Source organism: Thalassolituus sp. ST750PaO-4 (assembly GCF_020320405.1).
GTDB classification, from domain to species: domain Bacteria; phylum Pseudomonadota; class Gammaproteobacteria; order Pseudomonadales; family Oceanobacteraceae; genus Venatoribacter; species Venatoribacter alkanivorans.
The window spans coordinates 1-40,963 of record NZ_JABVCB010000002.1; the positions used below are offsets into that span (position 1 = coordinate 1).

Annotated in this window: 39 protein-coding genes and 1 other RNA gene; 26 read left to right on the forward strand and 14 right to left on the reverse strand. The window is 52.5% G+C overall.

The window, feature by feature from the left end; translation table 11 throughout:
- Window positions 1-2,845 (forward strand): Ig-like domain-containing protein (locus HUF18_RS02100; RefSeq protein ID WP_225690973.1); only part of this gene is annotated, 2,845 nt, incomplete at its 5' end.
- A gap of 101 nt (window positions 2,846-2,946) precedes the next feature.
- On the opposite strand, the gene HUF18_RS02105 is transcribed toward HUF18_RS02100, so the two are convergent.
- The 3 genes from HUF18_RS02105 to HUF18_RS02115 all read right to left on the reverse strand — a co-directional run bounded on the left by HUF18_RS02105 (window position 2,947) and on the right by HUF18_RS02115 (window position 4,995).
- Window positions 2,947-3,531 (reverse strand): phosphoheptose isomerase, encoded by a 585-nt coding sequence (locus tag HUF18_RS02105; protein WP_444875581.1) that lies wholly within the window; start codon window positions 3,529-3,531, stop codon window positions 2,947-2,949.
- Window positions 3,532-3,602: 71 nt separating this feature from the next.
- Window positions 3,603-4,562: a M56 family metallopeptidase gene (locus tag HUF18_RS02110; protein WP_225690974.1), complete on the reverse strand. Its 960-nt coding sequence runs from the start codon at window positions 4,560-4,562 to the stop codon at window positions 3,603-3,605.
- Window positions 4,552-4,995, reverse strand: a complete 444-nt coding sequence (locus tag HUF18_RS02115; RefSeq protein WP_225690975.1) for a BlaI/MecI/CopY family transcriptional regulator — start codon at window positions 4,993-4,995, stop codon at window positions 4,552-4,554. The genes HUF18_RS02110 and HUF18_RS02115 overlap by 11 nt, the downstream gene beginning before the upstream one ends.
- Window positions 4,996-5,203: 208 nt before the next feature.
- Here HUF18_RS02115 and HUF18_RS02120 point away from each other — a divergent pair, with 208 nt between their 5' ends.
- Window positions 5,204-7,285 (forward strand): TonB-dependent receptor, encoded by a 2,082-nt coding sequence (locus HUF18_RS02120; protein WP_225690976.1) that lies wholly within the window; start codon window positions 5,204-5,206, stop codon window positions 7,283-7,285.
- Between the two features lie 28 nt (window positions 7,286-7,313).
- Here HUF18_RS02120 and HUF18_RS02125 read toward each other — a convergent pair whose 3' ends face one another.
- On the reverse strand, window positions 7,314-7,769 hold the full coding sequence (locus HUF18_RS02125; RefSeq protein WP_225690977.1) for a YraN family protein: 456 nt from the start codon (window positions 7,767-7,769) through the stop codon (window positions 7,314-7,316).
- 36 nt (window positions 7,770-7,805) lie between these two features.
- A complete protein-coding gene (locus HUF18_RS02130; protein WP_225690978.1) occupies window positions 7,806-9,608 on the reverse strand; it encodes a penicillin-binding protein activator in 1,803 nt (600 codons plus the stop codon).
- Here HUF18_RS02130 and rsmI point away from each other — a divergent pair.
- The 9 genes from rsmI (at window position 9,607) to HUF18_RS02175 (ending at window position 16,440) form a co-directional block, all read left to right on the forward strand.
- Complete coding sequence (rsmI, locus tag HUF18_RS02135) at window positions 9,607-10,467, forward strand: 16S rRNA (cytidine(1402)-2'-O)-methyltransferase (RefSeq protein ID WP_225690979.1); 861 nt, start codon at window positions 9,607-9,609, stop codon at window positions 10,465-10,467. The two genes, HUF18_RS02130 and rsmI, sit on opposite strands and share 2 nt — an antisense overlap.
- 548 nt (window positions 10,468-11,015) lie before the next feature.
- Window positions 11,016-11,380, forward strand: an RNA gene (gene rnpB, locus HUF18_RS02140) — RNase P RNA component class A.
- Between the two features lie 537 nt (window positions 11,381-11,917).
- Complete coding sequence (locus HUF18_RS19825; protein ID WP_225691004.1) at window positions 11,918-12,037, forward strand: zinc ribbon domain-containing protein; 120 nt, start codon at window positions 11,918-11,920, stop codon at window positions 12,035-12,037.
- Between the two features lie 75 nt (window positions 12,038-12,112).
- Window positions 12,113-12,577, forward strand: a complete 465-nt coding sequence (locus HUF18_RS02150) for a GNAT family N-acetyltransferase (protein ID WP_225690980.1) — start codon at window positions 12,113-12,115, stop codon at window positions 12,575-12,577.
- A gap of 185 nt (window positions 12,578-12,762) precedes the next feature.
- Window positions 12,763-13,347, forward strand: a complete 585-nt coding sequence (locus HUF18_RS02155; RefSeq protein WP_225690981.1) for a DUF6151 family protein — start codon at window positions 12,763-12,765, stop codon at window positions 13,345-13,347.
- A 78-nt stretch (window positions 13,348-13,425) separates the two neighbouring features.
- Window positions 13,426-14,205, forward strand: coding sequence for a nucleotidyltransferase domain-containing protein (locus HUF18_RS02160; protein ID WP_225690982.1), 780 nt, complete (start codon window positions 13,426-13,428; stop codon window positions 14,203-14,205).
- A gap of 64 nt (window positions 14,206-14,269) precedes the next feature.
- Window positions 14,270-14,608, forward strand: a complete 339-nt coding sequence (locus HUF18_RS02165) for a hypothetical protein (protein WP_225690983.1) — start codon at window positions 14,270-14,272, stop codon at window positions 14,606-14,608.
- Between the two features lie 59 nt (window positions 14,609-14,667).
- The gene (locus tag HUF18_RS02170; RefSeq protein WP_225690984.1) at window positions 14,668-15,072 is read left to right on the forward strand and encodes a DUF1801 domain-containing protein; all 405 of its coding nucleotides are present in this window, start codon (window positions 14,668-14,670) and stop codon (window positions 15,070-15,072) included.
- A 306-nt stretch (window positions 15,073-15,378) separates the two neighbouring features.
- Window positions 15,379-16,440, forward strand: a complete 1,062-nt coding sequence (locus HUF18_RS02175; protein ID WP_225690985.1) for a type I restriction endonuclease — start codon at window positions 15,379-15,381, stop codon at window positions 16,438-16,440.
- 86 nt (window positions 16,441-16,526) lie between these two features.
- Here HUF18_RS02175 and HUF18_RS02180 read toward each other — a convergent pair whose 3' ends face one another.
- On the reverse strand, window positions 16,527-17,438 hold the full coding sequence (locus HUF18_RS02180; RefSeq protein WP_225690986.1) for a LysR family transcriptional regulator: 912 nt from the start codon (window positions 17,436-17,438) through the stop codon (window positions 16,527-16,529).
- 122 nt (window positions 17,439-17,560) lie between these two features.
- Between HUF18_RS02180 and HUF18_RS02185 the strand changes: the two genes are divergently transcribed.
- Window positions 17,561-18,274: an NAD(P)-dependent oxidoreductase gene (locus HUF18_RS02185; RefSeq protein WP_225690987.1), complete on the forward strand. Its 714-nt coding sequence runs from the start codon at window positions 17,561-17,563 to the stop codon at window positions 18,272-18,274.
- 11 nt (window positions 18,275-18,285) lie between these two features.
- Window positions 18,286-18,672 carry a hypothetical protein gene (locus HUF18_RS02190; RefSeq protein ID WP_225690988.1) on the forward strand — a complete coding sequence of 129 codons (387 nt, stop codon included), beginning with the start codon at window positions 18,286-18,288 and terminating at the stop codon, window positions 18,670-18,672.
- Between the two features lie 8 nt (window positions 18,673-18,680).
- Here HUF18_RS02190 and HUF18_RS02195 read toward each other — a convergent pair whose 3' ends face one another.
- Window positions 18,681-19,154 carry a methyltransferase family protein gene (locus tag HUF18_RS02195; RefSeq protein ID WP_225690989.1) on the reverse strand — a complete coding sequence of 158 codons (474 nt, stop codon included), beginning with the start codon at window positions 19,152-19,154 and terminating at the stop codon, window positions 18,681-18,683.
- A 208-nt stretch (window positions 19,155-19,362) separates the two neighbouring features.
- Here HUF18_RS02195 and hemH point away from each other — a divergent pair, with 208 nt between their 5' ends.
- The 3 genes from hemH to HUF18_RS02210 all read left to right on the forward strand — a co-directional run bounded on the left by hemH (window position 19,363) and on the right by HUF18_RS02210 (window position 21,930).
- The gene (gene hemH, locus HUF18_RS02200; RefSeq protein ID WP_225690990.1) at window positions 19,363-20,358 is read left to right on the forward strand and encodes a ferrochelatase; all 996 of its coding nucleotides are present in this window, start codon (window positions 19,363-19,365) and stop codon (window positions 20,356-20,358) included.
- 59 nt (window positions 20,359-20,417) lie between these two features.
- The gene (locus HUF18_RS02205) at window positions 20,418-20,897 is read left to right on the forward strand and encodes a LabA-like NYN domain-containing protein (RefSeq protein WP_225690991.1); all 480 of its coding nucleotides are present in this window, start codon (window positions 20,418-20,420) and stop codon (window positions 20,895-20,897) included.
- 214 nt (window positions 20,898-21,111) lie between these two features.
- Window positions 21,112-21,930, forward strand: coding sequence for a crotonase/enoyl-CoA hydratase family protein (locus HUF18_RS02210; RefSeq protein ID WP_225690992.1), 819 nt, complete (start codon window positions 21,112-21,114; stop codon window positions 21,928-21,930).
- 61 nt (window positions 21,931-21,991) lie between these two features.
- On the opposite strand, the gene HUF18_RS02215 is transcribed toward HUF18_RS02210, so the two are convergent.
- The 4 genes from HUF18_RS02215 to HUF18_RS02230 all read right to left on the reverse strand — a co-directional run bounded on the left by HUF18_RS02215 (window position 21,992) and on the right by HUF18_RS02230 (window position 26,676).
- Complete coding sequence (locus HUF18_RS02215) at window positions 21,992-23,077, reverse strand: rhomboid family intramembrane serine protease (RefSeq protein WP_222428566.1); 1,086 nt, start codon at window positions 23,075-23,077, stop codon at window positions 21,992-21,994.
- A complete protein-coding gene (locus tag HUF18_RS02220; protein ID WP_145469108.1) occupies window positions 23,070-23,687 on the reverse strand; it encodes a hypothetical protein in 618 nt (205 codons plus the stop codon). Before HUF18_RS02220 ends, HUF18_RS02215 begins: the two co-directional genes overlap by 8 nt.
- 228 nt (window positions 23,688-23,915) lie before the next feature.
- On the reverse strand, window positions 23,916-24,329 hold the full coding sequence (rnk, locus tag HUF18_RS02225; protein WP_145469109.1) for a nucleoside diphosphate kinase regulator: 414 nt from the start codon (window positions 24,327-24,329) through the stop codon (window positions 23,916-23,918).
- A gap of 502 nt (window positions 24,330-24,831) precedes the next feature.
- A complete protein-coding gene (locus tag HUF18_RS02230; RefSeq protein WP_225691005.1) occupies window positions 24,832-26,676 on the reverse strand; it encodes an ABC transporter ATP-binding protein in 1,845 nt (614 codons plus the stop codon).
- A 381-nt stretch (window positions 26,677-27,057) separates the two neighbouring features.
- Between HUF18_RS02230 and HUF18_RS02235 the strand changes: the two genes are divergently transcribed.
- From HUF18_RS02235 to HUF18_RS02255, 5 genes are all read left to right on the forward strand, one after another.
- Complete coding sequence (locus HUF18_RS02235) at window positions 27,058-28,221, forward strand: type III PLP-dependent enzyme (RefSeq protein WP_145469110.1); 1,164 nt, start codon at window positions 27,058-27,060, stop codon at window positions 28,219-28,221.
- 139 nt (window positions 28,222-28,360) lie between these two features.
- Complete coding sequence (locus tag HUF18_RS02240; protein WP_225690993.1) at window positions 28,361-29,740, forward strand: peptidoglycan recognition protein family protein; 1,380 nt, start codon at window positions 28,361-28,363, stop codon at window positions 29,738-29,740.
- The gene (locus tag HUF18_RS02245) at window positions 29,727-30,290 is read left to right on the forward strand and encodes a hypothetical protein (RefSeq protein ID WP_225690994.1); all 564 of its coding nucleotides are present in this window, start codon (window positions 29,727-29,729) and stop codon (window positions 30,288-30,290) included. The genes HUF18_RS02240 and HUF18_RS02245 overlap by 14 nt, the downstream gene beginning before the upstream one ends.
- Window positions 30,291-30,292: 2 nt before the next feature.
- Window positions 30,293-30,784, forward strand: a complete 492-nt coding sequence (locus tag HUF18_RS02250) for a hypothetical protein (protein WP_145469113.1) — start codon at window positions 30,293-30,295, stop codon at window positions 30,782-30,784.
- A 10-nt stretch (window positions 30,785-30,794) separates the two neighbouring features.
- Window positions 30,795-31,421, forward strand: a complete 627-nt coding sequence (locus HUF18_RS02255) for a hypothetical protein (RefSeq protein ID WP_225690995.1) — start codon at window positions 30,795-30,797, stop codon at window positions 31,419-31,421.
- Between the two features lie 26 nt (window positions 31,422-31,447).
- Here the strand turns inward: HUF18_RS02255 and HUF18_RS02260 are convergent, their stop codons facing one another.
- Window positions 31,448-32,770 carry a metallophosphoesterase gene (locus HUF18_RS02260; protein WP_225690996.1) on the reverse strand — a complete coding sequence of 441 codons (1,323 nt, stop codon included), beginning with the start codon at window positions 32,768-32,770 and terminating at the stop codon, window positions 31,448-31,450.
- A 327-nt stretch (window positions 32,771-33,097) separates the two neighbouring features.
- On the opposite strand from HUF18_RS02260, the gene HUF18_RS02265 reads away from it, so the two are divergent.
- The 4 genes from HUF18_RS02265 to HUF18_RS02280 all read left to right on the forward strand — a co-directional run bounded on the left by HUF18_RS02265 (window position 33,098) and on the right by HUF18_RS02280 (window position 36,467).
- Window positions 33,098-33,739 carry a chalcone isomerase family protein gene (locus HUF18_RS02265; RefSeq protein WP_225690997.1) on the forward strand — a complete coding sequence of 214 codons (642 nt, stop codon included), beginning with the start codon at window positions 33,098-33,100 and terminating at the stop codon, window positions 33,737-33,739.
- A 245-nt stretch (window positions 33,740-33,984) separates the two neighbouring features.
- Entirely contained in the window at window positions 33,985-34,422 is a 438-nt protein-coding gene (locus tag HUF18_RS02270) for a gamma-glutamylcyclotransferase family protein (protein ID WP_225690998.1), read from the forward strand.
- A gap of 476 nt (window positions 34,423-34,898) precedes the next feature.
- A complete protein-coding gene (locus HUF18_RS02275) occupies window positions 34,899-35,507 on the forward strand; it encodes a hypothetical protein (RefSeq protein ID WP_225690999.1) in 609 nt (202 codons plus the stop codon).
- Between the two features lie 129 nt (window positions 35,508-35,636).
- Window positions 35,637-36,467, forward strand: coding sequence for a nucleotide-binding protein (locus tag HUF18_RS02280; RefSeq protein WP_225691000.1), 831 nt, complete (start codon window positions 35,637-35,639; stop codon window positions 36,465-36,467).
- A gap of 460 nt (window positions 36,468-36,927) precedes the next feature.
- On the opposite strand, the gene HUF18_RS02285 is transcribed toward HUF18_RS02280, so the two are convergent.
- Together HUF18_RS02285 and HUF18_RS02290 are read right to left on the reverse strand one after the other, a co-directional pair.
- Window positions 36,928-38,424 (reverse strand): RsmB/NOP family class I SAM-dependent RNA methyltransferase, encoded by a 1,497-nt coding sequence (locus tag HUF18_RS02285; RefSeq protein ID WP_225691001.1) that lies wholly within the window; start codon window positions 38,422-38,424, stop codon window positions 36,928-36,930.
- Window positions 38,425-38,556: 132 nt separating this feature from the next.
- A complete protein-coding gene (locus HUF18_RS02290; protein ID WP_225691002.1) occupies window positions 38,557-39,573 on the reverse strand; it encodes a helix-turn-helix domain-containing protein in 1,017 nt (338 codons plus the stop codon).
- A 339-nt stretch (window positions 39,574-39,912) separates the two neighbouring features.
- On the opposite strand from HUF18_RS02290, the gene HUF18_RS02295 reads away from it, so the two are divergent.
- Window positions 39,913-40,758 (forward strand): metal-dependent hydrolase, encoded by an 846-nt coding sequence (locus tag HUF18_RS02295; RefSeq protein ID WP_225691003.1) that lies wholly within the window; start codon window positions 39,913-39,915, stop codon window positions 40,756-40,758.
- Window positions 40,759-40,963 lie beyond the last annotated feature (205 nt).

Genomic DNA, 40,963 nt, shown 5'->3' on the forward strand with positions numbered 1-40,963 from the left:
CTACATCAGCGTCACTAATGCTTCTGTTGGTGCATTTAATGCAATCAGCTCTTCAGTGTATACCGCATTAATTACGCCAACTGCAGATGGTTCGGTAACGGTGAATGTTGCTGCCGCGGCTGCTCAGGATGCTGCGGGTAATAACAACACAGCTGCGACTCAGCTGGCCGTTACTTACGATGCTACAGCGCCAACGGTTGTGATCGGCGGTGCTAGTAGTACGATTGATGGGCCTTTTACCGCAACCTTTACATTCAGCGAAGCGGTCGGTGATTTTGTGGCGGCAGATGTCACGCTGACCAATGCCACTCCCGGAGCTTTTGTCACAGTCAGCCAAACTGAATACCGTCTTGAGGTAACTCCGGCAGCGCTTGGTCAGGTAACGGTAACGGTTGCTGCCAACAGTGCGCATGATGCTGCGACTAACGGTAACTCCCAAAGTACTCTGTCAGTCGACTATCAGAATGCGGTACCTACGCTCAGCCTGCAGGGACCGGCCCTGGCAACCGGCAGCTTTACCCTCACGCTTGAGTTCAGCGAAACCGTTACAGGTCTAGAGGAAACGGATATCACCGTTGCTAATGGCAGTGTTCAGCAGCTGACCGGTAGTGGTGCTCTGTACAGTGCGGAAATTCTTCCAGTAACCTTGGGGTCTGAAGTCAGTATTAGTGTTGCAGCAGGTGCCGTGAAAGATCTGAGTGGCCAGGATAATCAGGCTGCAATGCTGGTGGTGTCTACCAACAATAATGGTTCTGTCGGTATTTCTGGTCTCGCCGTAGAAGGGGAGATTCTCTCTGCGTTACCAGATGATGCTGATGGTATTCATGGTATTGATGATATTGATGATACTACTCTGATTTATCAGTGGCTGTCGGATGGTAACCCGGTTGGTAGTGCAGAGACTTATACCATCGTTGCTGCTGATGTTGGCCACCGGATTACGGTGCAGGTCAGTTACACCGACAAGCTTGGCCGTAACGAACAGCACACGTCTGCCGCAACAGATACTGTAATCAGTCGGCAGCAGTATGCCCTGAACACTATTTCTTCAGCAGCCGGAAATCCTGTTAATGCCGAGGGATTAACGCTTACTCTGTATCGCCAGGCTGGCCTGAGTTCACCGGGGGATGACGACTTCAACCGTATCCTGCGGATTCTGCACAGTGCAGTTGCCCGTTCTCAGTCTGATGATGTCAATGAGTTGTCCGAGCTGGAAGCCCTGGTTGCCCTGATTATGGAAGCCCAGGACGATGACGGCGATGGCTTGCCGAACAGTCTTGAAGGCGATGTAACGACTGATCGTGATGGTGACGGCATTATCGACCGTGAAGATACCGACAGCGATCAGGACGGTCTGTCTGACCGGGTTGAGCTGGATCTGGTTCTGACCGACAGCGATGACGATGGCATTATCGATTTCTTTGATGCCGATATCGATAACGATGGCAATGTGGATGCTGGCCGCACCGACGATAACCTCGATGGTGCGGAAGACAGCCTGATGAGCATTGAAGGTTATCGTGCGGCCAATGCTCTGGCGGATGCCGATAACGATGGCCTGCTGAATAGTCAGGATCTGGATTCCGATAACGACGGTATCGGCGATCTTATTGAAAACCGTCTGGCCGATGTTGATGGCAACCTGATGGTCGATGATGACCGCATTGAAATAGACGACCGTAACGACCTGATCGACGATAACAACGATGGCATCTTCAACTTCCTGCAGTTAAGCAGTAATGATATTCAGACGGATTTCTCCCTGAGTGGTTTGCCGCTGCTGCTGGACGTTGATAAAGATGGCCGTATTGATAACACCGTGGATATGGATAGCGATGGCCTGATGGATATTATCGATAACGCCGTCGGAGCGTTTGGCTCGCTGCCCGATATTGATGGTGATGGCATTCCGAACCATCTGGATGAAGACGATGATGGTGATGGCATTGCGGATGTGGACGAAAATCCGCAGCTGGCCTTCTTTACCGGTATGGATGCCGATGCCGATGGCATTGATGATGGCGTTGATTACGACGTGAATGGCCAAATCAGCGGCACCGATACTGATGGCAATGGTGTACGTGATGACCGCGAGATGCCGGATTATGATAACGACGGCATTGCTGATCATCTCGACCCCGACTCCGATAACGACAATGTCACCGACGGAGAAGATCCATCAATCAATACCGGCGATGATGTAACGACCGCTACCGGTGCATTCAGTCCATTAATGCTGCTGATGGCTGCGGCACTGGCGATGGCCGGACGAATGGCTGTGCGGGTGCCTGTGCCGGTATCAGTGCCGACATTGTTACTGTTCAGTATGCTCTGGGCGCCGCTGTCGCAAGCTAACAGCACGCAGCCGGCCAGTGAATTGGCGGTGGATGATATGCACTGGCTGCTGGCCTGGGGCGTGGGCTATAGCTGGCTTAGCCCGGAAGTACACGGCAATAATAAAGTCACCGACGACGGCGGGCTGGCCGGGCATTTTGCCGCCGGCCTGCAGCTGAACGATACCTGGCAGGTTCGCTATCAGTACAATATCCCGGGTTCTGCCGAGGTTAATAGCGCCGCTATCGAATACACAGTGCACAGCCTGCTGGCGCAATACAGCCAGCCACTGCAGGGGCAGTGGCGCTGGATGCTGGGAGCGGGAGCCTCGCAGATTGACGTTGATGTGGCAGCGGGCTTTAACGCGGATCTGGATAGCGAGATCCAGCTGAGCCTGCAGGCCGGTGCCAGTTATCAGCTGCCCAACAACATCAGCATTGCTTTACAGGCAACCCGCTATTCGGGTGATGTGCAGACCCTGATGCTGGACTTCAGCCATCTGATTCCCTGATAGCGGCACGGGTGTAAGCAATAAAAAACGGCCCGGGCATGTGAATGTCCGGGCCGTTTTTTTATGCGCCGCGTTTGTCGCAGCCAGAATGCTGTGTAGGGTTATTCTTCGCCGAACAGTGAGCAGTCAATCAGGTCGCACAGGCAGTGAATCACCAGCAGGTGAACTTCCTGAATCCGCGCCGTTATATTGGCCGGTACCCGCACCTCAACATCGTCACGGGTAAGGAGTGACGCCATATGGCCACCGTCTTTACCGGTTAAGGCAACTACCGTCATATCGCGCTCGTGGGCGGCCTGAATGGCCTGCACCACGTTGGCGGAGTTACCGCTGGTGGAAATGGCCAGCAATACGTCGCCGGCATTGCCCAAAGCACGGATCTGCTTAGAGAAAATCTCGTTATAGCTGTAATCGTTGGCGATTGAGGTCACGGTCGATGAGTCGGTGGTCAGAGCAATGGCCGGCAGGCTCGGACGCTCACGCTCAAAGCGGTTCAGCAGTTCGGAAGAAAAGTGCTGGGCATCGCCGGCAGAGCCGCCGTTACCACAGGTAAGAATTTTCCCGCCGCTGAGCAGGGCATTCACCATAATCTGCGCCGCGCGCTCAATATAAGGTGGCAGCTCTTCTGCTGCGTGGGTTTTGGTTTCGATACTGGCGCCAAAATGGCCGATGATCCTATCCTGCACAATAACGCTCCGGGAGTAACAGATGGGCCATCATAAATGAGCCATGAGACAAAACCAAATAACAGTGATTCTCAGAGAAATAATGTATCCAGAAGCGGATGCAGCCAGTGGCTGAAAAGCGCCACCTGAGCGCAAAGCAGCAACACCAGCAGCAACCAGCCATCGGCACTGCTGCCAGTGGTTATCTGTTTCTCCGGCAGCAGCGCCTGTATACGCACACCACTGGCTTGGGTCGCCATATCGGTCTGCGGCAGCAGTTGCTGCAGCAGTGTGGCCAGTTCCTCAGGTGCATAACCCTGGCGGGTGACATAGGCGTCGCACTGTAACTCACAGTTCAGCGCAAACTGTTCTTGCAGGGCTTTGCGTGCCTTTGGCAGCCACAGCAGGCTGGCCCAGTACAGCAGGAACTTGCGCAGGTTATCGCGGCACAGAAGGTGGCAGTGCTCATGCAACAGCACCATGGCCGACTGCTGTGGCGTCAGCTGTTGCTGCAGCGCACTGGACAGATAGATCCGTGGGCGCCAGAGCCCTGCACACCAGGCCAGAGGTAACGGTGAATGAATCAGACGAAAGTCCGGTATTGTGGCTTCGTTACTGGGCGTACTGCCTGCTGTGCTGAGCAGATCCACACTGGCCAGACGCTGACGTCCGCGCCGCAACTGATGATTGAACAGCAATAACGCAAACAGCAGCAGAGCGCTGACAACGCCTGCCAGTACGGCTCCGGTCAGCGATGAGGAACTGACATCCGGCACATGCGGGCCACACAGCTGCCCATGGCAATGGGCGCTGTGCAGGGCGCCGGTCAGTCCCGGATTCATCAGCAGAAACACCACCCAGAAAGTCACGACCCAGGGCAGCAGGGCGTACAGCATCAGCAGGCGGGACTGCTGCTGTGGGCGGCTGTTGCGCAGTGTTTTCTGCAGCAGCGGCAACAACAACGCGGCCAATACCGATGACGCCGTCAGGCTAAACGCACTGGCCAGAAGAATATCGGCCAGCTCAGGAATCATGGCCAATTCAGGAGTCATTGTTTGCGCTGCGGCTGTCAGGCTCGTCATTCAGAGCCTGATGCAGACGATCTCCCATGGCCGGTGCCACATCCGCTAAATAATCGATAAAGCCCGACACCATCGGCGCCATATCGCCGCCACTGAGGTCGGCGGCAATGTCGTGCAGCAGATTGCTGATCAGCGCCTGCTTCTGCAGCACAGCACTGTAAAAAAACGCCCGGCTTTCTTTACGGCGCTGCAGCAGGTCTTTGCGGTGCAAACGCTCCAGCGTGCTTTGCACGGTATTCAGCGAGATGTCTTCCTGCAGGCTGGCATGCACCTGCTGCACAGACAGCGCCCCCTGTTGCCAGAGCACTTCCAGAATGGCCAGCTCGCGCTTTCCCAGTGCCGGGGTGCGTGAGCGGGCGGCCGGCAGTTTCAGCCAGCGGGTTAAATCGGTGCTGCGGTTCATGGGTCGTTTGGCCGTTTCTTTTACACGTTTCTGGCGCGTCCGTTATTTCCATCCCTTACCTGCCGCAGATGGCGAACACCGAGCCGTTATCGGTATTCATCTGGACTGATAAGTTCGTCAGCAGATGATGATATTTTCGTTAACAGGGCCGGTGGCGGCAATTGTTGAGAGCCGCCTTACGCCGCTTAAGTGGACAATGAGGATAAAGATGAAAATTCAGCCAGCCGGTTTTTTGTTATTGGGGTTGCCTGTGTTGGCACTGGCGCAACAGGCACCGCTTAACGATAACCCGGCAACAAATAGTGCATCTCTGGATACCCAGCAGGTCACAGCCAGAAATCAACTGCCAGGCGAAGCGATGTCGGCTTCGCAGGGGTATGTCACAGGTGAAGAAATTAATAGCCGGCCATTATTACGCACCGGCGAAGTGCTGGAGCTGGTGCCCGGCTTAGTCGTCACCCAGCACAGTGGCAGCGGCAAGGCGAACCAGTATTTTCTGCGCGGCTTTAATCTCGATCATGGTACCGACTTCGCCACCTTTGTTGATGGTATGCCGGTCAATATGCGCACCCATGGCCACGGGCAGGGTTATACCGACCTGAATTTTATTATCCCGGAAAGCATCGGCGCGCTGAGTTATCAGAAAGGCAGTTACTACGCCGATGTCGGTGATTTCAGCGGTGCCGGCAGTGCTGCCCTGCAGACCGCCGATGCCTTTGCACAGGGGCTGGCGCAGCTGAGTCTGGGTGAAGATCAGTATCGCCGGGCGCTGCTGCTCGACAGTCTGAGCAATGCTCAGGGCGACTGGCTGTATGCACTGGAGCGCAATACCTACGATGGCCCCTGGAGCGATATCCGTGAAGATCTGGATAAAACCAGCCTGCTGCTCAAACATCGCCGCACACTGGCCGGCGGCAAGCTGAGCCTGTCCTTTATGGGCTACGACAATCAATGGAACAGCGCCGACCAGATTCCGCAGCGCGCGGTCGACAGCGGCCTGATCGACGAGCTGGGTTCGCTGAATGACAGCGTGGGCGGCGAATCCAGCCGCTACAGCCTCAATGCCATCTGGCAGCGTGAGGGTGTTCAGGCTTCGGCCTATGCCATCCGTTACGACATGAATCTGTGGTCGGACTTCACCTATTTTCTCGATGACGGGGTCAACGGCGATCAGTTTGAGCAGGTTGATAAACGCTGGATCTACGGCGGTCAGGTCAGTTACCTCTGGCACTCAGAGATGGCCGGACTGGCGATGAGCAACCGTATCGGCGCTGACCTGCGCTATGACGATATCGGCGAAGTTGGCCTGTACCGCAGCAAGCAGCGCCAGCGTATGGGAACCGTACGCAGCGACCGTGTAGGCGAACTCAGCAGCGGCTTCTATGGCGAAAACACCCTGTACTGGAATGAACGCGTGCGCACCGTGCTCGGCCTGCGCTACGACCACTACCGTTTTGACGTGCAAAGCCGGGTTGGCAGCAATATCAATGGCGTGGATCTGCGCGCCAACAGCGGCAAGGCCAGCGATGACAATATCGCCTTAAAAGGCAGCCTGATCGTCGCCCTGAACCGCGACTGGGAAAGCTATCTGGCGGCAGGGCAGGGGCTGCATTCCAACGACGCACGCGGCACCACCATTCAGGTTGATCCGGCCGATGGCAGTGCGGTTGCGGCGGTTGATCCGCTGGTGGATTCGATGGGTTATGAGGTTGGCGTACGCGGTGTTATGGCCGGGCGTCTGAGCACCTCGCTGGCGTTGTGGCAGCTGGATCTCGACAGCGAACTGCTGTTTGTCGGCGATGCCGGTAATACCGAAGCCAGCCGTGCCTCACGGCGCAAAGGGCTGGAAATGACGCTCTATTATCAGCTGAACGAGCGCTGGAATATGGATCTGGAATACGCCTGGACCAAAGCAGAATTACGCGGCGATGCGGCCGGGGGGAACGAGATTCCCGGTGCGGTGCGCAATGTGCTGCAGGCGGGTATCAGCAGCCAGCGCGGTGCGGGCTGGTTTGGCAGTCTGCGCCTGCGCTATTTTGGTGAGCGGCCGCTGGTGGAAGATGGCTCGGTCACCTCCGATCCGACTACAGTGGTGAATCTGCGCAGCGGCTACAGCCTGAACAGCTGGGTGTTCAGTGCCGATGTGCTTAATCTGTTCGACAGCCGCGATCACGATATTGATTACTGGTACGCCTCGCGTCTGGCGGGCGAAAGCAGTGAGCAGGAGGATATTCATTACCATGTAATCGAACCGCGCACTGTGCGTCTGGCGGCGGCCTATCAGTTCTGAGGCGGGTGCTGTCTGTTGCTATACGGGGTCAGCCAAACACATTCCGCAGCCACTCAAACTGCACCGGCTGACCACTGCCCGACATCACGTCAAAGCGGCAGTCCGGCGGGTTCGCACCATAGTGTTGCTGCAGATAGTGCTGAGCTGTTTTGACTAAGCGCTGTTGTTTGTGATGAGTGATGCTTTCGGCGCCGCTGCCGTGGCTTTGGCTGGCGCGGTAACGCACCTCAACAAAGACCAGCACCTTGCCGTGGCGCATAATCAGGTCGATTTCACCGCCGCGGATGGTGTAATTGCGGGTAACGGCTTTCAGCCCCTGACGCTTAAGGAAGTGTTCGGCGGCCTGTTCAATCTCGGCGCCTTTTTTACGGGTTGCAGGTTTACGGGTTGCAGGCTTTTCTGCAGTACAGGTTTCAGCGGCAGAGGAATTCTCTGCCGTTTGTTCTGAATCCTGCGGGTTTTTGTCTTTGCGGGTAAACCACATGGCATCCTTGCCTCGTGAGTTATGCGGTGTGAGTACTCAGCGTCTGGCTAAACGCTGCGGCCGGCCAGAACGGAACTGGGTACATTCGGTACGGCGGTGAATGCGGCGCTCGTGATCCAGCGCCAGCGCGCCGGTGCTGCCAAACATCTGGCTGTGCGGGAATACTTCCAGCTGTTTTAACCGTGGCAGCAGGCGGAAGGCATCCACGCCCATGGCGTATAAGCGGGCATAGCCGCCCTGACCATTCGGCATCACTTTTTCTACGGTGCGGTACAGCTCGCTGCTTTCCAGCAACCAGGGTACGTCGCAGAACTGCACGCCGTTCAGGTCGCGGTCTTTGGTTGGATTCGGTTCGCCGGAATACACATGCGAGGTGGCGTATACCGGCAGATCACCGGCAAAGTTAAACGCCAGTGTTGGCTTGATCTGGCGGGCCTGCTGCGGCAGGGCGACCATAAACACCCAGTCGACATCCTGACGACGGCGCGGCTCAAATTCGGTGCTCTGACGCAACAGACGGCGCATGGTCTGATAACGCTTCTGGCTGTCGTCGACGTTCAGCAGTGCTTTGATTTCCGGGTTGTAGTCCTGACGGTTCGGATAAAAACGCTGTTCGCCGATTTCACCACCCAGCTCCAGCCAGCGCTGTTCAAAGGCGGCATAAATACGCTCGCCCCAGTTGCCCTGCGGTACCAGTACCAGCGCGCGGCGCAGGCCATCGGTCCAGGCTTTTTCGGCAATCTGTACGGCTTCGTCTTCAGCGGCCAGGCCGAACTGGTAGAGGTTGGCGGGCAGGGTTTCGGCTTCGCTGCGGTCACCATAGTTCAGGGCCAGGGTTGGCAGCGGCAGGGTTTCGCGTTGCTGCAGCGCCTGCACCTGCATTTTGTTGATCGGCCCGATCACCCACTGCGCACCGTCGAGCTGCGCCTGGGCGTAAGCAATATCGATATCGCTGTATTTCTGGCTGTCGTACAGGTGTACCTGCGGAATGGCGTAGCCTTTATCCAGAGACTCGTAGTAAGCGGCCATAAAACCATCGCGGATGGCGCCACCGGTTTTCTCCAGCGGGCCGGATAACGGCAGCATCAGTGCGACGCTGTGCGGGCGGTTAGCCGCCAGATCAGCCAGCAGCGCCAGGCCGCCGGGTAATTGTATCGCTGCCGGGTGAGCCGGATTCTGTTCGCGCCATGTAGTTACCGCCGCCAGATGTTCGTCCAGTGTCAGGCGTGAGTTACGGGAAATCGCCGCCAGCCGCAGCCAGTCGCCAAACTGGGTCGCCGGGGTTTTTTCTGCCCATTCCAGCAGCTCAACTTCCGGCATGGCCATTAAATCCTGCCAGATTTGCTCATGATTCTGTTCGCGCTGCTCCGGATTTAATGCGCCGGATAAAAAATCACGCTCGCGCGCGGCGGCCAGATATTCGCCATTGCTTTCGTACCAGCGGGCTTTTAACAGGCTGGCACGCAGTTCCTGCTCCGGCGTGGCGTAATCCATACGCAGGGCAAGCTGGCTGAGATATTCGCCGGCAATTTCCGGCTCGTTGCTGCCCAGATGCATCTGCGCCGACAGCAGCATAAATTCCACCTGCTCCTGTGGCGTGAGCACACGCTCGTGCAACAGTTGCAATTGCAGCGCAGCATTGCCAAACTCGCCGTCGTCGAGTTCGCCGCGAATCTGCTGCATTAATACTGAATTACTCTGACTACTGCTTTCGGTAAGGCTGTTGTTGCCCAGCCCGGTTTGTCCCGGTGTGGTAGAACAACCGCTTAAACCCAGACCCGCGCTGACAACCAGCAGCGATAATCCGCGTAACCAACGATCAGGTAAGTTTCCCCGCATGACTTCAGATTCCAGAATGCAGGTCGGCACGTTTTACGTCGTGGCGACACCCATTGGTAATTTGGCTGACCTCACCGAGCGTGCAAAGCAGGTGCTGACCAGCGTTGATGTAATTGCCTGCGAGGATACCAGACATACCGCAAAATTACTCCAGCACCTGGGCCTGCGAAAGCCGCTGTTATCGGTGCACGAACACAACGAACGCGAGCGCGTAGAACAGATTGCCCGCCATCTGGAACAGGGCCAGAGCATGGCGCTGGTATCCGATGCCGGTACCCCGTTAATTTCCGATCCGGGATATCCTTTGGTGCAGGCGCTGCGTGCGCGCGGCCTGAATGTCAGCCCGATTCCCGGCGTCAGCGCCATTATTACTGCCCTGAGTGCCGCGGGCCTGCCGACCGACCGTTTTACTTTTGAAGGTTTCTTACCGCATAAAAGTGGTGCCAAACGCGAAAAATTACTGGCTCAGGAACAGGAAGCACGCACCCTGGTGTACTACGAATCCAAACACCGGATTCTCGATACGCTGGTGGTTATGGCGGAGGTTTTTGGCGCAGAACGTCAAGCCTGTGTTGCACGTGAATTAACCAAGACCTTCGAGACTTTTTATCACGGCACACTGCCAGACATTCTCAGCCAGCTGCAGGCGGATACCGACCAGCAGAAGGGTGAATTCGTGGTGATGATTGCCGGCAACCCCGATCCGGCCCCGGCCAGCGAAGTCGACAGCAACAAATTGTTCCGCCTGCTGCTGGCCGAACTGCCACCGAAAAAAGCAGCGGCTATTATCGCCGACCTGACCGGCGAGAATAAAAAAGAGCTGTACCAGAAAGCGCTGGAAATGCAGGGAAAAGCTTAAACACAGGCGTCTGCGGGTATTCCGCACCGCCGCAGACAATTGACTGAATACGATGGTTGATTCAGTGGGAGTGACTTTCAGTAGTGTGAGTGACTTTCAGTAGTGGGAGTGACTTTCAGTCACGACTAAGAGCGCGGCAGAAATGCCGCTCCCACTGGTTTGGTTATTTCCCTTTCCCGCAGACCCCGCGCCCGAATACCGGCTTAGCGCCAGACAGTCTGGCCGGCGGGTTCAGTTTTTATAGCACTTACTCTGTATTCCTGTAGAACTGCCGTCCGAATTTTGGTTTAGCACCAGACAGTCTGGCTATTGTTTTCCTTTCCTGTAGAACCCCGTGCCCGAATACCGGTTTAGCGCCAGACAGTCTGGCCGGCGGGTTCAGTTTTTATAGCACTTACTCCGTATTCCTGTAGAACTGCCGTCCGAATTTTGGTTTAGCACCAGACAGTCTGGCTATTGTTTTCCTTTCCTGTAGATTCCGCGCCCGAATACCGGCTTAGCGCCAGACAGTCTGGCTATTACTGCTCGTTCCTGTAGAATCCGCGCCCGGAGTCGGCCAGACAGTCGTCGCCCGCACTGGCAACAGTGTGGGGGGAGGAAAGTCCGGGCTTCACAGGGCAGGGTGCCAGGTAACGCCTGGGAGGCGCGAGCCTACGACCAGTGCAACAGAGAGCAAACCGCCGATGGCCCGCGCAAGCGGGATCAGGTAAGGGTGAAAGGGTGCGGTAAGAGCGCACCGCGCGACTGGTAACAGTTCGTGGCACGGTAAACTCCACCCGAAGCAAGACCAAATAGGTTCCCTATAGGCGCGGCCCGCGCTGGGAACGGGTAGGTTGCTTGAGCCTGTGAGTGATTGCAGGCCTAGACGAATGACTGTCCACGACAGAACCCGGCTTATCGGCTGACTCCTTTTATTATGAAAACCCCGCTCAGGAAACTGAGCGGGGTTTTTCTTTACCAGCGTTTCGCCGGCTTCGGCGGGGACAGTGACTGCCCACGACGACGATTCAGAAACTCAGGGCTTATCGGCTGACTCCACTTATTTAAAAGCCCCTGCAGGCTAACGTTTGCAGGGGCTTTTTCTTTGGTCCTAAGCCGGTTCTGTCGGGACAGTGGCTGCCCACGACGACGATCCAGAAATTCAGGGCTTATCGGCTGATTCCTTTTATTATGAAAACCCCGCTCAGGAAACTGAGCGGGGTTTTTCTTTACCAGCGTTTCGCCGGTTTCTGTCGGGACAGTGACTGCCCACGACGACGATTCAGAAACTCAGGGCTTATCAGCTGGCTCCTTTTATTTTTAAAGCCCATACAAATGCGAGTTTGTATGGGCTTTTCTTTTTGTGGCAAGCCGGACCCTGTCGGTGTGGGAGCGGATGTTATCCGCGATCGAAGTAGAATAGGCAGCTGGTTAACATCATCCGTTCACCCCGAACAACGAGGAACGCGAAATTTTCAATGTCGATAGTAAACAGTATATAAATATCACCTGTGAAAACTGTAAGTTTGTTGAAATGTATAAAGGCTCTGTTGGCGAGCTCTCAAATATTATAGATTTACTTGTTAATTAGCATAGAAATTCTCATAAACCTATAGGCACACTAACTGAGCCGCTTAGCTTGTCGCGGCATGGTGAAACCAGCATTATGATTCCGGTAAAACTAAGAGATCTTCAACGTCAGGATAAAACAGCGGTTATGGCCATGCTTCAGGATTCCCGGGTTATGAGGTTTCTTGGGCCCCGCCGGGCTTTAACAGAAGATGAGGCGGATTCGTGGTTTGAGAATGCGCTTGATAACCCGTCACGTTTTGCTATTGCCCAATCTGATACTGATGAGTTCATCGGATTCTGCGGTGTTAAAGAGATCGAAGGTGTTTTGGACTTCGGCTATTTCATCAGATCGGAGTTCTGGGGTAATGGCATAGTGGTAAGGGCCTCCAGACTGGCGCTTGAAAGGTTGTCGGCTGAGATCGACACAGAGTCCGTTCAGGTTTTTATTGCTGACGATAATGTGGCAAGCAAGAGAGTGGCCCAGAAATTGGGCTGGCAGGTCACACACAATGGGACTAAGGATGGGGAGTATGGCGGATATTACCGGATCGTCCTGTAATGCATGAAAATGACCTGTGACTTTTCTCCGCTTTAACGCACCCTAAAGTAAAACCGACAGGCACTGAATGCCTGAGTATCAGAATGATCACCAGAAATAAGATTTAACTTTAATTAGTGTTAACAGGCCCTAAACATGCATCATAAAAGCTATCCAGATAGCATTTTTCAGTAACGAGTAAAAATATGCACAAAATTCAGTGTCAATGCGGGGCTCTTAGTGGTCATGTTCGAGGGGCCGGAGCCTGTAGTCGGGTGGTATGTTACTGTGCCGACTGTCAGGCTTTTGCGAAATTTTTAGGCCGGGCAGGTGATATTCTGGATGCACAGGGAGGGACTGAAATTGTGCAGTTGGCACAGCCCCGTGTGGTTTTTTCACAAGGTAAGGAGCATCTCGCGGCTGTGCGGCTTAGCGATCAGGGGATGATCCGCTGGTATGCCGCCTGCTGTAACACTCCCCTTGGTAATACGCTGCCTGATCCTAAGGTTTCATTTATCGGCCTTATTCATTCGGTGCTGAATCGTGCAAAGATGGCTGAAGATTTTGGCAAGAATATCGCAATAGTCAATGTGGATTCTGCTATAGGAGAACCGAAGCCGAAGCAAAAAGGACTCCCCGGTATGATTGTAAGATTTTTGTGGATTATTTTATCCATGCGTATCGGTGGTAAGTATCGTAATTCTCCGCTTTTTACTGAGTCTGGTGAACCTGTTGTGTCACCCGTTATACTCAGTGTCGAAGAGTTTAAGAAATTAAAAAATACCCTGTGATAAGGTGTTATGTATTTACAGCGTCATGGGCTATAAACCCTGTAGTGACGGTGATTACCAGGTTAACCAGACATCGCTATGATTGAACCCGCTGTTAAAAAAGAGATCCTTACCCGCATTGAAAACGCCGAAAAAGAGCACGGCGTCCGTGTTCTTTACGCGGTTGAATCGGGTAGCCGTGCCTGGGGATTCGAGTCACCTAACAGTGATTACGATGTGCGGTTTATCTATGCACATCCTAAAGACTGGTATGTGGCGGTGGATCTGGAAGATAAGCGCGATGTTATCGAGTATCCGATTGTGGATGAGATCGACATCAACGGCTGGGATATCCGCAAAGCCTTAAAGCTGTTCTCGCGCTCGAATCCGGCCTTTGTCGAGTGGCTGCAGTCGCCCATTGTTTACCTTGATCGCGGTGATTTTGCGCACAGGTCGCGTGAACTTATGAGCCGGGTCTACTGTGTTGAAAAAGGGATTTACCACTACCGCAGTATGGCGAAGACGAACTACCGGGGTTATCTGCGTGATGATCTGGTGCCAATCAAGAAATACTTTTATGTATTACGGCCGTTGCTGTCCATTATGTGGCTGGAGAAGTATCGCGAGCCTGCACCCATTGAATTTGAAACTCTGCGCCAGCTGATCGCTGGTAACAGCGAGCTGAATGAACGGATATCAGCACTGCTGGAACGTAAGAAGATAAGCCTGGAAAAGGAACTTGCTCCGCCGATTCCGGAGCTGAATCAGTTTATCGAATCTGAATTAGAACGTCTGGAATCCTTTGCTGACAGTACAGGGAAAGAGCAGTCTGTAATGGATGAACTGAATGCTTTATTTCACGCGAGTCTGGTTTTATAAAATGCTGAGAACCATGTTTTAGTTTGTTTATAGCTGATAGATTGCTTTTATATAGGGATTGATCATGAAAGCGCTTCCGATATTGCTAATGTCATTTTTATTGGGTTGCGCGGGCCCTGGTTCAAATTCAGATTATTACCGCCTGAATTCCAGGGCAGGGTGGGAGCCTGGAGTGACACCAGATCAACTTCCACACTACGTAACCTGGAATAAAGCCGTTGATACCCTGATTGAGAATCCGGACAGCGTTGACCTGGTAGCTCAGGGGCACTCTTTACAGGTAAATATTATCCTCAAAGATAAAACACTTATTCAGACCATTGAGCCTGATATTGATACGATTTTTATGGTGATACGAAAATGTGGTTTACCCTGTGAGCACATCGGGCTGGTAACTGAGTAGGGGCTTCGGCTCTTATAAAAAAGAGCAGATTGGACACCGGATGACAGCAGAGATTTTGAATGGATAAGAACGTAAAAACCCGTTTCGATCAGTACCCGGACTCTGCCCGTCATCAGCTTTCCTCGTTGCGGAGCCTGATTTTTCAGACCGCTGAAAATCTGCAGTCAGGTGCCGTTGAAGAATCTCTGAAATGGGGTGAGCCTAGCTACAGTGCTAAAACAGGCAGTCCGATCCGGATCGGCTGGAAGCCTGATACTCCGCATAACTATTATCTGTTTTTTAACTGCAACACCAAACTCGTTGATACCTTCCGGGTTTTGTATGGCGATGTATTGGCGTTTCAGGGCAACAGGGCCATTGTATTAAACCTCTCCGCTGTGTTGCCTGAACCTGCGCTGCGCCATTGTATTGAGCTTGCCCTGACTTATAAGAAGCGCAGGCATTTGCCTCTCCTTGGGGTATAGCAATGCTGACTATTCGATAATGGCATTTGAAATAATTCTGTAGTCCTCAGTGACTTCTGGTCAAAGGTAATCTCTTTTCGTGAAGAATACTTCGGTATGACAATTAAAGTACGAAGTACAAGTGTTCAATAATTGTAGGTAATGTTCTTCTTATATGCATATTTTTGATATGAAATATCGCCCTGAGATAGATGGAATCTAGTTGCATTCTGATTTAACGACTGTTCTTGAATAGTGCATTTTAAATGCTTTCAGCAATCGAAGTGCTTATGTTATTGTCAGTAAAAATACTGATGGAGAGTGGAAATGGACTTAATAGATCGTATTGCTGACCTTGCTAAACGCATTGATAGTATGGGGCCAAACTTACAGACAGAAGAGGCTACCAAAAATGCTCTTATCATGCCCTTTATTCAAAATCTCGGATACGATGTATTTGATCCATCGGAAGTTGTACCAGAATATACGACAGATCATGGTGTTAAGAAGGGAGAAAAGGTCGATTATGCGGTCAAAAAGGATGATGAAATTATCATGCTTTTTGAGTGCAAGAAGTATGGAGCAAAACTGGTAGCTGAACATGCAAGCCAGTTGTATCGATATTTTTCTGTATCAGATGCACGCTTTGGTGTCTTGACCAATGGTCAGCAGTATATGTTCTTTACTGATCTGGATCGACCAAATCAGATGGATGAGAAGCCTTTTTTTAGCATCGATCTTCAGAACTTTGAGAGACATGAAGTTGAGGAGCTAAAAAAATTCACGAAGAATTCTTTTGATCTTGAAAATATTCTCAATACAGCAAGTGATCTGAAATATACAACAGAGGTTAAGAAAATACTGGGTAAGGAACTGGATGATCCATCTGATGATTTTGTCCGGTTTTTGTCGGCACAAGTATATTCTGGTCGATTTACGCAAGCAGTGATGGAGCAATTCAGGGGAATTGTTAAAAGAGCCAATCGGCAGTTGATTACAGAGAAAATTAACGACAGGCTAGAAACTGCTTTGGCACATCCATTGTCTGAAGATAAAGAAATATTACACACTGATGTTAATCCCGATGAGGCTCAGGGTGATAATGGTATTGTCACAACTGAAGAAGAGATCGAAGCCTATAATATTGTTAAAGCTATTTTAAGGTCTAAAGTCGAAGTTGGCCGTATTGTAATGAGGGATACAAAATCATACTGCGGTGTTTTACTGGACGACAATAATAGGAAGCCAATTTGCAGGTTTCACTTTAACTCTAAACAAAAATATTTGGGCTTGATGAAAGAGAAAATTGAGTCAAGAGAACCGATTGATAGCCTCGATGAGATATTCAAATACAGTGATCAGCTTGTTGCTACTGTTGAAGAGTACTAAGTAATAAATGTATATTCAGGCCCTGTGAATTCTAATCTACAGGGCCTATTTAAGATATAAATCGGACCTCATTTTGACAGATGTACTCACTCCTCCGTCAGCATCTCTGCCAACAAATCAAATACCCGCTTAACTCGCGGATTGGTGCGTAATTCCCGGTGGCAGACCAGCCACAGCGGCACGGTTACCGGTGCGCCGCGTTCGCTGAAGGCTCGACGGAACGCTGGCTCGGCATCGCCAATCTGTTGCGGAAAAAAGCCAAGGCCATTGCCTTGTTTGACGAGTTGCCATTGCAGCATCTGAAATGTGGTGACGATGGAAAAATTCTTCTGGCTCAGCTGCCAGCCATGCTGGTTAAGAATATTCATCAGTCTGTCGTTACGTTCAAAACCGATAATCTGAATATGTGGGTCAATGCTTGTTTTGCTCTTGCCGGCAGTCTTATTAACCGTATCCAGATTATTAAGGTACTCGTGGCTGCCGTACAGCCAGATAGGTTCATCGGCGAGTTTCCTGACGATTAAATCGGGCTGTTCGGGGCGGAGGCTGCGGATAGCAATATCGGCTTCACGGCGCTGTAAATCGCTGATGTTGTTGGAGACCACAATTTCCAGCTGGATGCCGGGCTCGTGCTGGCGGATAGCGTCGATCATGGCGGGCAGGCGGAAGATGGCGTCAATTTCGCTGGCGGCAATACAGACCGGGCCTTCGGTCAGTTGTGATTGCCCGGCGGCCGTTAAAGCAAAGCGGTTGGCGGCTTCACCCATGGGGCGCAGGTGCTCAAGCAGGGCAGCGCCGCTGTCGGTCAGCTGCAGTCCTTTACCGACCCGCTCAAACAGAGTGATGCCGAGTTCCTGTTCCAGTGCCGCGACCTGACGGCTGAGGGTGGGCTGGCTGGTATTGAGCAGACGTGCAGCGGCCGACAGAGAGCCTTGCTCGGCGCTGATTAAAAACGCGCGGGCGTGGTTCCAGTCGAAGTTTACCGAGCCCCAGTCCATAGTCTTCCCTCCTTAAATTCATTGTGCTTATACAGATATGTATATGAATGATGCAACTTTAGCGGATTTCTATACGTTTTGCGTATGGATAAGCTGGGCAAACTGAAATGAGGGCTCAGGCTATGAAGAAAATCTGCATCGTTGGTATCTCGGGCAAACTTGGCCAGTATATGACCGAACACGCGCTGGCACGGGGTTATGAAGTGGTGGGCGTTTGCCGCCCGCAAAGTGTCGCTAAGCTCAGCCGCTTTGCCGGACAGATCCGTATTTTTCCCGGTCGTACGGATGAGCGCGAGGTTATCCGTGCGGCGGTCGCCGATTGTGATGCGGTGCTGACGGTGCTGGTGCCCTGGGGCGTGCAGGGCTACGCCACCAACACGGCGCAGGCGGTGCTGGATTTTGCTCCGGCAGAGGCACGCCTGGTGTTTTCCTGCGGCTGGCATATTTCGCGCGACGGTAAAGACCGTTATTCCTGGCAGCTGCGTTTATTCGTCGCGCTGTTCGGGCGGCTGGCACGCTGGTTACGGCTGGCGGATCTGAGTGATCAGGAAGAGGCCTGCCGCCGGGTGTTTAACAGTAAAAGACGCTGGACAGTGGTGCGTGGCAGCGATCTGGAAGAGGGCGAGGCGGAAGGTCTGCCGCGCTGGAGCGGGCATGTGGGCGATGCCGTTCTGGCCAGTAATCTGACCCGGCGTACCGACTTTGCGCTGTTTATGGTGCATGCTGTGGAAGATGACAGTCTGATTCAGCAGGCGCCGGCAATTGTTGGCTGCCAGGCGCCGTCAGCTCTGATGGCCAGAGCCGACGGAAAATATCAGAAGCCACTCAGCGGCTGAGGAGATACAGGATGGATGCAGCAGCAGCGCAGGCCCTGTTGAAGGGCGCCTGCTTACAACAGGCCAGTCCGGCTGACAAAATATTGCAGGCCACAGAGCGTGCAGGTTATCTGGATATTGCAGGCCTTAATCTGCAGTTTGATCGTGGCCATCTGGCGGTTTTTAATCCGCTGCGTTTGTTGTGCGACAGTGGCGTCGCCCTGAGTTTGCAGGCTTTGATTGGCTGTCGCGTTACCTCGGTCAGCCTCAGCGAGGATGATCTGGAACTGCTGTTTGATGACCGCCTGTTATTACGTATTTCTTTGCGTGATGAAGATTACACCGGGCCCGAAGCCGCGGTGTTTTACGCGCCGCCTGACACTGGGGGTGTAAATGCCGCTCCGCTGATGGTGTTCTGAATACGGCCTTACAGCCAGCGTCTTACCCGCTGACAGTAAGCGCGGTATTCGTCGCCGAATAATTCACTCAGGGCTTTTTCTTCGGCCTCAATCTGAAAGTGATTCATATAAGACATAAACAGCGGAATGCACAGCGCGCTCAGGTAATTACCCAGCACCATCGCCAGCGCGCCAAGCAGCAGTACGAAGCCTGTATACATGGGGTTACGGCTCAGGCGATAAACCCCGGTCTGCACCAGTGTGCTGGCCTGTTGCGGGCGCATCGGATTAACGGTGGTGCGGGCGCGGCGGAAGCTGGCAACTCCGGCCAGGCAGAAGACGGCGCCGGCGAAAAACAGGGCCAGCGTGATAACCAATAGCGGAGAGCGCAGGCCATGCCAGCCGCTGATATGGCCGGTACGCAACATCACCGGTAATAACATCAGCAAGGCGGTAAGGCCAGCCAGCAGCAGTGGCGGTATTTTTAACTGCAGAAATTTCATCGCTGTACTCCATCATGGGGTTGCTGCGCGCAATCGGCAGACACTGGCATCATGACAGAGTTATTCCCCCTGTATACAGACCTGAATTTCACCCAATACCGGCTTGCCTTATAGGCTTTCATCAGCCAGATCAGATAATCACGGATGACCCTCTGCCACGGTTCCGATAAACTTAGGCAAAACTTATACAAGGCAGGAGATTACGCCCGTGAATTTGCCTCAACGCCCGCCTTTTGGCGTGCTGCTCGCCAACCTTGGTACTCCCGAAGCGCCGACACCGAAGGCCGTGCGCGAATATCTGGCTGAATTTCTCTGGGATAAGCGCGTGGTCGATGTGCCACGGCCGCTGTGGTGGCTGATTCTGCATGGCGTGATTCTGCGTATCCGTCCGGGTCGGGTAGCGAAGGCCTATGCCTCGGTCTGGGGCGAGCATGGTTCACCGCTGATGACCATTTCCCGTGCCCAGCAGCAGGCTCTTAAAGAGGCCTTAAAGGCACAGTATGGGTGCGATATTCCGGTGGTACTGGCGATGACTTACGGCCAGCCGTCGATGGAGCAGGCCGGACGTGAATTGCGCGCCGCCGGTGTCGATAAAATGCTGGTGTTGCCGCTGTATCCGCAGTTTTCTTCCAGCACCACAGCGGCGGTGTTTGATCGTCTGGCTAAGGCGCTGAAGCCTTGTCCGCATCTGCCGGAAACCCGCTGGGTCAACGAATACCATCAGCACCCGGCGTATATCAAAGCGCTGGCTGATTCGGTGCGCGAATACTGGGCAGAGCACGGTCAGGGCGACCGTTTGCTGATGTCGTTTCATGGTATTCCGCAGCGTTATGAAGACCGTGGTGATCCGTATCCGTCACAGTGCCGGGCAACCGCTGCGGCGCTGGCAGCCGAGCTTGGGTTAAGTGAAGAGCAATGGCTGTGCTCGTTTCAGTCACGCTTTGGCCGTGAAGAGTGGGTGAAGCCTTATACCGATTTTACCCTCACCGACTGGGGTAAAGCCGGTGTTGGCCGGGTGGATGTGATCAGCCCAGCCTTTGCTGCCGACTGTCTGGAAACCCTGGAAGAACTGGATGTGGAAAACCGCGAAACCTTCCTGCATAACGGCGGCCGCGAGTATCACTATATTCCCTGTCTGAATGACCGTGCCGATCATATCGGTATGATGGCGCAGCTGGTGAAGGACAATACTCAGGGCTGGTAGCCAGATTCGTGTTCACAGGCCTTGGCAGCCCTTTTTATGGTTAATTTTCCGGCGGATTTATGACAGAACGCATTGCCCTGTTTGTCGATGTGCAGAATATTTATTACACCACGCGCCAGACCTTCGGCTGCCATTTTAATTATCAGGCCTTCTGGGATCAGCTGACCGCCGGGCGCGAAGTAGTGCGCGCGGCGGCCTATGCCATCGACCGTGGTGATGCGGCGCAGATGAATTTTCAGCGCATTCTGCACAACATCGGTTTTGAGGTACGGCTTAAGCCCTTTATTCAGCGCCGCGATGGCTCGGCCAAAGGCGATTGGGATGTGGGCATCACCATTGATTTACTGGATGCCGCGCCTGAAGCCGATATCGTGGTGCTGGCCTCCGGTGATGGCGACTTTGATCTGGCACTGGAGCGGGTTAAACGCAGCGGTGCCCAGGCCTGGGCTTTTGGTGTTGAGGCGTTAACCGCCCAGGCGCTGATTAAAGCCGCTGACCGCTTTATTGCCATCGATGAGTCGCTGTTGCTGCGGCGCTGAGCCTTGTTGTTTTAACCCGGCTGTCTGAGCCGGGTTTTTAGCAGCCAGTTGTGCCTTATTTGCTGAGCGCTGCGCTTTTGGGTTTCTGATCTGTTCAGATTGATCATGGCTGACGGCCGTAATCTGTGAAATCATCGCCTGCAGAATCATACGAGGCTGAGCCTGAACTACAGGCCAAACCAGCCGGATACCCCCGAATACTATGGACAACCTTATGAGCAGCACCGACCGTATTCTCTGTGAAATCAAAGATCATATTGCTTACGTGTATATGAACCGCCCGGAAAAACTCAACGGGCTGGATATGCCGATGTTTAAAGAGATGATCGCCTGTGCGAAAAAACTGCGTAAAAACCGCAGTGTGCGCGCCGTGATTCTCGCTGCCAAGGGCGACTCTTTCTGTGCCGGTCTGGATTTTAAAGCGCTGAGCAAAGATCCGATGATGGTGCCTAAAGTCTTTTTAAAATGGCCCTGGACCAAACAGAATATCGCCCAGCAGATTGCCCATTGCTGGCGTGACCTGCCGGTGCCGGTTATCTGTGCGATTCACGGTAACTGCTTCGGTGGCGGTATGCAGATTGCGCTGGCCTGCGATTACCGTATCGCCACGCCGGATGCCAATTTATCCATTATGGAAATGAAGTGGGGCCTGATTCCTGATATGAGCGGTATGGTGACGTTGTCACGTTTAACCCGCGTGGATATCGCCCAGGAACTGACCATGACCGGCCGTCAGTTCAGTGCGCAGGAAGGTTATGAATATGGTCTGCTCAGCAAGCTGTCGGCCGATCCGCTGGCTGATGCTCAGGCACTGGCAGAAGTGATTGCCAGTAAATCGCCGGATGCCATTGCCGCCACCAAATATTTATTCAAAAAATCCTGGAAAGCCGATACTTGGAAAGCACTGCGCTGGGAGCGTTGGGTGCAGGCACGTTTGCTGGGCCGTAAAAACCAGCGTATTGCCATGGCCAATGGTCTGGCCGGTAAAGATAAAGAGCCAAAACCCTTTAAAGATCGTACCTCTTTTAAATAATAAAAGTTCCGGACGAAAAAACGGGCGCTGTAAGCGCCCGTTTTTTTATGCCGGATACTATTCAGCGCAGTAGCTGAGCGTGCGGCTTAGCCAGCATAGCAATGACCGGATTGCGCTCCATCACGAAGTTTTTCAGCAGCAGCGCAATAACGACGCCGATAATAAAACCACCGATGTGTGCCCAGTAATCGATACCACCGCCGCCAACGGCCATACCAAACAGGTTAATGCCTAACCAGATCAGGAAGTACCAGGCTGCTGACAGTTTTTTCTGCCAGACAACAATCATAAAGGTCAGGCTGGCATGGCGGAACCAGATCATATACATACCAAACAGACCGGCAATTGCACCGCTGGCCCCTACGCTTGGAATGGTGCTGTTCCAGTTCATGCCGATACTGAAGGCACTGGCACCCAGACCACAAATCAGATACAGACCAAGGAAACGCCAGCGGCCAAGAGCATCTTCGAGGTTATCACCGGTCAGCCAGAGGAAGTACATATTGCCGAGCAGGTGCATCAGGCTGCCGTGCAGGAAGGTTGCCGTTAATGGCGTCCACAGATGTTCGCCATGGGCAAAATCGGATGGTGTGCTGGCAAACAGCTCAAAAACCTGATTGGTCATTTCATCGCTGGTGGCATAAGTAAAATAAATCAGGCAGTTGATAATAATCAGCGCCCAGGTCACCACCGGAGTGCGATGCGGTTTAACGTTATATTCCACCGGCATTTGCGACAGAAACTGGAACAGCCAGGTTTTCCAGCTGGTTTTCTGGTTGATGTTGTTTAATACATCACGCAGGCGTGGCGAGTGTTTAACTTCTTCCAGTTCGTCGTGGTCAATCCAGGTGCCGTCACACTTATGACAGATATCGACCTCCACCTGAAAAGATTCGAGCAGATGGTAGTTGTACAGTTTAGCGTTGCACTGCGGACAGTCGGCATCGGTTTGTCCCAGACGCTTGCCCAGCTGTTCTTCAAACTGAACGGCATCGTCACCATTATCGAAGGCGGACAGCAGAGAATTCAGCTCGTTCTTTTCAAACCACATGCCGCCGCATTTGCGGCAGACATCCAGTTCTTCGCCCTCATAGGCCATTGGCGTCAGCAGGGAATTACTGCAGCGCGGACAATATTTATTACTCACCGGCTACTTCCTTATCTTCATGGACATCAACGTTGTATACCAGCAGCTCAGCCGCCAGCCTGTTACCGTTTTCGGCCAGTTTTGGTAATACGTTCTTTTCCATATTGTCGAGTTGCTCTGTCAGCAGCTTGGTTGCGTATGACGGGCCATAAGTGAACTTTTCACGCTTCTCAATCAGATCATCCACGGTGCGGTAGAAGTTCTGAATTTCGGTCAGGAAATAGCTCGGAGTTTCCAGTGTGTTAGGAGAGTACTTCATAGTCTCCCAGACATAACGGCCGATTTTCGGATTGTTCTGCTTCAGTTCCTGTACCGAAATGCCACGGGCGAAATATTCTTCGTTGTATTTACGCAGAATTTTTACGTTCGTGTTGACTTCGTCATACAGTGACTGACGCAGGTAATAGTTGGTCTCTTTACTGGTAATATCATCAAACAGGATGGCTTGCTGCAAACCGGCCTGGGCGGCCAGATACACACCGGCAATGGTGGCTGCAATCATTAATAAATGGCCGATCCAGAAACCAGAGCTGGTCAGATCCCTGTGGTCCGCATGTGCCAGTTTTTCTTTCACCGGCCGGCTGAGTACGGATAATACTTTCATTGGCATGCTGCCTCCCTGTATGAATTCAGGGCGGCATTATAGCGACTGAAACGCAGCTGCCATACAGCGCTGACATGAAAATAACAAATATATTAATGCTTAGGTGCGAGGAGTCTGGATAAAGATGCCAGACACCGTGGATTATCGACGCATTTTATCGGCATTATTTATCTGAAAAGAGACGTGGTTCACAGACGCAGGGCGCCATTAACTACAGGCACCCCGCGAGGAAAATCAGCGGTGGAATTCCCCGGCACTTTCCGGTTGATACAGAATCTCTCCGATAGAGACCTGCATCGGCTTGCCGCTGGGACCTGGCCACTCAATTTCATCGCCAACCGACAGACCAAGCAGGGCACTGCCGACCGGCGCCAGAATAGAAATTGTACCGCCCGTGGTGTCCATGTCTTTTGGATACACCAGCGTCAGACAGAATTCCTCCTGCGTATTTTTTACCTGAAAACGCACAGTAGAATTCATGGTAACAACAGTTGCCGGAACATCGCGCGGCGCGACAATCTGAGCCCGTTCCAGCTCTTCTTCCAGCTCATTCATTCCCGGGAAGGCTTTGCCGGGCAGGGAATCCAATAAACGTTCCAGGCGCTCCAGATCAAGACTGGAAATAATAATGTTCGGCTTGCTGCTCATAAAACTGACCTGTTTGTAGGTAAGGCCCGCATGAAAAAAACGCCCCGCAGCAGAGCTGCGGAGCGAATAAGGGATTACGGGAATAAAGATTAAGTTACAATTGTGTTAATAATAAAGCAAGGGGTCATAAACGGCCATGGTATGAATGCCGCGGTGCTTATGTTTTGTCTTACTTTCTGCCAATAAAACTACTGGTCCGGTTTACCCGAATTGTGTCCACCTGAGCGTAAAGACCGGCTTAATGCGGCTTTTACTCTTCGCCGATAAAGCCGCCGGTCCGGTTTGTCTGAAATGAGCCCAGAGTGGGCGCAAAGACCGGCTTACTCTTCATCATTTAATCTTCGCCAATAAAGCCGCCGCTCCGGTTTGTCTGAAATGAGCCCAGAGTGGGCGCAAAGGCCGGCTTACTCTTCATCATTTAATCTTCGCCAATAAAGCCGCCGGTCCGGTTTATCTGAAATGAGCCCAGAGTGGGCGCAAAGACCGGCTTACTCTTCATCATTTAATCTTCGCCGATAAAGCCGCCGGTCTGGTGCGCCCACAATTGCGCGTAAATTCCACCTTTGGCAATCAGTTCCTGATGCGTGCCCTGCTCAGCAATACGGCCCTGATCGAGTACGATCAGGCGATCCATCGCGGCAATGGTCGATAACCGGTGAGCAATAGCTATCACGGTTTTATTTTCCATTAACCGGTACAGACTTTCCTGAATGGCGGCTTCGACTTCCGAGTCCAGCGCGGAGGTGGCTTCGTCCAGAATCAGAATGGGCGCGTCTTTTAATAATACCCGGGCAATGGCGATACGCTGGCGCTGACCACCGGACAGTTTTACCCCACGTTCACCGACCTGAGCGTCGTAGCCCGTGTTGCCTTCCGGATCGTGCAGTTCCTGAATAAATTCGTGCGCTTCGGCCTTGCGCGACGCTTCCAGCAGTTCGGCTTCGCTGGCATCCGGGCGTCCGTAGAGAATATTGTCACGTACGCTGCGGTGCAGCAGCGAGGTATCCTGAGTCACCATGCCGATATGTTTGCGCAGTGAGTCCTGAGTTACGTCTTTAATATCCTGACCATCGATCAGAATACGGCCGGAATTCAGGTCGTAAAAACGCAGCAGCAGATTAACCAGTGTCGATTTGCCGGCACCGGAGCGTCCGACCAATCCCACTTTCTCGCCGGCTTTGATATGGATATTCAGTGCCTCGAATACCTCTTTATTCTGGTTGTCTTCATGTCCCTGATAATGGAATGAAGCCTGCTCCAGGCGGATTTCGCCCTGATTTACGTTCAGTGCTTTGGCGTCAGCGCTATCCTGCACCTGCGGGGTTTTGGACAGCGTTTTCATGCCGTCGGCAACGGTGCCGATATTTTCAAACAGGGCGCTGACTTCCCACATAATCCACTGCGCCATACCGTTGATGCGCAGCGCCAGCGAGATCGCAATGGCAATGGCGCCAATACTGATGGCGCTATCCATCCACAGCCAGACGGCGATGGCGGCAATGGTAAAAGCCAGCAGGTAATTAATGACGTTAACGGTCACATTCAGACCCGTAACCAGACGCATCTGGCGGTACACGGTATCCATAAAGCCTTCCATAGAGTCGCGTGCATAATCCGTTTCACGGTCGGTATGTGAGAACAGCTTTACTGTCTGAATATTGGTGTAGCTGTCGACAACGCGTCCGGTCATGGTGGAGCGGGCGTCGGCCTGTTCGGTGGCGATGCGTTTCAGCTTGGGTACAAAGTACAGTTGGGCAAGAATGTACAGCGCCAGCCAGGCAAGCATTGGCAGCATCAGGCGCCAGTCGGCCAGTGCCACCATGACCAGTACCGAGGTGAAATACACCAGAATATAAACCGCCAGATCCATCAGCTTCATAACGGTTTCGCGCACCGCCAGAGCGGTTTGCATCACCTTGGTGGCGAGGCGGCCGGCAAATTCATCCTGATAAAAACCGAGGCTTTGCTTTAACAGGTAGCGATGGGTCAGCCAGCGGATTTTCATCGGGTAATTACCCAATAACGTCTGATGCACCAGCAGGGTGTGGAAAAAGACGACTAAAGGCATCACCAGTACGACCATCAGTGACATCAGCAGCAGGCGGCCGCCTTCTTCAGCGAGCAGGGTGTCGGGTGTGCGCTGACTCAGCCAGTCAACCAGATTGCCCATAAAGCCGAACATCATGACTTCCAGCACCGCCAGCAGAGCCGTCAGCAGCGACATAAACACCAGCGGTACTTCCAGACCACGGGTGTAATGGCGGCAGAAAGCAAAAATTCCGGCAGGTGGCTGCTGCGGGTGTTCCGGAGGAAAGGGATTCACAAAACGTTCAAAGAGTCTGAGCATACTGGTCATATAAAGGCAGGAGTGAAACAGCCCGACACCTTAGCGGAGCAGGCTTATGAATGTAAGCGCTGAAAATTGATTTCACTGTTCGGGCGACGGAATAACGCGCTGAGAGAGGTTGCTGGTGTAAACCCGGTGTTTTACTCTGCCGGAGTGCTAACGCGGCTGTAGCGCTTTGTCAGGACGATTCAGGCGCATTGCTGGCGGATTGCTGTGAATTTGCATCCCTTTGAGCAAAGATTCTGATCGCCAGACGTGTTACGATTTGAAAATGTGATCGTTAGGACAAAGAAAAATCACTGTACTACCGCGCAGATAAGCCTATCTTTGCGCGACTTTTTTCATTCACATCACTACCCGGATAAGGAGGTAGCGAGCCCAATGGTTGTTCAACCTGAAGACTACTACGATGCCGAGAGCTTTGCTCGCCTGAAAGAATTTGCCGACAAACAGGAAACTCCTTGTCTTGTTGTCGATAAACGTATTTTTGAGCGTCAGCTTGATGAACTGATCAGCAGTTTTCCTTATGCGAAAACTTACTACGCCATTAAAGCCAACCCGATGCCTGAACTGCTGGGCATTCTGCGTGACCGTGGCTGTTGTTTTGACGTAGCTTCACGCTACGAGCTGGATAAAGTTCTGGCACAGGGTGTGACAGGTGACCGTGTAAGCTATGGCAACACGATCAAGAAAGCCCGGGATATCCGCTACTTCTATGAGAAGGGTGTGAACCTGTTTGCTACCGACTCAGAAGCCGACCTGCGCAATATCGCCAAAGCGGCGCCGGGTGCGCGTGTATTTGTGCGTATTCTGACTGAAGGTTCGCAAACTGCCGACTGGCCACTGTCGCGTAAATTCGGTTGTCAGACCGATATGGCGATGGACCTGTGCCTGCTGGCGCGTGATCTGGGTCTGGTGCCTTACGGTATTTCTTTCCACGTAGGTTCTCAGCAGCGTGATATCGGTGCCTGGGACTCGGCGATTGCCAAAGTGAAGGTAATTTTCGAACGTCTGAAAGAAGAAGACGGCATCGAACTGAAAATGATTAACCTGGGTGGTGGCTTCCCGGCCAACTACATCAGCCGTACCAACGATCTGAAAACCTATGCAGAAGAAATTACCCGTTTCCTGCATGAGGATTTCGGTGACGAACTGCCGGAAATCATTCTGGAACCAGGCCGCTCACTGGTCGCCAACGCCGGTATTCTGGTCAGCGAAGTGGTGCTGGTCAGCCGTAAAGACCGTTACGGTCTGCACCGCTGGGTATTTACCGATGTGGGTAAATTCGGTGGTCTGATCGAAACCATGGACGAGTCCATCAAGTATCCGCTGTTTGTGGAGAAAAAAGGCGAACTCGAAGAAGTGGTTCTGGCTGGTCCGACCTGTGACAGCGCCGATATTCTGTACGAAGACTACAAATATGAGCTGCCACTGAATCTGGCATCCGGTGATCGTCTGTACTGGTTCTCAACCGGTGCTTACACCACTACATACAGTGCTGTGGAATTCAACGGCTTCCCGCCGCTGGCTTCTTTCTGCATCTGAGCAGGCTCCGGTCTGCTATATAAACCGCCTGCGGGGTAACCTGCCGGCGGTTTTTTTATGCCCTTCGCATGGTGGCGGTTGGTCAACAGGCGCGAAAAGGGTATCTTGTCTGCAACGATCTCATACACAGGGAGGATGTATGCAAGCCGTACCTCTGGAATTGCTCATCAATGGCCTGACGGTAGCCGCCGGTGCTGCCTTACTGGTCGAACGGTTTACCGAAATTCTCAAACACGTAAAAGAGCGCGCCAACAAATTCTTTCTTGAACGTGATGCTGAAGCGGCCAGACTGGCAGCGCTGAAAACGGCGCAGCAACAGGCCGCAGCCATCCAGCAGCATTTACAGGCCGGCCATGCGCCCGACGTTGCGGTCTTGAAAGCGGCTGCCGCCTCTGCTGAAAGTTCCGCTGCCGGAACAGACAACGACACCGCTTCTTTTGAACAGCATACGGCCATCAGCGTTGTTCCTATTCCTGTTATCTCCACAGAAAGTGCTGCGCTTAATTTATTTATGCGCCTGGCCCCTTTGGGGTTGGGCATTATTCTCGCCGGTATTTTTGATCTGCATTTATTAGCGATGTTTACCGGACAAACCGTAACAGATATTCCAACGCTGTGGGGGCAGGGCAATTGGCACGCAATTATGCTGCAATCGCTGGACACTCTGTTGTCGGGTTTATTGATTGGTGGTGGCAGTCAGCCGGTGCATGTGCTGCTGCTGTTTTTAACTACCCGCCGCTTAACCGACAGTGAGAAGCAGGCGCTGCAACAGGTGGTTGATCCGGGTGAAGAAGCACACTGCCAGCCTGTACCGCAGGCGCCGGAAGTTGCCGCAGCGACTAACGATGATCGTAGCGGCAGCCTTTTAGCCGGCCCGGATATTCACTATGCCGGCGGCGTTAATCCGCAGAGTCTGGAACAGGTTCACCGCCGCAGCGGTGATCCGGAGCAGATTGTTGTACACCACACGGCGATGAATTCGGCGTTGGGTTTTAATGCCATTGTGGATGAATTTATCGGGCAGAAAAAATGGCTTACCGGTTATCACTGCGTGATTATGCCCGATGGCAGTATCCGCCCGTTCTGTCGCTGGGACCGTATGGGTAATCATGCCAAGGGGCACAATGACCGCACGCTGGGCATTGCCTTTCATGGCAATTTTCATAATCAGGAACATGACCGCTTTGCCAACAGCGATGGCCGCTATGGCGCGCTGAAACCGACCGCTGCGCAGCTGGATGCCGGAGCCCGGGTGATAGCCCTGTGGCTGAATCTGTATCCGCAGATGTCCGGCGTGCTGACACAGGCAGTAGTACCGCACCGTGCACTGGCAGGCGCTGACACCGTGTGTCCGGGAAATCAGTTTCCTTTTGCCGAATTACTCAGCCGTACCGATGCCTATTGCAGCGCCTGGCAAACATCCGCCACAGCTCAGGCCGGGCTGCAGGCATTCCGCCAGAAACCCTATATTTATGCCCTGAGCACAACCAGCGCAGGAGGTCAGCATGGACAGCTTTGATTCCGCATTAATTATGCTTTGCAGTGCGTTGTTTTTCTCCTTATTACTGGAGCGCCTGCTGGAAATTCTGAAAGCCCTGTACGATTTTTTTGAAGTACGGCTGGGCTATCAGAGTTACTGGAACCGCACCGCGCAACGTCTCAGTGAACAACTGGATGGTCTGCGTCAGGCGGGACGTGTTCAGGCGGAAGTGAGCAAAGCGGTCAACGATTACTTACGCACCGATTATCCGGGGCTGGAAGGTGTGGAAGCTTTATCGGCGGCGACGCTGCGCTCGCTGACTATTAAAGCCGTCAGTAAAATTCTGGCCATTATTATTGGTATATTGCTGGCGTTGCTGTTGGGCATTAATTTATTTGCCTTAATCGAACAGCTGAACAGCCAGATCGGCGGTGCCGCCTATGACGGCTATTTTTCCAGCCGTTATATCCCCGGCTGGCTGGGAGAATGTCTGACCGGTATTGCTATTGGTCTGGGCAGTGGTCCGCTGCATAAAATTATTGAAGCACTGGAAAAATCCCGCAAAAACCGCACGGATAAAGGAGCCTGAACATGGACAAGCTGCATATTGGTTTATGGCTCGCCGAACATCTGGATACAGTAATTGGCTTTGTATTATTGCTCGGTGCTTGCCTGATGCTGCCGAAAAGTGTGCGTTGGTATGTTTTTACCGGTGGCGCTGCTTTGCTGTTGATGAACCTTTGGCAGGTGGCGCGAGCACGGGAAAAATTAAAAAAACTGGATAGTGAACGTTCTGCCCTGCAGGAGCAGCTGAGCGGATTAAAAGACGCCAGCGAGCAACTGAAGCAGCGTAATCAGGAGCTGGAAAAACAATCGGCTGAACTTGAGCAGCAACGTCAGGCGTTATTGCAGCGCCAGCAGGATCTTGCCAGTGGCGATGCGGCATTGCAGCAACAGCAGGAAGACATTAACCGTCAGGTTAACAACCACGCTGAGCAGCGCAATGCATTGCAGGACGAAAACCAGCGCGTGCTGGATGCGCTGGCCAAACTGAAACAACTGGAAGCAACCTCACAACTCTGACGGAGGCTATATGCTGGTTTTAACAAGGATGGCTTTACTGAGCAGTGTTATCGCTGTTTTTGCCGGGCAAAGTGTACAGGCAGAAGAGACTACCTGTGAAATGCTGATCACACCGGCAAATCTCAGTCAGCAGACCATCAATGGTCAGGTTGTTTATCTGCTGCCTGCCGACAAGGTACAGCAAACTCAGAACATTACCGGCTGTGTTAATTACACTGAGTTGTTGCAGAAAAATCAGGACGACAGCCGTAAAGCCAGTGCCGATATTGCTGCATTGCAGCAGCAGAATGCTGATCTGACCCAGCAGCTGGAAAAATACCGCATACTGGTGGCGGATCAGACGCAGCTGGGCGACCGCTATAGCCAGCTGAGTACTCAGTATCAGGATCAGGTTAAACAATGCCAGGCGCTGAATATGAATCTGATTTCAGTGGCCGATAAACTGGATACGTTATCCGGAGAATACCGCAGCATTGCCGTACAGTCGCTCAGCCGTTACCGCGTGGGCGCTGCCGTTGGCGGTGGCAGCGAAGGTTTTGCCAGCCAGCTGCATGTTGGCTATGACACACTCAATCTGTTTCTTCATAATTACGATGATAAAACCAGCGCGTTAATCGGTGCCGAGCTGCGTTTTTAAGACGCAGTCCGGCCGATTGAATACCGTTAATGTTGCTGGCTGCGTTGTGGAAAGGTCAGCATAACCTGTTCTGTGGTGGCACCACTTTCATCATTGGGGGTGGTGATCATCCTTACCTGAATATCATCACCAAGCGTGATATGCGTAAATCCCCAGACCATGCCCTGCAACCACAGCTCCTGATATTCAGCATAGGTTTTTTTCTGATATGCCTGAAACGGCGTATGAATTGGCCGCTGTTTTGCCGCAGCACCTGAAACAATGATTGGCAGTGGTTTTAATTCTTTTCCGTTTGCACTGTTATATTGCTGGCAGTCATCCTGATGAGCTTCCAGATCATGCTCATGCCCGGCCAGATAAAGATCGGCAAACTCGCACAGCATAGGCATTAATAACGGGCGCAGGGCGCGGGCCTCTTCAAATTTACTGCCCCCGGATGACCAGAGGGGATGATGTCCGGCAACAATTTTCCAGCGTGCTGAAGACTGCTTCAGGGCATTTTCCAGCCAGTCTAGCTGCTGCTTTTCCTGTCCCTTTGGTTTCTGCCAGTCATCATAGTGTTCCGGACTGTTATGCTTTTTTTCGCTGCCGTCAGGGTTGAGCTTGTCTTTTAAAACCGTTGTTCCGGCCAGCAATAAATTGGTATCAATAACAAAGAACTCGGCATCACCGCGATTAAAAGAATAAAAACCGGGTTGTGGTAAAAACATTTTATTATCGTCACGGCTGGCCCAGGCAATCTGTGCATCACGACCGGCGCGGGAGGTTTGCCAGTCATGATTGCCCAATACGCCGTAAATACGGAAATCATCATGGCTGCTGACCAGTTGGCGGAAAGGCAGATCGAGAATATCGAGGAAACGCTGCTCATCACGCTCACTGCCATCGCCACCGGCCGGATAAATATTGTCGCCGAGCATCAGCGAGAAATCACAGCGATTGCTCTGACAATACTGTGTCATGGCGCTAGCCACGGCATTCAGTCCGGTGCGTTCGACGACATAATCTGTGCCACTGAGACGATGCATTGGCGGTGCAATAAAATCTGCGGGTGGCAGACCCTTCTTTTCCCAGGCAGCGCGTTCACTGATCAGAAATTGCTGGCGGGTTTGCGGGTTATTTAAGCTCGCCTGTTTTGGATAATCGTAATGGTAACCGCTGTCACCAAAGGCAATAAAAGCAACGGGTTGCTGTGTATCAGCCAGTGGTACTTTGTTGAATGGCTGATTTTGCTGCACATTGGTGGTTGTCATCGGCTTGTTCTGACAGGCCGCCAGCAGTGCAGAAACAGTGGATACCAGTAAAAAAGTGCGCAGTTTCTTATGGCCGTATTGCAGTCGCAGTGTCATTTCATTCTCCGGTTAAGGCAATTGCCCGCTGTTGTAGCATGGGTAATGCAGAGAATGGATGACAGTGGGGGTCTGTTTGGCTCACGCTAATGCGGATTTCTGGTGGTTAATGCGGTTTTTATCAGGAATAAGAAGGAGAATTTAAGGGAAACCTTCCAATACCCGTCAGGCTAAAGGCTTACAAGTGCAGTCTTGCGGTCGTTCTCCGGAGTGGTTAGAGTGCAGGGCTGAAATGCTGGTAAAGGATGTTGCCAGTGTTGCCTGTTGTGATCTGTGGGTTTTCCTTACAGGACATAATCGGGCGCTAATAATGATAAGGAGTGTCGTATGAAAATATTCTCAGCCGCTTTTTCCCGCCTTTTTAATTTCCAACCCCGCATTGCTGTTGCGGCCTGTTTTTCGGTGCTGATATTAATGCTGTCAGTACATACTCAGGCACGGACCATTGCCGATACCGAATTCCCCGATGTGCTGGAAGCGACCGGCGAGTTTCCACAGATGACACTGAATGGCGCCTCGGTGCGTAAATATTATTACGTGGTCGATATGTATGTGGGCCTGCTGTATATGCAGAACCCGGGACGTTCTGAACAGGCCGTGATTAATGATGAGGGCTACAAACGCATGGTATTCCACACGCTGCTGCCGCGTGCCAGCGGGCGTCGTGTTGCCAAGGCGCTGTACGATGCATTGAACCTCAGCAACGAAGAAGCCGAGGCATTAGGTGCGCCGATTGACGAAGTCATTGAGATGTTCGATGTCAGCATGAAAAGCGGTGACGAAACCCACGTCGAATATGTTCCCGGCGTTGGCACCCGCATTATCGTTAAAAATGAAGTGCGCGGTGTGATTGCCAGCAAACGTTTATTTGATGCGTTTCTGGGAATCTGGATTGGCGCCAAGCCGTTCAGCGAAACTTTTAAAGCGGAAATTCTGGGTACCGAAAATGCCCTGATTGCGCATGAATAATTGCTTATGAAGAGCGTGCATAAATAGCCGCTCATAAATCGCAGCATATAAAAAACAGGAATGCATAATTGCCTTTCCTGTGCTTAATCCGGGCGGTTTGCAGCTGCACACCGTCTGGCATCAATATCCCTCTGTTTCTCTTCGTTGTTATTTTTCGCTGCTTTCTTTTGCGCGATTTTCTTTGACGCGATTTTTCTTTTTAGGTTTGGCGTTTTACACTGCGGGCAAAATTCTGAGAGTCAGCCATGAACGACTGGTTGTTTGTCTACGGTACTCTGCAACAGCACTGGCTGGCGGATGAATCGAAGTGGCCTGCCGCAGCCGATAAACAGGCATTACGGCAATTGCGTCGCGCATTGCAGCAACAGGCACGCTGGTGCGGGCCGGCACAGATCCGTGGCCGTCTGTATCGTGTGGCTCATTATCCGGGGCTGATCTGTGATCCGCGCGGTGACTGGATCAATGGCGACCTGTACGCCTTACGTCAGTCACAGACTTTACTGCCACTACTGGATGCCTATGAAGAATGCAGCCCGGCGTTTCCGCAACCGCATGAATATCAGCGCGTGCGCTGCCAAGTGCAGGTTATGGCGGAGAATGGTCAGCGGACGCTGACAAGACGCGCCTGGGTATATCGCTATAACCGTTCTGTGGCGGGGCTGGAGCGGTTGGCGGGTTACTGAAAAGTGCTTCACGGCTTAACGGTTTTTTAATCAGCGGGTAGGGTGGGCACTGCCCACCAAATGCTCTGTAAAGAAAGCCGCTGCTCAGCAATGAGTGGCGGCTTTCTTGTGGGTGATCGCGTAACTTTGAATGTAAAAAAATACTGATATATATACAGTATATTTTGAATTCTTTTGAAAACAGGCACACTTTACATTCGTGCTTGCCCGTTTTGCCGGAGGGTAGTAACTTAACCGTCAAATGAATCAATAGCTTGCCCTCAGAGTTACAGGAGGGATTTGCAAGCTGGGTATAAAGTTAGCTGCACAGAAAGCCGGAATTAACAGGCGTGCGCGTTTTTCTGGAAGGGATTTTCAAGTTATGAAAGATTTCTTAGAAGAGTCAATGAATTACGCAGGCTTTCCCGAAAGTGTCGCTCAGGATAAATGCGCATGCACACTAATATACTGTTACGTGTACAACGGAAGTTATTCCCATGATTAAACTATTGATAAACAGTTCAGGTCGAGCCGAAATGAGTGAAACCTCTTTTGGTGGTAAACCAGTCAAAAATATAGGTGAAGATTTTCATTGGCCTAAGTGCTCTTGCTGTAAACTTCCAATGCAGTTTTTGGCGAAGCTCAGAATTGACGAAGAACTACATCAAATATTTATGTGCCAAAACGATCCCGGAATGTGCGACGACTGGGATGCTAACGGCGGGGGCAATACTGTAGTCGTAATAAAACCCTTCGAGCTCGAATTCGTCCAGGAACTTTCAGAGGGTGAAACTCTACGAGAAACAGAGCACTCTGCGAAGGTGGTTTCGGTTGATGGAAATGACTATGAAGCAGCAAGAAGTGAGTGGGCAGAAAAGAATGGCATTAGTCCTAGAGAGGTATTAGACCAAATTTCTGGTGAACCCTCTTGGATTCAAGGTGATGAAACACCAAATTGCACTGTGTGTAACAAGCCTATGGAATTTGTAGCTCAATTGGAGCAAGGGCCAGACTGGAAAACTGAAATGAACTTTGGAGGCGGTGGGGTGGCGTATTCGTTCCGCTGTACATGTAATGGTTCTGCAAAGTTTTTATGGCAGTGCTAAACCAGCACGTAACAAGTCAAATCACTCGGACTTGGCAAAGCTGTCATCTTTTTTGTTCCAAAAAAGCCGCCAACTTCATCAAGCCGGTGTTTGAGGCGTTAGCACTCAATAAAGTATGGAGACATTAAGTTGAGAAAACCAAGATTATTTATAGCTTCATCAGTTGAGAGCTTGCCAGTTGCTGAAGCTGTGAACGTAAATCTGGATCATGAATTTGAAGTGACCTTATGGAAGAATGGTACTTTCAAACTTTCATCATCAGCAATTGACGACCTTGTCGAAAAGTCATCGTTTGTAGATTTTGCTCTTTTTATATTTGCTCCAGATGATATAGCTACGATCCGCAGCAGAAGTGAGCATGTGGTCCGAGACAATGTAATCTTTGAAATGGGCTTATTTGTTGGGGCAATTGGTAAATCTCGTTCATTTATATTAAAGCCTCGCAGTATCGAGATGCATCTTCCAACTGATTTGTTAGGTGTTACTCCTGCTGATTATGATGCAAGCAGGTCAGACGGTGATTTGGTATCAGCAACAAATCGTGCTTGCTCATTAATAAAAACAGAGGTTGAGCGGTTAGGTCTTATAAATCATGAAAGCCTTTCTGAGTCCAAAAAGATAATCGCTAACCCAGCTACCTATGTACTCAAAGAGCAAGACTATAAATTTCTTGCAGCATGCTTGCAAAGTCATACTGCTGATCCTGAAGGTTTGCCATTTCATAGAATCGCCAATAGCTTTCGTGGTGCAAATGAAGCAGCTCTACAGCTATCATTAATAAAGCTAGAGAGAATGGGCTATTTAAGTAAAACCGTAGAAACTGATCATCAGGATGGCTACGACTTTTATGCTTATTCAATCACTGAAATGGGAGTCGATGTATTGTTGCAGAACGAAGACGTTCTTCAGCCAAAAGTTCCTGAGGTTCCGAAAGGCATTAAGAATGATGTGCCGTTCTAGTGCTAACAAGGCAATCTTGCGGAACTAAGAAATTATTTACAAGACTACTCCCGACTTTCGTATTACTGCGCTACTGCTTTTCAGATCCGGCTATGAACTGAAATTTCATGTTCCAAAGTCAGTTTTTTGAAATACGGCTGAGCGGGTTACTGTCACCGGCGATCGTGCGGCGCCAGACAACCAGATGATTCTGCGGCCTTCAGAGCAAAACCCTGCCCCGGAACGATACAAATTATGGGTATTTTAAAACGTCGTTCCGGGGCGAATTGTTTTGCGTGCCGCATAATCATTGCAGTTGGCTGGATGAAGCCGGACGCGCCGAAAAGAAAGGATCGGAAGGAGATACCTCTCCTTGCAGGGGGCCAGGGGCTGAGCCCCGGAAAGACGTTTCAGGCTGAAACGCAGTAACCAATTAAGCTTCAGCCGGAGTGACCCCCCGTCACTCCGGCTATAAAACCGCTCAGCTGCCTGCCTTCTTCATCACCGCCACAAACATACAGTCGCAGTCATCTTCTGGTGCGCCGAGCATCTGCTGGCTTTGCAGGCTGAAGGCCGGGTTGGCCTGCAGGAAGGCGCTGACGATGTCTTCGTTTTCGCTTACCTGCCAGCTGCAGGTGGCGTACACCAGCATGCCGTCGGGGCGCACGGCCGGTGCGGCCTGGGTCAGTATATTCAGCTGAATCTGCTGCAGCTCGCTGCTGTCGGCGCTGTTAAAGCGCCAGCGCGCATCAGGGTTGCGGCGCCAGGTTCCGGCGGAGCTGCAGGGGGCGTCGACCAAAACTTTGTCGAAGCCCTGCTGACGGGCAATTTCCTGTGGCAGACGCAGTGGTGCAGCGGCGTCCCACAAAAAAGTCCGCACATTACGCGCACCGGCGCGGCTGGCGCGGCGTTTTAATTCATCCAGTTTGTGCTGATGCAGGTCGGTGGCGACTACGGCGCCTTTGTTGTTCATCTTCGCTGCCAGAGCGAGGGTTTTGCCGCCGGCACCGGCGCAGGCATCCCAGATTTTATCGCCGGGGCGGGCATCGAGTGCGGCGGCAATCTGCTGGCTGGCCAGATCCTGAATTTCGATCACGCCGTTACGGTACAGCTCGCTGCTGTTCACGCCGCGGCCACCGCTGGCGCAGAGGTGGTCGTCACGCAGCTGGGCGCTGACGCCTTCTTCCTGCAGGCGCAGTTGCAGGGCTTTCAGCTCCCGTGCGTCGGCCGGTAATTCGTTCAGGCGCAGGTCGTTGATGCGTAACCACAGCGGCGGGAAGCCATTCTGCATCTGCAGGAAACGCTGCAGGTCGCTGTCTGACCACTGGCTGCGTTTGGTGCGCTGTTGCAGCAGTGGCAGAAAGGACGGACGCACGCCGTGCCAGAGCAGGGCAAGCGGGGATAAAGGTTTGGCTTTTACCTGATGTTCAATGCTGGCAAACAGGTGGGCGCGTTGTTCGTCCTGGCGCACCATACGCACGAAATTCCAGGGCTGCAGGCTGCGCAGCTGAATCCAGTACCAGAACGCACTGGGGTGCATGGTATCGGCTGCGGCGGGTTGCCATTGTTCATCCCAGCTTTGCCAGTCGTGCTTTGCGGCATGGCTGGCGCTGACGCCGTTGCGTTCATTCAGCATATCTTCCAGGGCGCAGGCCAGTTGCTGAAAGCGCAGGGCGCTGAACATGGCTTCGCTCAGGGCGCGGCTGTTGTCGGCGCTGTCGGCCTGACGCGGTGCGCGCAGCTGGCCACGCAGCCAGCGATCAAGCGGCGGTTTTACCGCCTGTGACTGCCATTGTGACCAGAGCTGGATAATACGGGCTTCATCACCGCTGCCGCGGCGGCCGTTAGCTGAACCTGAAGCGGCGCGGCTCTGGCGTTGTTTCTGCGGCGGGCGCGAACTCTGGCTTTTGGCCGGGCGTTGTTTGCTTTTTCCGAAGGTGGAGCCGGAATTTTTGGCCGGGCCATGAGATTTACGCATAGAGAGTATCTGCCGTTGCGGAGCGAAAGGGGCCTTAGATACGGAAAAGCCGGGAGTGTGACCAGTTAAAAGAGTTTATAGGTGTAAGCGTCTTAATTCTTTTTAGCTATCGGTTGCTGTAACCGCCCGGATTCAGGCGCTTTGCCGGTATTGCGAGGGTGATACGCCGGACCAGGCTTTGAAGGCCTTGGCGAAGTTACTGGCGTCGCTGTAGCCCAGTTGCTCGGCGATCAGGTCGATCGCCAGGTCCTCCTGCTTCAGCAGGCGCTGGGCGTGGCGGTAGCGCACGTCGTCTTTCAACTGCTGAAAACTGCTGCTGTCGGCTTTGAGTTTGCGGTTAAGGGTGGCAGCCGACATGCAGAGCATGGAGGCCACATGCTCAACGGTAGGCATATCCTGCAGCCGGTCGTTGAGGATTTCCCGTACTTTGCCGCTGACAGAGCCGCTCTGGGTCAGGCTGGTGAGTGCGTTCTGCAGTTGCTGCTCGGCGAGGGTTTCCAGCTCCGGGTTAAAAAAGGGCAGCGGATGTTCCAGTGCATCGGCCGGCCAGGTCAGGCTGTTGTCGCGCTGTTCTCCGATTACGCTGCAATGCGGCAGGGTGCTTTGCCGGGCCAGATCGGTCGGGCAGACCATGCGGATGCAGCTTTCAGCCGTCAGGCCATAGCTGCCGACCAGAGTGCGGCAGATGGTTTCGACGCTGCTGAGAAAGGCCAGGGTAATAAAGGGGCCGGCAACCGGATTATCAAAACGCGGGGTAATGGTCAGGTGGCGGTGATGTTCGCTGCTGGCGCGGGCGATTTCAAAAATCTGGGCGCGGGTTTCAACATAGCGCATCACCTTTAATGCCGCATCGCCCATGGTGGCACTGTACTGCGCGGCGTAGCCCAGAGCGCCGTGCTTGGACAGGGTCATGCGCTTGCCGTATTCCAGCGCGATACCGAGGTCATTGGTCAGGCGGCAGAAGCGTTCAATAACCTTCAGGCAGGATTCATGGCCGACGGGCACGCCGGGCTGAAACAGAATCTGTTCCGGCAGGCCCGAATCAATCAACAGGTCGGCGGCCGATATGCCGCGCTCGAACGCCAGTTCGGTCAGCAGAATCAGATAGTCGGAGGAGATGCTGTAGGCGCCGGTGCCGATGGTCTTCATGCCTGATGTTATGCCTGTTTCTGCGGTTATTGTTTTTGCTTTTTTGTGCCGGTATTGCCGTATCCGTCAGGGATCTGCTCCGGCGACTGCGTTTGCGCTTTTTGCACTGGAGACTGCAAGCTTATCACCGGGGGACAGTTGCCCGAGTATGTCATAGTGCTGAGCATGTCAGGATGTCTTATCTGGCCACTGTTATCCGGGCACTTTTATCCGGCTAATGTTAAATGACAACGACGCTGTACCCGGTTACAGCAATAACCTGTCTGCAGCCTCCCTCGATCCGTCGCGTTATAAGGCTCAGGTTGCCGGCAGACCCTGTTCTATCTCTGGAGTAACACCATGACTGAGCACAACAATAAATCACAGTCGGTAGAAATCAAACCACGGCGCATGGCGTTCGATACTGCTGCTCCGATGCGTAAGTACACCTTTAAAGATAACTCGCTGGTCAGCACGTTTTTTTATGCGCTGTCGGCACTGTTTCCGGATGGCGAGCGCTTCTTTATTCACTCGGTGCGTAACTATCAGAACGAAATCAAAGACCCGGTATTGCTGGCGCAGATCCGCGGCTTTATCGGTCAGGAAGCACACCACGGCCACTCTCATGAAGGGCTGAACAATACCATCGACCAGATGGGCTTTCCGATGCACGAAATTACGGCCCGGCTACAGAAACGGGTAGCCATGCTTAAGCGCACGCTGGGTCGTGGCCGTCAGCTGGCACTCACGGTAGCGATGGAGCATTTCACCGCATCTATGGCCGAGTTTCTGCTGAAAAATCCGGAAATTCTTGATGACGTTGATCCGACCATCCGCCAGATGCTGATCTGGCACGCGGTGGAAGAAATCGAACACAAGGCGGTGGCCTTTGATATTTACCGTCTGAAAGTGAATAACGAAAAACTGCGCAAACGCGTGATGTTTATTTCGATTATCGGCCTGTTCTCGCGTCTGGCGTACTACCAGTTCCTGATGCTGAAAGCCGACCGACATTTCCCCAGTCTGCGAGAGTGGGTTGAAGCGACAAGATTCTTCTGGGGTAAAAAAGGCATTCTGCGTGACAACCTGAAGTCGATGCGTCTGTTCTTCCAGGATGGCTTCCATCCGTGGGATATCGACCAGCATGATCTGATTGACGGCTGGCAGGAACGCTTCCCCGATATTGCGGCCCTGCAGATGAACTGAATCCAGATTAAAGGACGCAAACAAAACCCCGCTCGCGCGGTAATGCCGTTCAATTAAGCAACCAGCCAGCGCTGACTGCATTTGAACAGCCTTTGCGGGGCAAGCCCCTGCGCCCCAATCCGGGGAACTTTGTAGTGGTCAACTAATTCCGGACACGGTCTTAAGTAATTCTTCGGCTGCCGATGGGCTCAGCCCATTGTTAGCA

What these genes read in the sequence shown, in the direction of transcription:
- HUF18_RS02115 (WP_225690975.1), bottom strand. Translation starts at nt 4,995, where the DNA reads ATGAACCGCAGCACCGATTTAACCCGCTGGCTGAAACTGCCGGCCGCC.
- HUF18_RS02285 (WP_225691001.1), bottom strand. Translation starts at nt 38,424, where the DNA reads ATGCGTAAATCTCATGGCCCGGCCAAAAATTCCGGCTCCACCTTCGGA.
- HUF18_RS02235 (WP_145469110.1), top strand. Translation starts at nt 27,058, where the DNA reads ATGGTTGTTCAACCTGAAGACTACTACGATGCCGAGAGCTTTGCTCGC.
- HUF18_RS02240 (WP_225690993.1), top strand. Translation starts at nt 28,361, where the DNA reads ATGCAAGCCGTACCTCTGGAATTGCTCATCAATGGCCTGACGGTAGCC.
- HUF18_RS02185 (WP_225690987.1), top strand. Translation starts at nt 17,561, where the DNA reads ATGAAGAAAATCTGCATCGTTGGTATCTCGGGCAAACTTGGCCAGTAT.
- HUF18_RS02210 (WP_225690992.1), top strand. Translation starts at nt 21,112, where the DNA reads ATGAGCAGCACCGACCGTATTCTCTGTGAAATCAAAGATCATATTGCT.
- HUF18_RS02130 (WP_225690978.1), bottom strand. Translation starts at nt 9,608, where the DNA reads ATGCGGGGAAACTTACCTGATCGTTGGTTACGCGGATTATCGCTGCTG.
- HUF18_RS02190 (WP_225690988.1), top strand. Translation starts at nt 18,286, where the DNA reads ATGGATGCAGCAGCAGCGCAGGCCCTGTTGAAGGGCGCCTGCTTACAA.
- HUF18_RS02245 (WP_225690994.1), top strand. Translation starts at nt 29,727, where the DNA reads ATGGACAGCTTTGATTCCGCATTAATTATGCTTTGCAGTGCGTTGTTT.
- HUF18_RS02170 (WP_225690984.1), top strand. Translation starts at nt 14,668, where the DNA reads ATGGATAAGAACGTAAAAACCCGTTTCGATCAGTACCCGGACTCTGCC.
- HUF18_RS02110 (WP_225690974.1), bottom strand. Translation starts at nt 4,562, where the DNA reads ATGACTCCTGAATTGGCCATGATTCCTGAGCTGGCCGATATTCTTCTG.
- HUF18_RS02270 (WP_225690998.1), top strand. Translation starts at nt 33,985, where the DNA reads ATGAACGACTGGTTGTTTGTCTACGGTACTCTGCAACAGCACTGGCTG.
- HUF18_RS02195 (WP_225690989.1), bottom strand. Translation starts at nt 19,154, where the DNA reads ATGAAATTTCTGCAGTTAAAAATACCGCCACTGCTGCTGGCTGGCCTT.
- HUF18_RS02250 (WP_145469113.1), top strand. Translation starts at nt 30,293, where the DNA reads ATGGACAAGCTGCATATTGGTTTATGGCTCGCCGAACATCTGGATACA.
- HUF18_RS02165 (WP_225690983.1), top strand. Translation starts at nt 14,270, where the DNA reads ATGAAAGCGCTTCCGATATTGCTAATGTCATTTTTATTGGGTTGCGCG.
- HUF18_RS02175 (WP_225690985.1), top strand. Translation starts at nt 15,379, where the DNA reads ATGGACTTAATAGATCGTATTGCTGACCTTGCTAAACGCATTGATAGT.
- HUF18_RS02255 (WP_225690995.1), top strand. Translation starts at nt 30,795, where the DNA reads ATGCTGGTTTTAACAAGGATGGCTTTACTGAGCAGTGTTATCGCTGTT.
- HUF18_RS02150 (WP_225690980.1), top strand. Translation starts at nt 12,113, where the DNA reads ATGATTCCGGTAAAACTAAGAGATCTTCAACGTCAGGATAAAACAGCG.
- rsmI (WP_225690979.1), top strand. Translation starts at nt 9,607, where the DNA reads ATGACTTCAGATTCCAGAATGCAGGTCGGCACGTTTTACGTCGTGGCG.
- HUF18_RS02180 (WP_225690986.1), bottom strand. Translation starts at nt 17,438, where the DNA reads ATGGACTGGGGCTCGGTAAACTTCGACTGGAACCACGCCCGCGCGTTT.
- rnk (WP_145469109.1), bottom strand. Translation starts at nt 24,329, where the DNA reads ATGAGCAGCAAGCCGAACATTATTATTTCCAGTCTTGATCTGGAGCGC.
- HUF18_RS02265 (WP_225690997.1), top strand. Translation starts at nt 33,098, where the DNA reads ATGAAAATATTCTCAGCCGCTTTTTCCCGCCTTTTTAATTTCCAACCC.
- HUF18_RS02290 (WP_225691002.1), bottom strand. Translation starts at nt 39,573, where the DNA reads ATGAAGACCATCGGCACCGGCGCCTACAGCATCTCCTCCGACTATCTG.
- HUF18_RS02260 (WP_225690996.1), bottom strand. Translation starts at nt 32,770, where the DNA reads ATGACACTGCGACTGCAATACGGCCATAAGAAACTGCGCACTTTTTTA.
- HUF18_RS02125 (WP_225690977.1), bottom strand. Translation starts at nt 7,769, where the DNA reads ATGTGGTTTACCCGCAAAGACAAAAACCCGCAGGATTCAGAACAAACG.
- HUF18_RS02275 (WP_225690999.1), top strand. Translation starts at nt 34,899, where the DNA reads ATGATTAAACTATTGATAAACAGTTCAGGTCGAGCCGAAATGAGTGAA.
- HUF18_RS02160 (WP_225690982.1), top strand. Translation starts at nt 13,426, where the DNA reads ATGATTGAACCCGCTGTTAAAAAAGAGATCCTTACCCGCATTGAAAAC.
- HUF18_RS02230 (WP_225691005.1), bottom strand. Translation starts at nt 26,676, where the DNA reads ATGCTCAGACTCTTTGAACGTTTTGTGAATCCCTTTCCTCCGGAACAC.
- HUF18_RS02120 (WP_225690976.1), top strand. Translation starts at nt 5,204, where the DNA reads ATGAAAATTCAGCCAGCCGGTTTTTTGTTATTGGGGTTGCCTGTGTTG.
- HUF18_RS02205 (WP_225690991.1), top strand. Translation starts at nt 20,418, where the DNA reads ATGACAGAACGCATTGCCCTGTTTGTCGATGTGCAGAATATTTATTAC.
- HUF18_RS02220 (WP_145469108.1), bottom strand. Translation starts at nt 23,687, where the DNA reads ATGCCAATGAAAGTATTATCCGTACTCAGCCGGCCGGTGAAAGAAAAA.
- HUF18_RS02295 (WP_225691003.1), top strand. Translation starts at nt 39,913, where the DNA reads ATGACTGAGCACAACAATAAATCACAGTCGGTAGAAATCAAACCACGG.
- HUF18_RS02155 (WP_225690981.1), top strand. Translation starts at nt 12,763, where the DNA reads ATGCACAAAATTCAGTGTCAATGCGGGGCTCTTAGTGGTCATGTTCGA.